General features: G+C 40.4%; 49 protein-coding genes, 15 tRNA genes and 1 pseudogene (1 of these 65 running past the window's edge). 33 read left to right on the top strand and 32 right to left on the bottom strand.

Annotation, left to right across the window (positions count from 1 at the left end):
• The 3 genes from P20311_RS17195 to gloA all read left to right on the top strand — a co-directional run.
• Window positions 1–792 carry the 3' end of an aminotransferase class V-fold PLP-dependent enzyme gene (locus P20311_RS17195; protein WP_008115231.1) on the top strand. The gene continues 1,119 nt to the left of window position 1, outside the view, so the window shows 792 of its 1,911 coding nt (coding positions 1,120–1,911); its start codon lies off the left edge, out of view; the stop codon is at window positions 790–792.
• A 120-nt stretch (window positions 793–912) separates the two neighbouring features.
• Window positions 913–1,944, top strand: a complete 1,032-nt coding sequence (locus tag P20311_RS17190; protein WP_008115228.1) for a serine hydrolase — start codon at window positions 913–915, stop codon at window positions 1,942–1,944.
• Between the two features lie 54 nt (window positions 1,945–1,998).
• Window positions 1,999–2,400, top strand: a complete 402-nt coding sequence (gene gloA / locus P20311_RS17185; protein WP_008115226.1) for a lactoylglutathione lyase — start codon at window positions 1,999–2,001, stop codon at window positions 2,398–2,400.
• Between the two features lie 89 nt (window positions 2,401–2,489).
• Here the strand turns inward: gloA and P20311_RS17180 are convergent, their stop codons facing one another.
• The 5 genes from P20311_RS17180 to P20311_RS17160 all read right to left on the bottom strand — a co-directional run bounded on the left by P20311_RS17180 (window position 2,490) and on the right by P20311_RS17160 (window position 3,732).
• On the bottom strand, window positions 2,490–2,756 hold the full coding sequence (locus tag P20311_RS17180) for a DksA/TraR family C4-type zinc finger protein (RefSeq protein WP_008115225.1): 267 nt from the start codon (window positions 2,754–2,756) through the stop codon (window positions 2,490–2,492).
• 320 nt (window positions 2,757–3,076) lie between these two features.
• Window positions 3,077–3,152: transfer RNA gene (locus P20311_RS17175), tRNA-Glu, on the bottom strand.
• 173 nt (window positions 3,153–3,325) lie between these two features.
• Window positions 3,326–3,401: transfer RNA gene (locus tag P20311_RS17170), tRNA-Glu, on the bottom strand.
• 143 nt (window positions 3,402–3,544) lie between these two features.
• A tRNA-Glu gene (locus P20311_RS17165) sits at window positions 3,545–3,620 on the bottom strand.
• Between the two features lie 36 nt (window positions 3,621–3,656).
• Window positions 3,657–3,732 (bottom strand) — tRNA-Ala (locus P20311_RS17160).
• 766 nt (window positions 3,733–4,498) lie between these two features.
• On the opposite strand from P20311_RS17160, the gene P20311_RS17155 reads away from it, so the two are divergent.
• The 4 genes from P20311_RS17155 to P20311_RS17140 all read left to right on the top strand — a co-directional run bounded on the left by P20311_RS17155 (window position 4,499) and on the right by P20311_RS17140 (window position 6,959).
• Window positions 4,499–4,574 (top strand) — tRNA-Val (locus P20311_RS17155).
• 148 nt (window positions 4,575–4,722) lie between these two features.
• Window positions 4,723–4,798, top strand: a tRNA-Val gene (locus P20311_RS17150).
• Between the two features lie 49 nt (window positions 4,799–4,847).
• Window positions 4,848–4,923, top strand: a tRNA-Val gene (locus P20311_RS17145).
• Window positions 4,924–5,327: 404 nt separating this feature from the next.
• On the top strand, window positions 5,328–6,959 hold the full coding sequence (locus P20311_RS17140) for a response regulator (RefSeq protein ID WP_008115221.1): 1,632 nt from the start codon (window positions 5,328–5,330) through the stop codon (window positions 6,957–6,959).
• Window positions 6,960–7,083: 124 nt separating this feature from the next.
• Here P20311_RS17140 and msrB read toward each other — a convergent pair whose 3' ends face one another.
• The 8 genes from msrB to P20311_RS17100 form a co-directional block, all read right to left on the bottom strand.
• Complete coding sequence (gene msrB / locus P20311_RS17135; protein WP_008115220.1) at window positions 7,084–7,524, bottom strand: peptide-methionine (R)-S-oxide reductase MsrB; 441 nt, start codon at window positions 7,522–7,524, stop codon at window positions 7,084–7,086.
• A gap of 82 nt (window positions 7,525–7,606) precedes the next feature.
• A complete protein-coding gene (locus P20311_RS17130) occupies window positions 7,607–8,047 on the bottom strand; it encodes a hypothetical protein (protein ID WP_008115218.1) in 441 nt (146 codons plus the stop codon).
• A gap of 8 nt (window positions 8,048–8,055) precedes the next feature.
• A complete protein-coding gene (locus P20311_RS17125; RefSeq protein WP_008115216.1) occupies window positions 8,056–8,556 on the bottom strand; it encodes a DUF2919 domain-containing protein in 501 nt (166 codons plus the stop codon).
• Window positions 8,553–8,897 carry a DUF3392 family protein gene (locus P20311_RS17120; RefSeq protein ID WP_008115215.1) on the bottom strand — a complete coding sequence of 115 codons (345 nt, stop codon included), beginning with the start codon at window positions 8,895–8,897 and terminating at the stop codon, window positions 8,553–8,555. The genes P20311_RS17125 and P20311_RS17120 overlap by 4 nt, the downstream gene beginning before the upstream one ends.
• Window positions 8,890–10,911 carry an NAD-dependent DNA ligase LigA gene (ligA, locus tag P20311_RS17115; protein ID WP_036934284.1) on the bottom strand — a complete coding sequence of 674 codons (2,022 nt, stop codon included), beginning with the start codon at window positions 10,909–10,911 and terminating at the stop codon, window positions 8,890–8,892. The genes P20311_RS17120 and ligA overlap by 8 nt, the downstream gene beginning before the upstream one ends.
• A 77-nt stretch (window positions 10,912–10,988) precedes the next feature.
• The gene (gene zipA / locus P20311_RS17110) at window positions 10,989–11,744 is read right to left on the bottom strand and encodes a cell division protein ZipA (RefSeq protein ID WP_008115211.1); all 756 of its coding nucleotides are present in this window, start codon (window positions 11,742–11,744) and stop codon (window positions 10,989–10,991) included.
• Window positions 11,745–11,817: 73 nt separating this feature from the next.
• Complete coding sequence (locus tag P20311_RS17105) at window positions 11,818–15,219, bottom strand: chromosome segregation SMC family protein (RefSeq protein WP_008115209.1); 3,402 nt, start codon at window positions 15,217–15,219, stop codon at window positions 11,818–11,820.
• Window positions 15,220–15,287: 68 nt separating this feature from the next.
• On the bottom strand, window positions 15,288–16,019 hold the full coding sequence (locus P20311_RS17100; RefSeq protein WP_008115207.1) for an RNA methyltransferase: 732 nt from the start codon (window positions 16,017–16,019) through the stop codon (window positions 15,288–15,290).
• 174 nt (window positions 16,020–16,193) lie between these two features.
• Here P20311_RS17100 and P20311_RS17095 point away from each other — a divergent pair, with 174 nt between their 5' ends.
• From P20311_RS17095 to P20311_RS17085, 3 genes are read left to right on the top strand one after another with little or no spacing between them, the layout of a single operon-like run.
• Complete coding sequence (locus P20311_RS17095; RefSeq protein ID WP_008115205.1) at window positions 16,194–17,282, top strand: YjgN family protein; 1,089 nt, start codon at window positions 16,194–16,196, stop codon at window positions 17,280–17,282.
• Window positions 17,282–18,322, top strand: a complete 1,041-nt coding sequence (locus P20311_RS17090) for a M48 family metallopeptidase (protein ID WP_008115204.1) — start codon at window positions 17,282–17,284, stop codon at window positions 18,320–18,322. The genes P20311_RS17095 and P20311_RS17090 overlap by 1 nt, the downstream gene beginning before the upstream one ends.
• Entirely contained in the window at window positions 18,319–18,609 is a 291-nt protein-coding gene (locus tag P20311_RS17085) for a hypothetical protein (protein ID WP_008115202.1), read from the top strand. The genes P20311_RS17090 and P20311_RS17085 overlap by 4 nt, the downstream gene beginning before the upstream one ends.
• A 64-nt stretch (window positions 18,610–18,673) precedes the next feature.
• On the opposite strand, the gene speB is transcribed toward P20311_RS17085, so the two are convergent.
• The 3 genes from speB to P20311_RS17070 all read right to left on the bottom strand — a co-directional run bounded on the left by speB (window position 18,674) and on the right by P20311_RS17070 (window position 22,116).
• Window positions 18,674–19,597 carry an agmatinase gene (gene speB / locus P20311_RS17080; RefSeq protein ID WP_008115201.1) on the bottom strand — a complete coding sequence of 308 codons (924 nt, stop codon included), beginning with the start codon at window positions 19,595–19,597 and terminating at the stop codon, window positions 18,674–18,676.
• A gap of 3 nt (window positions 19,598–19,600) precedes the next feature.
• Window positions 19,601–21,514 (bottom strand): biosynthetic arginine decarboxylase, encoded by a 1,914-nt coding sequence (gene speA, locus P20311_RS17075; protein WP_008115199.1) that lies wholly within the window; start codon window positions 21,512–21,514, stop codon window positions 19,601–19,603.
• Between the two features lie 143 nt (window positions 21,515–21,657).
• Window positions 21,658–22,116 (bottom strand): GNAT family N-acetyltransferase, encoded by a 459-nt coding sequence (locus tag P20311_RS17070; protein ID WP_008115197.1) that lies wholly within the window; start codon window positions 22,114–22,116, stop codon window positions 21,658–21,660.
• Between the two features lie 202 nt (window positions 22,117–22,318).
• On the opposite strand from P20311_RS17070, the gene P20311_RS17065 reads away from it, so the two are divergent.
• Entirely contained in the window at window positions 22,319–23,923 is a 1,605-nt protein-coding gene (locus P20311_RS17065) for a methyl-accepting chemotaxis protein (protein WP_008115195.1), read from the top strand.
• A 135-nt stretch (window positions 23,924–24,058) separates the two neighbouring features.
• Here the strand turns inward: P20311_RS17065 and P20311_RS17060 are convergent, their stop codons facing one another.
• On the bottom strand, window positions 24,059–25,618 hold the full coding sequence (locus tag P20311_RS17060; protein ID WP_008115194.1) for a BCCT family transporter: 1,560 nt from the start codon (window positions 25,616–25,618) through the stop codon (window positions 24,059–24,061).
• 404 nt (window positions 25,619–26,022) lie between these two features.
• Complete coding sequence (locus P20311_RS17055) at window positions 26,023–28,269, bottom strand: bifunctional diguanylate cyclase/phosphodiesterase (RefSeq protein WP_008115192.1); 2,247 nt, start codon at window positions 28,267–28,269, stop codon at window positions 26,023–26,025.
• Window positions 28,270–28,586: 317 nt separating this feature from the next.
• Between P20311_RS17055 and cysZ the strand changes: the two genes are divergently transcribed.
• Window positions 28,587–29,297 carry a sulfate transporter CysZ gene (gene cysZ / locus P20311_RS17050; protein ID WP_370587363.1) on the top strand — a complete coding sequence of 237 codons (711 nt, stop codon included), beginning with the start codon at window positions 28,587–28,589 and terminating at the stop codon, window positions 29,295–29,297.
• A 42-nt stretch (window positions 29,298–29,339) separates the two neighbouring features.
• On the opposite strand, the gene rlmM is transcribed toward cysZ, so the two are convergent.
• From rlmM to hemA, 12 genes are all read right to left on the bottom strand, one after another.
• Complete coding sequence (gene rlmM, locus P20311_RS17045) at window positions 29,340–30,425, bottom strand: 23S rRNA (cytidine(2498)-2'-O)-methyltransferase RlmM (protein WP_008115188.1); 1,086 nt, start codon at window positions 30,423–30,425, stop codon at window positions 29,340–29,342.
• A gap of 17 nt (window positions 30,426–30,442) precedes the next feature.
• Window positions 30,443–30,811 (bottom strand): DUF423 domain-containing protein, encoded by a 369-nt coding sequence (locus P20311_RS17040; RefSeq protein WP_008115187.1) that lies wholly within the window; start codon window positions 30,809–30,811, stop codon window positions 30,443–30,445.
• Window positions 30,804–31,460 carry an alpha/beta family hydrolase gene (locus P20311_RS17035; protein WP_008115186.1) on the bottom strand — a complete coding sequence of 219 codons (657 nt, stop codon included), beginning with the start codon at window positions 31,458–31,460 and terminating at the stop codon, window positions 30,804–30,806. Before P20311_RS17035 ends, P20311_RS17040 begins: the two co-directional genes overlap by 8 nt.
• On the bottom strand, window positions 31,460–32,356 hold the full coding sequence (locus tag P20311_RS17030) for a transcriptional regulator GcvA (RefSeq protein ID WP_008115185.1): 897 nt from the start codon (window positions 32,354–32,356) through the stop codon (window positions 31,460–31,462). Before P20311_RS17030 ends, P20311_RS17035 begins: the two co-directional genes overlap by 1 nt.
• Window positions 32,357–32,475: 119 nt before the next feature.
• Window positions 32,476–33,330: a 3-deoxy-8-phosphooctulonate synthase gene (gene kdsA, locus P20311_RS17025; protein ID WP_008115184.1), complete on the bottom strand. Its 855-nt coding sequence runs from the start codon at window positions 33,328–33,330 to the stop codon at window positions 32,476–32,478.
• A 9-nt stretch (window positions 33,331–33,339) separates the two neighbouring features.
• On the bottom strand, window positions 33,340–34,593 hold the full coding sequence (locus P20311_RS17020) for a DUF819 domain-containing protein (RefSeq protein WP_008115183.1): 1,254 nt from the start codon (window positions 34,591–34,593) through the stop codon (window positions 33,340–33,342).
• Window positions 34,594–34,613: 20 nt separating this feature from the next.
• The gene (locus P20311_RS17015; RefSeq protein ID WP_008115182.1) at window positions 34,614–35,441 is read right to left on the bottom strand and encodes a tetratricopeptide repeat protein; all 828 of its coding nucleotides are present in this window, start codon (window positions 35,439–35,441) and stop codon (window positions 34,614–34,616) included.
• A 129-nt stretch (window positions 35,442–35,570) separates the two neighbouring features.
• A complete protein-coding gene (locus P20311_RS17010; RefSeq protein WP_008115181.1) occupies window positions 35,571–35,945 on the bottom strand; it encodes a SirB2 family protein in 375 nt (124 codons plus the stop codon).
• A gap of 18 nt (window positions 35,946–35,963) precedes the next feature.
• Window positions 35,964–37,517, bottom strand: coding sequence for a DUF3369 domain-containing protein (locus P20311_RS17005; protein WP_008115179.1), 1,554 nt, complete (start codon window positions 37,515–37,517; stop codon window positions 35,964–35,966).
• Between the two features lie 55 nt (window positions 37,518–37,572).
• The gene (gene prmC / locus P20311_RS17000) at window positions 37,573–38,412 is read right to left on the bottom strand and encodes a peptide chain release factor N(5)-glutamine methyltransferase (RefSeq protein ID WP_008115178.1); all 840 of its coding nucleotides are present in this window, start codon (window positions 38,410–38,412) and stop codon (window positions 37,573–37,575) included.
• A 2-nt stretch (window positions 38,413–38,414) separates the two neighbouring features.
• Window positions 38,415–39,500, bottom strand: coding sequence for a peptide chain release factor 1 (prfA, locus tag P20311_RS16995; RefSeq protein ID WP_008115176.1), 1,086 nt, complete (start codon window positions 39,498–39,500; stop codon window positions 38,415–38,417).
• A gap of 7 nt (window positions 39,501–39,507) precedes the next feature.
• A complete protein-coding gene (gene hemA / locus P20311_RS16990) occupies window positions 39,508–40,764 on the bottom strand; it encodes a glutamyl-tRNA reductase (protein ID WP_175611419.1) in 1,257 nt (418 codons plus the stop codon).
• 83 nt (window positions 40,765–40,847) lie between these two features.
• Between hemA and lolB the strand changes: the two genes are divergently transcribed.
• The 14 genes from lolB (at window position 40,848) to P20311_RS16920 (ending at window position 47,221) form a co-directional block, all read left to right on the top strand.
• Window positions 40,848–41,435: a lipoprotein insertase outer membrane protein LolB gene (gene lolB, locus P20311_RS16985; RefSeq protein WP_008115171.1), complete on the top strand. Its 588-nt coding sequence runs from the start codon at window positions 40,848–40,850 to the stop codon at window positions 41,433–41,435.
• Between the two features lie 2 nt (window positions 41,436–41,437).
• A complete protein-coding gene (gene ispE / locus P20311_RS16980) occupies window positions 41,438–42,295 on the top strand; it encodes a 4-(cytidine 5'-diphospho)-2-C-methyl-D-erythritol kinase (RefSeq protein ID WP_008115170.1) in 858 nt (285 codons plus the stop codon).
• Window positions 42,296–42,381: 86 nt separating this feature from the next.
• Window positions 42,382–43,329 carry a ribose-phosphate pyrophosphokinase gene (locus P20311_RS16975; protein WP_008115168.1) on the top strand — a complete coding sequence of 316 codons (948 nt, stop codon included), beginning with the start codon at window positions 42,382–42,384 and terminating at the stop codon, window positions 43,327–43,329.
• Window positions 43,330–43,478: 149 nt separating this feature from the next.
• Window positions 43,479–44,093: a 50S ribosomal protein L25/general stress protein Ctc gene (locus tag P20311_RS16970; RefSeq protein ID WP_008115167.1), complete on the top strand. Its 615-nt coding sequence runs from the start codon at window positions 43,479–43,481 to the stop codon at window positions 44,091–44,093.
• 18 nt (window positions 44,094–44,111) lie between these two features.
• The gene (pth, locus tag P20311_RS16965; RefSeq protein ID WP_008115166.1) at window positions 44,112–44,696 is read left to right on the top strand and encodes an aminoacyl-tRNA hydrolase; all 585 of its coding nucleotides are present in this window, start codon (window positions 44,112–44,114) and stop codon (window positions 44,694–44,696) included.
• A gap of 55 nt (window positions 44,697–44,751) precedes the next feature.
• Window positions 44,752–45,843, top strand: a complete 1,092-nt coding sequence (gene ychF, locus P20311_RS16960; protein WP_008115165.1) for a redox-regulated ATPase YchF — start codon at window positions 44,752–44,754, stop codon at window positions 45,841–45,843.
• 311 nt (window positions 45,844–46,154) lie between these two features.
• Window positions 46,155–46,231: transfer RNA gene (locus P20311_RS16955), tRNA-Met, on the top strand.
• A 69-nt stretch (window positions 46,232–46,300) separates the two neighbouring features.
• Window positions 46,301–46,385, top strand: a tRNA-Leu gene (locus P20311_RS16950).
• 39 nt (window positions 46,386–46,424) lie between these two features.
• Window positions 46,425–46,499 (top strand) — tRNA-Gln (locus P20311_RS16945).
• Between the two features lie 5 nt (window positions 46,500–46,504).
• Window positions 46,505–46,581, top strand: a tRNA-Met gene (locus P20311_RS16940).
• A gap of 173 nt (window positions 46,582–46,754) precedes the next feature.
• A tRNA-Leu gene (locus P20311_RS16935) sits at window positions 46,755–46,839 on the top strand.
• Between the two features lie 41 nt (window positions 46,840–46,880).
• Window positions 46,881–46,955 (top strand) — tRNA-Gln (locus P20311_RS16930).
• Between the two features lie 67 nt (window positions 46,956–47,022).
• Window positions 47,023–47,107: transfer RNA gene (locus P20311_RS16925), tRNA-Leu, on the top strand.
• A gap of 39 nt (window positions 47,108–47,146) precedes the next feature.
• A tRNA-Gln gene (locus tag P20311_RS16920) sits at window positions 47,147–47,221 on the top strand.
• A gap of 314 nt (window positions 47,222–47,535) precedes the next feature.
• Here P20311_RS16920 and P20311_RS16915 read toward each other — a convergent pair.
• Window positions 47,536–48,717, bottom strand: a complete 1,182-nt coding sequence (locus P20311_RS16915) for an FAD-dependent monooxygenase (RefSeq protein ID WP_008115162.1) — start codon at window positions 48,715–48,717, stop codon at window positions 47,536–47,538.
• 256 nt (window positions 48,718–48,973) lie between these two features.
• Between P20311_RS16915 and miaB the strand changes: the two genes are divergently transcribed.
• From miaB to P20311_RS19380, 7 genes and pseudogenes are all read left to right on the top strand, one after another.
• The gene (miaB, locus tag P20311_RS16910; RefSeq protein WP_008115161.1) at window positions 48,974–50,419 is read left to right on the top strand and encodes a tRNA (N6-isopentenyl adenosine(37)-C2)-methylthiotransferase MiaB; all 1,446 of its coding nucleotides are present in this window, start codon (window positions 48,974–48,976) and stop codon (window positions 50,417–50,419) included.
• A 54-nt stretch (window positions 50,420–50,473) separates the two neighbouring features.
• Complete coding sequence (locus tag P20311_RS16905) at window positions 50,474–51,532, top strand: PhoH family protein (RefSeq protein ID WP_008115160.1); 1,059 nt, start codon at window positions 50,474–50,476, stop codon at window positions 51,530–51,532.
• 4 nt (window positions 51,533–51,536) lie between these two features.
• A complete protein-coding gene (gene ybeY / locus P20311_RS16900; RefSeq protein WP_008115159.1) occupies window positions 51,537–51,995 on the top strand; it encodes an rRNA maturation RNase YbeY in 459 nt (152 codons plus the stop codon).
• A 22-nt stretch (window positions 51,996–52,017) separates the two neighbouring features.
• A complete protein-coding gene (corC, locus tag P20311_RS16895; protein ID WP_036934272.1) occupies window positions 52,018–52,902 on the top strand; it encodes a CNNM family magnesium/cobalt transport protein CorC in 885 nt (294 codons plus the stop codon).
• Window positions 52,883–54,436: an apolipoprotein N-acyltransferase gene (gene lnt / locus P20311_RS16890; protein ID WP_008115157.1), complete on the top strand. Its 1,554-nt coding sequence runs from the start codon at window positions 52,883–52,885 to the stop codon at window positions 54,434–54,436. Before corC ends, lnt begins: the two co-directional genes overlap by 20 nt.
• A gap of 423 nt (window positions 54,437–54,859) precedes the next feature.
• Entirely contained in the window at window positions 54,860–56,053 is a 1,194-nt protein-coding gene (locus P20311_RS18560; RefSeq protein ID WP_158307809.1) for a methyl-accepting chemotaxis protein, read from the top strand.
• Between the two features lie 70 nt (window positions 56,054–56,123).
• A pseudogene (locus tag P20311_RS19380) lies at window positions 56,124–56,365 on the top strand (apolipoprotein N-acyltransferase); the annotation flags it as partial.
• Between the two features lie 68 nt (window positions 56,366–56,433).
• On the opposite strand, the gene P20311_RS16880 reads toward P20311_RS19380, so the two are convergent.
• The gene (locus P20311_RS16880; RefSeq protein WP_008115154.1) at window positions 56,434–57,444 is read right to left on the bottom strand and encodes an RDD family protein; all 1,011 of its coding nucleotides are present in this window, start codon (window positions 57,442–57,444) and stop codon (window positions 56,434–56,436) included.
• Window positions 57,445–57,671: the final 227 nt, after the last annotated feature.

The following is a 57,671-nucleotide window of genomic DNA, read 5'->3' as shown; positions in this document are numbered from 1 at the left end:
TTTTCTCAGGCGTCTTATATTCATGTTAACGATCCTGATTTCGATGCTGATTTCTTTCGCGAGATTTACAGTATTTATGCCAGTACATCGCCGAAATATCAGCTTATCGCGTCGCTTGATGTGTGCCAAAAGCAATTGGAGATGGAAGGCTATAAGTTACTCAATGCTTTGTTGAACCATGTGGAAGAATTTAAACAACAGATGGCTTCACTCAAACAAATTAAAGTGCTTGGTAAACAAGATTTTATGGAAATATTTCCACACTTTAGTGGTGATAACATGGGTCACGATCCGCTAAAGATTCTCATCGACATTAGCGAATTACCCTATTCATTAAAAGATATTCATAAATACCTTCTCGATGAAATTGGCCTAGAAATAGAAAAATACACCCACAGTACCATTTTGGTGTTACTGACTCTTGGCGGCACGCGTTCGAAGATCATTCGTTTATACAATGCGTTGAAAAAACTCGATAGTGGCAAGGTAAAACTAGCCACATCGACGCGACGTTCTCGCTTACCGGAAAACCTACCAGCTATAGACTTAGCCTGTATTCCAAGCGAAGCTTTTTATGGCGAGCGCGAATCGGTACCTATTAGCAAAAGTAACAACCGCATTTGCGCCGGTTTAGTTACGCCCTATCCGCCAGGCATCCCGCTTTTGGTTCCGGGGCAACATATTACACAAGAGCATGTAGACTATCTTAAGGAGCTTGCAGGACAAGGATTAACAATTCAAGGCAGTTTTGATGGCGAAATCTATGTTCTTAAGGGCAAAGCTAATAAGTAAAAAGTATATTTTAATAGAGTTGAACTCCTTATAACTAAACAGCAATATCACATGATATTGCTGTTTAGTAGAATAAAGAGCTGATCCTCACACTCCAAAAATAAATGAGACCAGAATGCAATGATACAGTTGAAGAACAAAAAGGCGCTCACGCTTCTGCGCGTTGCAGCTCTCATTGTTACTCTTACTAGCATATACATTCTTGCCCCTTGGCAGTTTGCTTTATATTACTTTCACCCACTGCCCGCTAACGTTCAAGCACAAACACAAGAGGCTATTGAACAAGGAATTGATGGCATTATTGTTTACATTCATAAACAAGGACAGCAACCTGAATATTTTGCAAATGGTTGGCATGATCGAGAGCAAAAAATCCCCGCATACCCTAATGCACTTTTTAAAATTGGCAGCATTCGAAAGTTATATGATGCAGCAGCTTTAACCAAACTTTCAGCCGCTGGACGTATTGATATAGATAAAACACTGGCTGATTATCTTCCATCATTAATTGGGCGCATTGAAAACGCAGATAAAATTACATTGCGAATGATGGTAAAACACAAAAGTGGCATACCCAATTACACAGACACCGATAATTTTGATTGGTCAATCACCTACCCTGATCCACTTGCATTAGTGCTCGATAAACCCGCTGACTTTAGCCCTGATGCTGATTATGGCTATTCTAATACCAATTATTTGTTGCTGCGAAAAATTATGTCTAACGTACTGGGTTATGATCATAACCAATATATTAAAGATGAAATTTTAACGCCACTGGGCCTAACGAACACGTTTTCATCAGTGCATGAAATAAATTTAGTAGATTTGATGAGTGGTTACTACGTAGGTTATGAGAATGACTTTAAAGCACTCGATCAAGGCTATGTGGCTACCGCACAAGATATAGGCGACTTTATTTTTGCTTTAAACAAAGGCACTTTTTTCGACGAACAAGAGCAAGCTTTGTATGCATCACTTTATAAGTATGAACACACGGGTTGGGTATTAGGGTATTCAAGCATTGCTCGTTATTATAAGGATATCGATACAGTCGTTGTACAATTTATAAATACTAATGGCGATGATACTGTGATGCTCACAGAAATAATTTATAATCGGATTATTGATATTTTAACAGCGCAGCGGTAGTCGTTATAAAATGGCTGCGTTATCAAAATTTATGTGAATTTTAAGAGGGTTTAAATGCGTTTACTACACACCATGTTACGAGTTGCTGATCTAGATAAATCAATTGCGTTTTATACTCAAGTGCTCGGTATGAAAGAGTTACGCCGTGCTGATAACGAAGAGTACCGCTACACCCTCGCCTTTATAGGCTACGGTGATGAAACTGACACGACAGTGCTTGAACTAACCTATAACTGGGATACCGACAGCTACGATTTAGGTAATGCCTATGGTCATATCGCCATTGAGTTTGATGATATTTATAAAGCCTGTGAAGATATTAAGGGCGCTGGTGGTAACGTTAGCCGTGAACCAGGACCAGTAAAGGGTGGTACAACAGAAATTGCGTTTGTAAAAGATCCAGATGGCTACTCAATTGAACTTATTCAGAAAAAAGAGAACATGAATAAATTTTAGTAAATTTATTTAATAGGTTTACTAACCCCTTTTTAATTATCTAAGCTCAACTCTGATACGATATTAAAAAAGGTGCTGTATGCACCTTTTTATCGTAATTGACTGTCTTTACTGCCACGCCGATTAAGCCCTTTTGAAAGCCCGCCTTTACCTTCTAGGTCAGCTTGGCAGCTTACACAATACTTAACCCCAGGTACCGCAAGTCTTCGTGCCTGTGGTATTGGTTCATCACATTCTTCACATAGCTCGGCACTGGCTCCAGAAACTAAATTACTTCTAGCATACTGCACAGCGTCATTAACGCTTGCGTCAATTTGTTCTTGAATTGCACCATCGCGTGCCCATCCACTTGCCATATAACCTCCTATTTATTTGGACGTTTATATGTACCCTAACATAGGCGAAGTATATTTAAGCTGAATATAAAGAAAGGAAAGAAACTAATAATATATAGGAGTTATTATATTAAATTATTTAATTTTGAGATTTTAACTTCACTGGATAGTTTTGAAGTAGTGATGGAAATGCAGGTAAACTGATTTTAGATACTTTTTATTAAAAGCTATATTACTAATTAATAGTAGGTGGCATACCAAGAGATTTTTCACTCTTTATTATTTCGCGGATAGAGAGTGCTGCAGTCATGCTGCTTTGTAGATTACTTAAAATAAGTAAGTGGCGTCCCCAAGGGGATTCGAACCCCTGTTACCGCCGTGAAAGGGCGGTGTCCTAGGCCTCTAGACGATGGGGACGCAGAAATTGGTTTGCAAATCACTGATTTGCTATTTCTGCGTAAGATTAGCCGAGCCTGCGAGGCGAATGGCATTATCTTCTCAGAAACATTTTCTGTGTCACTAGGACAACTGAAAGTTTAGACTCGATTCAGACGAGCTTTAATAACACTACCCTACTGTATAATAGTAAGTGGCGTCCCCAAGGGGATTCGAACCCCTGTTACCGCCGTGAAAGGGCGGTGTCCTAGGCCTCTAGACGATGGGGACACTAAAAAGTGTCACTAGGACGATTGATTAGTTTAACTCACATCCTGAGCTCTTAAGGTAATGGCGTATAGTACAAATAAAGACTCGAGCTTTATGTGTTACGCTATTTTCTCGGTAAAACCGCCTTTAACTAAAAAGTTAAGTGGCGTCCCCAAGGGGATTCGAACCCCTGTTACCGCCGTGAAAGGGCGGTGTCCTAGGCCTCTAGACGATGGGGACACAGAAAACTGCTACCCTAGGACAAACACTAAAAATTGGTGGAGCTATGCGGGATCGAACCGCAGACCTCTTCGCTGCCAGCGAAGCGCTCTCCCAGCTGAGCTATAGCCCCAACTTATTCAATACGCTCGGTGATAACCACGTCGTGTATCGCTTAGTGCGGGGCGCATTCTATGCACCCCCCAAAATAAAGTCAACAGTTTTTTGTGCGACATTATTTAAATGGTTTAATTTTCAACAAACTGGCTATCATACATGCTAAAAAGTAGATTTTCATACTACTTAGTAACAATGAGCTTCGTTAAGTGTGCCACATTTAAGTTTGAGTTGAGCATAACGACCCTATAATACTAAAAGCACCTATTCACATCGGACTCAAAAGGTATACATTTATATGCAAATTGAGTTATCACTGCTTTTCTCCTAAAACGGGCCTACTTCCATCATAGCCTAGCTGGATTTTATTAAATGCTAATTGTAAAGCTTAACTATGCTAAGCGATAAACAACTTGCTAATTTGAGTGGTTTAAACAATTGAATAACATAGGCAGGATGATCTGAACTAGAAAGCTTTACTTTGATTTCTTGGTTGCAACCCTGACTCGGCAAATCAATTACCACTAAATTGAATTAATTTTCATCCTTAAAAAGCAACAGAACTCGCTCTAGTGAATATAAATATAGTTATTTTAACCCCTAGCCAAAGCTGCTTATTGTTCGTTTTATGTTACCTTGTTGATAAAGTGAACACTATTTGCATTGCATTGATTATAAAAGCTTCATTCAGTACATTTTTATCATTCAAGTGTTGACACATTTACAAGTCTATCTATAATAGCGCCCCACAACAACGCAGCAATGTGGTGTTGTTTAGATGCGGGTGATTAGCTCAGTTGGGAGAGCATCGCCCTTACAAGGCGAGGGTCACTGGTTCAAGTCCAGTATCACCCACCACATTCTAATGTGTCGTATCTAAGTTCTATATGGGTAATTAGCTCAGTTAGAAATAAGAGAGTGTCATCGTTATTTACAAATAACGGCGAGGTTCACTGGTTAAAGTCCAGTACTATTTTTTTTAATAGTAGCGTTTTAATTTATATGTGGGTGATTAGCTCAGTTGGGAGAGCATCGCCCTTACAAGGCGAGGGTCACTGGTTCAAGTCCAGTATCACCCACCACATATAAAGTCTATTATTATGTTAATAGTCATGTGTAAATTTGTAATATGGGTCGTTAGCTCAGTTGGGAGAGCATCGCCCTTACAAGGCGAGGGTCACTGGTTCAAGTCCAGTACGACCCACCATTCTTTGAATGGTGCATATTACAAAAATCTAAATCCTCCAGTACCACCTTACATTTTAATATTCATTATCCTCCACTTTTTTAGTTCAAGTTCAGTATTAATTACCATTTAGAAATTCGTTACCAAGTAATTATTCGGTTTCAAAAAATCAGTATTCCAATCACATACCAAAAATTTATCTTTCGAGTTTTATTATCTCCAAAATCATTTTGTTTAAACTTACTTTATTACGCGTGCTATTCATTTACTTTAAATGGGTTTTTAGCTCTTTTAAGGTAAAAATATAAACCTTTAGAATTAATTTGCTTAATAAGCTCTCATCTTCGAGGCGAATCTTTAAATTACCTTGTAAGCGTCTAAACTGTTGATTATAGTCTGTGTTAAATTCAATTACGCTTAAGCCAATGTCTAAAAATATTTTCAATGAAGCAAAAATACTGATTGTAGAAGAGCAGCCACTTGCTCAAAGCTACATGAAACAGTCGCTCGAAAAAATTGGCTTTGGACATATGCGTTTTGCAGATCATGCTCTAGCGGCAAAAGAACAATGCTTACATGAAGAATTTGACTTGGTAATTTGCTCTTTTAATCTAAGCAAACGCCAAGATGGCTACCAGCTTTATGAAGAATTACGCGCTAAAGCATTAATAAAACACTCTACTGGGTTTATTTTTACATCTGCGGAAACTAGCGGAGAGTTAGTTCACAGTGTATTAGAACTTCAACCCGATGACTTTTTAGTAAAACCCTTCTCTGTACAAGAGTTAAGAGTGCGCATAGAGCGTATTCTCAAACGTAAAAGCGACTTAAAAGCTATATACACTTTAATTGATGACGACAACCAATCTAAAGCACTAAAACAAATTAATGCCCAACTTGAAAAAAGTAATAAATACAGCCCTATTCTACTTAGATTAAAAGGTAATATTTTACTGGCGTTAAAGCAAAACCAAGAAGCGAAAGACTTTTTTAAATCAGTTTTGAATATTCAAAAGTTTGCGTGGGCAAAAGTAGGATTAGTAGAAGCTTTAATCGCTAACAATGAGCATATTTTAGCTCAGCGTATGCTTAAAACAATGCTTGAACGTAATGAAACTCGACTTATAGCCTTAGACTTATTAGGCCGTTTAGAGATAAAACTAAACCAATTTGATTTAGCACAAGACTTTTTAAGTCAAGCGGCACATATTGCCCCGCGTAACATAGATCGTCAAAAATCATTGAACAGCGTATCGCTCATTAATAGAGATTATGAAACCAGCTACTTAACTCAAAAAGATATTGCCACTTACGCTAAGTACTCTATGCATGATAGCCCAGATATTTATTTAAATGCCGCTCGTGCTGGGATTGATTTTGCATTGACCACAGATCAAACTGACCAAATAAACAGGATATCTCGTCAAACAAATAAATATATCAATGAACTAAAAACACAGTTTCCAACCAGCAACGCACAAACCCAAATTGATGTACTTAATGCGCGCCTTTATTATTTAAAAGATGAACATAAAAAAGCGAAACAGCTCATTGAGCAGCTTGATGACAACGATACTCAGATACGTTCAGTAGATGGTGCCCTTGATAAAGCAAAAGCACTACATGAACTAGGATTTCACCAAAAGGCGCAAGCCCTGTTTAGCCATATTATTGATCATTGCGAGCGCCACCCAAGTAGAAGCGACGCTACCTACTTGCGTTATATACAACAACAGCAAAGTGAAAGACGTGATATTAAAATGGGGCCGAAAGAACTTAATAATCATGCTGTTAAACAGTTTGAGCGTGGCCAATTGAATGTTGCCTTAGAAGCATTTAGCCAAGCCTTTAGAGTCATGCCACACAATCCAAGTATTGCGCTTAACTTGTTACAATGTTTGGTCGATAAATCAAAAAAACATGGTGATTCTTTCAATAGTGTATTAGCTCAAAAGTGCTTTAAACTATTAAAAAAATCACCCTTAGCAGAAGAGCAATCAGAGCGGTTCGATAAACTACTTCAGATTGCTAAAGAAATGAAACTAGAGATTAGTTAGAGCCTGTTTGGCATTAATGCTACGTTATCGCCTATTTATGGGGAGTAACCACACCACATAGGCGCTGCCTTGCCTAAATCCCAAACAAACCGCTGCAAATTTAACCTTGAAAGGTCAACAGACCCTAGAGCTTTTTCATTGCCAGTGCGTTTACACAGTAGCGTAAACCAGTAGGAAGTGGCCCATCAGGGAAAATATGCCCTAAATGCGCATCACACACATTACAAACAACTTCAACTCGCTCCATGCCATGACTATTATCCATGACATAACCAATCGCTTCCTCAGTTGCCGGTTGGGTAAATGAAGGCCAGCCGGTGCCACTATCAAACTTTTCATCTGCATCAAATAGTAAGTTGTCACAACAAACACACACATACTTACCTGGCTCTAACAAGGTACAACTACTCGAACTATTTGGTCGTTCAGTTCCCTTTTTACGGGTCACATAATATTGCTCTTCGTTTAACAGTTCGCGCCATTGCTGATCTGTTTTAACCACTTTTCGAACCGGTGTTGGATTACCATGGTTGGCAAAATTAACAATATCGTTCCACTTCAACATAACAACCTCATTACGTTATTAATTTAACTAGCAATCATTTACTTGTAGTCTGGTACGCCTGTGGCTAATACCACGATCAACGCTATCTAAAGACTATAGTGTGCTTTTCTGTTGCTGTAAGTATACGGCTTACATAGGCATGCAATTGGGCTTGACTGCCAGGAATGCTCACGCTTAATTGTCTGTCATTATTACTGTGCACTATTAGTTCATCGTTTCTTATTTCTATCGACTCAATATTACTGATGACTAACCAATGCGGGCCATTTTTTTTATCAAACAGCCCTGTTAAACTAAAAACAAATAAGTGCTGCGCATCGCGTTGAATAAAATTACGCAGCGGATTGCGCATTTTAAACAACGGCGTTAATCGGTAACAACACGAACAAAACACCACAACCCACATTACTAACCCAGCTTTAAACCAAAGGAATTCGCCTAAAGAAAAAAAATAGCCACACGCTATAATTACGAGCCCTATTAAAGCGACTACTTGTGCTATTTTTTTATTAATACTGTGCATAATCTCGCTTACTTTTTATCGGTTGCTTTTTCTGTCGGCTCAGGCCAATCACTAAAAAAAACACTTAAATAACGACTTTTTGCCAAATACCACAACACCCATAATACAATCACCATTTGCACAGCTAAAAATAGTGAGAAGCGATAATGGCTGTGGGCAGCTTGAATACTCAACCACGACAAATCAATTAACGCACATACAATGAGTGGCCAACGCATATACCGCCAAATACACGCCAAGCGTTGTGTTGCTTGATGCGAGTCTCTTGGTCTGCGTAAACAAAATAAAATAGTAGGTACAATCGCTACTGCACCGATCGCTATAGCAATAAAAAAATCATTTTTTGATCTAAAAAACAATGACATTAAATCAAGCTCAGGTCGACGACTCAACGCGGCTATCACCCAAATAAAATAGGCACGCAATAGTACTAAAATACTCAAGTGGAATGCTAATGGCGTACGATAGCTACCATATTTATCCCAGTATTCAGGCCCATATCGACTCACAACTGATTTTTCCTATCGGCAATAGTGCCCAAAATAAAAAATGCCACTAATAAGGTAAGCGCTAACCACTTAGTGCCAAAAAACAATAAAGCTTTAGTTAGCAGTGGGCTTAACCACACCACTAACAAGCCAAAGCCAAACGCAGTTATCAACACAAAACACGCCACCCTAATAATAAAGTGGCGCCTAGCTACCACCCCTTTGGTTAACTTTAAAATGTCATCAGCATAAAGCGACACTAAGCACACCATTAAAAGCAGTGATAAATGCGGCAAATAGCCCTGTAACCATTGGCCTAGGTCAATTAACAAGGTATTAAGTATATTTGTAAAACTAGCCATTATGAGTCTCTAACAAAGTAATTAAATCATCCTCTGTCAGTATTTCTATACCAAGCTCTTGCGCTTTGGTGAGCTTAGAGCCGGCTTTTTCGCCCGCCACTAAGGCATCTGTTTTTGCTGAAACACTGCCAGAAACCTTGGCGCCTAATTTTTGTAGGCGCGCTTTTGCATCATTACGATTAAGCGTATTAAGCGTCCCAGTTAGCACATAAGTTAAACCCGCTAGCGGCTGTTCTTGCTCTGATGGCGCTGTTAACTGTGGCCAGTTTACTCCTTGCGCTATTAATTCGTTTACCACTGTCAGGTTATGCTCTTCAGTAAAAAAGCCGCGAACATGCTTCGCCACTATTTCACCTACATCGCTTACTTCTATTAGTTGTTCAATGCTGGCATCAATCACGTTTTCAAGCGTTAAAAAGTGATTAGCCAAATTCTGAGCTGTGGCCTCACCGACCTCACGAATACCCAGTGAATATAAAAACTTTGCTAAGGTAGTGGTTTTAGCATCATCAAGCGCCGCAACTAAGTTTTTTGCTGATTTTGGTCCCATTCGTTCAAGTGATTCAAAATGTCCCTGCTTTAAAATAAATAAATCAGCAGGGGTTTTGATCAGCTCTCGGTCAACTAATTGATCAACAATTTTGTCGCCTAAGCCGTCAATATCTAAAGCCTTACGTGAGGCAAAATGTTTAATCGCTTGTTTGCGCTGTGCTTGACATACCAAGCCGCCTGTACAACGTGCAACAGCTTCACCTTCAACCCGCTCAACGTGCGAGTCACAAATTGGGCACATAGTTGGAAACACAATCTCTTTTGCATCGCTTGGGCGTTGTTCAAGCACTACTTGGGTAATTTGTGGGATCACATCCCCAGCGCGACGAATAATCACAGTGTCGCCCACTTTTACGCCTAAACGGGCAATTTCATCAGCATTATGCAGCGTTGCATTCGATACCGTAACACCACCAACAAATACCGGCTCTAGTCGCGCAACAGGGGTAATAGCCCCAGTACGCCCTACTTGAAACTCTACATCTAGCAAGTGTGTTATTTCTTCTTGCGCCGGAAACTTATAAGCAATAGCCCAGCGCGGCGCACGTGCAACAAAGCCCAGGCGCTCCTGTAGGGCTTTTTTATTTACTTTTATTACCACGCCATCTATTTCATACTTTAGCTCGCTACGGCGCGTTAAAATGTCGTTATAATAGGCAAGCGCGGCCTTTGGGCCTTCAACTAATTTTGTTTCTGGGCACAGTGGTAATCCCCAGTCGGTAAGCTTGGCAAGTTGCTGGTAATGATCTTCAGGTAATGTGCCATCGGCGACCAATCCGGTGCTGTAGGCATAAAACATTAGTGGCCGTTTTGCGGTAATTTTTGAGTCGAGCTGACGTAAACTGCCCGCTGCCGCATTACGTGGATTTACAAAAACTTTGTCACCGCGCTTTTCTGCTTCGGCATTAAGCTTGTCAAACCCAGCGCTATCCATAAACACTTCGCCGCGCACTTCAAGCTCACGCGGGTAATCATCACCGCGTAGCTTTAATGGCACATTACGAATGGTTTTTACATTTTGGGTAATATTTTCGCCAGTAAAACCATCGCCACGGGTAGCTGCTTGCACTAATACCCCATCACGATAAATAATCGATACCGCTAAACCATCCAGTTTAGGCTCACAGCAAAATGTAAGCTCATCTGTGCTCATTAAACGCTCTTTAATACGACGATTAAAACCGCTAAATTCGTCTTCACCAAAGGCGTTATCTAGCGATAACATAGGCACTTGGTGTGCTACTTGCTCAAACTTGGCAAGCGCCGCCCCACCTACTTTTTGCGTAGGTGAATCGGCTGTTAAAAACTCAGGGTGGTGGGTTTCTAATTCACTCAGTGTCCGTAACAAGCGATCATATTCGGCATCGGGTATGCTGGGCGTATCAAGCACATAGTAACTGTAATTGTGTTGCTCAAGCGTGGTACGAAGATGATTAATTTGTTCACTAATGCTGCTTGCCATGTAGACCTCAAAAAACATAAAAAAAGCCACTTTGACGTGAACGCCCAGTGGCTTACAAAATTTAACTTATGCGTATATTACGCAGAAAATGCGCGAACCTGCTCAACATATTGACGAATACGCTCTACCGTCATTTCGTTGCGCTCAGCATCCAAGATTTCAGCTCCAAATTCATCTGCTAGCTTCTTAGCGGCGCTGTGCAGCATATTAAACGCAGCAAGGCCATCGCCATCACATGGTAGAGTCATAAATAAACTAACGCCTGCGGTGCTGAACTGTTCCATATTATCAATATCGAACGTGCCAGGGTTATACATATTTACCAGTCTAAATAACACCGGCCCTTGGCCTGCAGGGTCTAGATGGCGATTAAAAAAGCCTTCTTCTGAATATTTAAAACCTAGCGTGTTAACTGCTGGCAGTAATTTACTGCCTTGCATGGTCAGTCCTTCTGGCATTTGAATATGTACAATTACAAAGTCAGCAATGTCTTTAGGGGCGTCTTGTTGTGTATCAACAGCCTCTTCGGTTACGACTTCAAGGTCATCTTCAATAGCTGTATCAGCTGGGCTAACATCTATTTGTGGCTCATCAGCGCTGAAGTTTAACTCACTCATTTGTGGCTCTTCGCGTTGCGCTAACGTTGGCTCTTGTGGCTCTTGTGGCTCAGTATGCACAGATGAAGGCTGCTGTTCTTGAACAGGTTCAACTCGCTCGCTTGCAGGGAGTTCAGCATTCTCTTTTTTTCTTACTGACCACAAACCGTGTATTAATAAGCCACCAATGACAAACACACTGATCACAATTAAAACCCATCTTAATTCTTCGGCCATCCCCTCACCTTTTATTATTAATATGCCTAACTGCCATCATTTTACCCAAAACAACTAGCAAATGACTATAAAATTATGCATGTGCAAGTTGCACCGCTTGTTCAATATCTACAGCAACCATGCGCGACACGCCGGGCTCTGCCATGGTTACACCCGTTAATCTACCTGCCATTTCCATTGCAATTTTATTATGGCTTATATAAATAAACTGCACAGATTGTGACATTTCTTCAACCAATCGGCAAAAACGAACCACATTAGCATCATCTAATGGGGCATCTACCTCGTCCAGCATACAGAATGGAGCTGGATTGAGCCTGAATATAGAAAACACCAATGATAATGCGCTCAGCGCTTTTTCTCCACCACTTAACAAATGAATTGTCGAATTTTTTTTACCTGGCGGCCTTGCCATTATACTAACACCACTTTCGAGTAAATCGTCACTGGTTAATTCTAAGTAAGCACTGCCGCCGCCAAATACTTTTGGAAAAAGCTGGCCAAAATCGTGGTTTACCTGATCAAACGTGGATTTAAAGCGCGTTTTTGTTTCACGATCTATTTTATGAATAGCGCCTTCTAAAGCTGTTAATGCTTGGGTTAAATCATCCAGCTGATTATTTAAATAATCACTTCTTTGCTTAGCTTGTTCAAATTCATCAATGGCTGCAAGGTTAACGGCTCCTAATTGCTCTAGCTGATTACTTACTCCAGCAAGTTGATTTTGCGCCGCATTTAATGACAACTCTGCAGGAAGCTCTGCTAATACCTGTTTTAAATTTTGATTAAGCTCACTAAGTGGCTCTAGTACCGCTTGCGCTTTTATTAGTAAGCTTTGCTCTTCAATGCTCAGTTTTTGGTGTTGCTCTTGTAGTGCCACCAGCTCAGCTTGTGACGTTTTTAAACTCGCTTGTTTGTTTTGTAATTCTTGTTTTGCTTGAGCTAACTGCTGTTGAATATCCACAAGGGTTTGTTCGCCTTGTTGGTGCTGTACTAATAATTGTTCAATACTTAGTGCAAGCTCTTGCTCAGGAATAAGTAACGCCTCAATTTGCTCTATTAGCTCTTGCGTTCCTTCTACAGCCATTGTTAATGCTTGTTCGGCATGGTTCAACTTGGTTTGACTGAGCTGCCACTCACTACGCACTTTTTGCTCATTAAGGTCTGCCTGATGTGCTTGCGTTTTATATTGTTCAGCATTATTCAAAACTTGTTTGTAACGCTCATCACTATTTATTCGTGTGCTATCGGCTTGGTTAAGCTCTTCAGCTAATACCTGTAATTGCTGTGCAAGCTGTTCATTTTTATCGAGCTCTTCGCTCAATAATTCGCTTAACTGCTGTTGTTGCTCTAGCAGAGGCAGACGCTGTTGTTGTAATTTTGTTAGCTGCTGCAGATGTTGATTAGCTTGCGCTTTAAGCATATCGCCACGCGTTGTTGCTACAGCAAGTTGTTGTGCTAATTGATGAATAGTGTCTTTGCGCTCATTTTGCTGAACAGTTAACAATGCAGCCTGCGTTTTATGTTCTTCAAGCGTGGAGTGTGCGTTCGTCAATGCCTGTTGTTGTTGCTCAAGTAAGGTACCTTGCTGCTTAAGCTTTTTGTGCATTAATAATAAAGAATTTTCTGCATTTTTATCGCCACTCACATGCCAATTTCGACCATGTAACGCACCTTGCTTGTCTATCACTGCAATAAAACTGGCATCGTTAAGATGATGTGTTTCACCCTCGGCATCATAGGCAATGTGGTTTAATAACTCGGGGTAGATACCGGCGCTAATAAACGCAGCAATACTATGCCTAGCTACAGACTGCGAAGGCATTTGCCACGTGCTATTTTCTGCTTTACCCGGTGAAATATGAATGTGCTCAAGTGATGACAACGCCTGCTCGACTAAAAACTCATAACCAGGCTGAACAGTTAACTGCTTGAATAAAGTTAAATTTTTATCGCTGTTTTTTTCAAGTCTAAGGGTGGTTTTTAGCCCTGCTATACCGGCTTTTAGTTCATTAACTTGCTGAGATAAATGCTGCCATTGCTGCTGAGCCTCATTGAGGTGTTGCTGCTGTATTGACTGAGTACTTTGACCTTTACTATGAGCAGTTTGCGCGCTCGCTAATTGCTCTGTCAGCGTTTGCCTATGCTGCTGTTGCTCAGTTAATTGCTGCTCTATCTCACTGCGTTTTAACTCATCTATTTGCTCATCAAGCTGCGTTAGCTGTTGCTTAACATAACTGATTTTCTGTTCTGTATGTTTTACTGCATTTGCATGCGCTAGCTGCTGATTATTTAATTGTTGATAGTCTTCTGTTAACGATTGCCACTGTGATGTGTCGGCATTTTTAATCTCCAGCAGCTGATTAACCTCATCGGTAAGCTCTATAACTTGCTCGCTACACATTAAGTGATGCTCAATAGCCTGTTGCAAGCTGTCATCTAACTCTTGGCAGAGACTTTGTTGCTGTGTTTTGACTTCTTCACTTTGATTTTTTTGCTGCTCTAACTTGGCTAAGTTTTGTTTCAGTGACAGCGTTTGTTGCTTAATACTAATTGCCTGCTGTTCACTGCGAGTCAATTCGGTATGCGTATGGTGCTGCTGTTGCTGTGCATCATCGAGTTTATCTTGCTGAGCTTGTACTTGAGCATCAAGGCTTGCCAGAACATCATCATGGCCTGAATGCGCCGTTTTAAAGAAGCTGATTTGTTCATCCAGCTTTTTGATTTGCGCACTTTTATCAAGCTGTTGCTGATGCAGCTTTTGCCATTTTAATACCGCTATTTGCCCCTTTAAGGTGCGTTCTTGGGTTTTAAATTCACGGTATTTTTTAGCATCAACCGACTGAACTGCCAGTTTATCGAGTTGATTTTGTAACTCTTGGCGAACATCTAGCAGCCGTTCGAGGTTTTCTCGGGTGCTTTTTATGCGTGTTTGTGTTTCACGGCGGCGCTCTTTGTATTTAGAGACCCCAGCGGCTTCTTCTAAGAAAACACGCAGCTCTTGCGGTTTGCTCTCTATTAAACGTGAGATCATCCCTTGTTCAATAATAGCGTAGCTTCGCGGCCCAAGACCCGTGCCTAAAAATATGTCGGTAATATCACGTTTTCGGCATTTACTGCCATTTAAAAAGTACAATGACTGACCATCGCGAGTCACCAAACGCTTAATAGCCACTTGGTTACGATCAGCAAAAGTATTAGGTAACTTACCTTGGGTATTATCAAATATTAGTTCAACGGAGGCTTGCGAAATGGGCTTGCGGTTAGTAGAGCCATTAAAAATGACATCAGTCATGGCATCGCCACGTAAATTTTTAGCTGAACTTTCACCAAGCACCCATCGCACCGCATCAATGACATTTGATTTGCCACAGCCATTAGGGCCGACAACACACGTCATTTGATCTGGAAATGGAATTTTAGTGGGCTCTACAAAAGATTTAAAGCCCGCTAATTTTATAGTGCTTAAGCGCATTTTATTGTTATTACCGATTTATTATTGTTTTTTACTATAAGTAACTTAACGCATAAATAGCTAAAAAGTTAAGCTTGGCGTTTAAAATTATCTAAAATAATACCCGTGGCCATTGCTACATTAAGCGACTCTGCACCGCCAAAAGCCGGAATGGTTATTTTGTTGCTCACTAATTTTGCACACTGCTGGCGTATGCCATGTGACTCGCTGCCCATTAATAACACACCTTTCCCAGCAAACTGACAGTGATGAACATTCTCGCCCTCTAAAAATGCACCATAAATTGGTACATTTAAAGATGTTAAATAACTGGATAAATCAACTTGGCTTACCGATACACGTACGAACGAGCCCATTGTGGCGCTAATTGTTTTTGGGTTATACGGATCGGCACTGTCAGTGCTGGCAACAATGTGTTTTATACCGTACCAATCAGCCACGCGAATGATGGTACCTAAATTACCCGGATCAGACACACCATCTAAGGCTAATATTAAGCTGTTTTCATCCGGTAATGTGGTAGTTGGCATATCAACAATTGCAATAGCCGCATTATTACTTACCAAAGTACTTACCTTTGTTAACTGCTCTTCATCTGCTGTAATAAAATGCGTTTGAGGGTATGCGCTTTGGTTATCATCAATAAAACTTTGCGTTGCAAATACATCGGTTACTTTTAATGGGCTATTTAATAACTCCAGTACGTTTTTTTCGCCTTGTACTAAGTATTGATTAAATTGCTTGCGATACTTTTTTTGGCCAAGCTGGCGAATAAGTTTAAGTTGGTTTTTTGAAATCATGACAGCCCCATTAAATTATTTGCACAGTATACCAGAGGTGACTTAAAGTGCAGCCCTATAAACAGTAAAAGCAATAAAAGTAGCCTACTTACAATCAGCTAGCTAATTATAAAGATTGTTTTTATTTTCTAAAAAAGGTAAATTCACAAAAAAACAACATGGATATCTTTTTAAATGGAATCAGTAAACCCAACTTCACCTGAGTCAAATCAAACACCCTCCGCTATTTTTAGTGGTAAAGTACAATTTAGCGGCAAAGGCGGCGAATTTTTTGGTATATGGATTGTTAATATACTACTAAGTATTATTACTCTCGGAATTTATTCTGCCTGGGCAAAAGTACGCACCTACCGTTATTTTTACGGTCATACGCGTATCGACGGCCATAGCTTTGACTATCTAGCGACCCCAATACAAATTTTAAAAGGACGCATTTTAGCGGTCATTGTATTTTTAATTTACACCCTACTTAGCAGCCTAGCACCGACGATAGGTCTTTTGTTTGCTATTGGCTTTTTATTTTTATTGCCATGGATCATTAACCAAGGCATGCGTTTTAATATGCGTATGACCCGCCATCGTAATGTACGCTTTGCTTTTTCAGGTAATTACGGCGATGCATTTATTAACTTTGTTTTATTGCCTATAGCAAGTGTTTTCACATTATACCTATTACTACCGTATGCATTAAAACGAATTGATCAATATATGCATGAAAACATCAGCTATGGAAATAAACCACTTACGGTAAATCTTCAGGGCGAACGCTATTATATTGCTGCACTTATTACCCTAGGAGTCGCAATTGGTGGCTTAGTTATTTTTGGCATCTTTGCTGGCGCAAGTGCCTTAACTATCGATAACTTAAACACACAAAACGTTAGCCTTTCAACAATTGTAGTGCCGCTATTAATTGCTGCGTTATATATTGCATTTTTAACACTGGTAGGCGCTGTTTATCATTCGATTATTCGAAATCATATTTTTAATAACAGCGAATTTACAGAGGTTGCTACCTTTGAGTCGAATTTAAAAGCCATTGACTACGCTATTTTACTATTTACCAATGTACTGGCAATTATGTTTACCTTAGGGCTTGCCTACCCTTGGGCTAAAGTACGTAGAGCAAAGCTGTTAGCATCGGTTACAGAAGTCTCTATTTATAGCGGCGCACTTTCGTTAATTGATGTTGCACAAAATGAGCAATCATCATTTGCTGAAGAAGCTGCCAATGTATTTGATATTGATATTTCACTTACCTAATGAGTAATTATCCTATTTTTGGCTGTTATTATTACCCTAATAGCAGCCAACATATCAAAAGCTATGCACACCTTTCCCATGAGCAAATAACACTTGTTGACTCTGAGAATACGACGTTACTTTCATCAACAATAGACGATTGCCAGCTTGATAGTCCGTTATCTGGCATGGCGTCTGAGTTGAATTTTGCTAACGGTGGGCGATTTATTCCTCAAGATGTAGAATTTAGGTGGCCATTCGCGCTTAAAAAGCATGGACTGAGTGAACGACTCGAAAAAAATAAAATGCTTATTGTTGCATCTGTGCTGCTAATTCCCCTATTGCTTTGGTTAATTTTATCCCGCTTAATACCATCAGTAGCCGTTTATAGCGTTAACTTAGCACCTAGCTCGACAATTGAAACGATGGGGGAGCACACGCTCAGTGTGATAGAAAAAGTCGCATTAGAGCCATCTCAACTTGCTGCTAAAAAGCAAACAGAAATACAGCAGCAATGGCGTTTAATGCTTAACTCGCTCAATTTAGACAGTGCAAAATTTAGACTCTCTTTTTATCAGTCAGATTATTTTTCAGCTAATGCGTTTGCTCTTCCAAATGGTCGGGTTGTTGTAACTGACGAACTTGTTGCACTATTAAAAAATGATCCTGATGCCCTGCGTGCTGTTTTACTTCATGAAATTGGTCATGTTCAGCACCATCACAGCATTCGCCTTGCAGCACAAGCTGCAGCTAGCACCGTTGTATTTGCAGTTATCTTTGGTGACTTAGAAGGTATATTAGAAGTCGTGCTTGGCTCTGGTTCATCTTTTTTACAACAAGCGTTTTCGCGAGATATGGAACAAGAAGCCGATATATATGCGATTAAAAACCTTTTAAAATTAGGCTATTCTAACCACGACTTTGCTGATGCAATTGAAGCACTGGAAAAGAATTTAAAAGCGCGAGAAGGGACCTATGATGAAACTTGGTTAAAGTATTTATCAACGCACCCAAGTTCCCAAGAGCGAATAGAATATGCGAGGCAATATAAACCACAATGACCCCTGAACTGAATTTATTGTTATTAGTTATCATTATGATAACGCTTGGCTACGGATTTATTTATCCGCGCTTTGCAGGCAGCAGCTTTAAAAAAGTATCGGTGCAAGATTTATTTGCAACAGGCATTACGCTATTAATTGCATCTACCCTTTATTACAACTCAGGCGTGCAATTTAGCTGGTTAATATTTGAAGTTAATTGGTTTTGGTTTACTTTTTTAACTTACGTCATAATCGAAATTCCGGTGTTTTTTATTTATGCTAAAAAGCACAATATGCAGTTTTAATCGTCTTTTATTTGCATACAAAAAAAGCGCCAAATCGGCGCTTTTTAATCTACATTAACACATATTAATATTTATGCTTAAGTGCCCACAAATGCAGTAATTCACTGGCAATCGTTGCAGCGGCAATGGCGGTAAGCTCACTTTGGTCGTACGACGGGGATACTTCAACCACATCCATTCCCACCATATTAATGCCTTTAAGTGCGCGTAAGATTTTAAGCACTTTATCAGAGGTTAAACCACCACACACTGGTGTGCCCGTACCTGGTGCAAAGGCGGGGTCTAAACAATCTATATCAAAGGTTAAGTAAACCGGTAAGTCACCCACTCGCTCAATAATCTGAGCTGCAATATCATTCGCATGCAGATCATTGGCTTGCATGGCATCAATCACTGCAAACTCATGCTTGCTTTGATCAAAGTCGGTACGAATGCCTAGCTGAATACTGTGATTAACATCAATTAACCCTTCCATTGGCGCATGATAAAACATGGTGCCGTGATCAAAACGCGAACCGTTACTGTAAGTATCAGTATGCGCATCGAAATGCACTAAAGCCATTTTGCCATGAATTTTTGCATGTGCGCGCAATAGCGGTAAGGTTACGAAATGATCGCCGCCCAAGCCTAATAATGTTTTACCTTGGCGAAGTATTTGCTCTGCCGCCATTTCTAGTTGCGCGGTAAAATATTCAGGGTCGCCTACCGGATAGGTAAAATCGCCAGCATCCGCCACGGTTAAGCGCTCAAACAACGGAAATGTCCACGGGTATTTGGTATCTTCCCACGCTAAATGCACTGACGCTCTGCGAATAGCATCAGGCCCTAAGCGGGCACCAGGGCGCCCTGAAGTAGCCAAATCAAACGGTAAACCCAGTACCACTACATCGGCTTCAATCGAGTTAATGTTTTGTACCATAGGACGACGTAAAAACGTCATCCCATTTGAGTACAATGAGTGGTCAACACAACCAAACAAGCTAGACATTTCTTATAACTCTTCTAAATAAGTGTAGCCATCAAGGCCGCTTTGCAACTCGTCTAAAACGCTTTGCTGTTCATCAGGTGCAATTTTTGCGCTCACTAACTGCGCATATGACTGCTGAAAACCTTCAACATCTAAATGTACATAACGCATCATGTCAGCCACAGTATCACCATGATTAATTTCTGTAATACTAGCAACACCTTGTTCATCCATATTGATAATAGCACTGTGCGTATCACCAAATAAGTTATGCATATCACCTAAAATCTCTTGATAGGCACCTACTAAGAAAAACCCCATCAAATATGGTTTATCTGCTGTGAACTCAGGTACTGGCAATGTACTTTCAATACCTTGACCATCAACATAGTGCTCTAAAGCGCCATCAGAATCACAAGTAATATCCAATAACACAGCCCGTTTTTGTGGAGCTTGCGTTAAACCACTTAATGGCAATACCGGAAACACTTGGTCAATACCCCACGCGTCAGGCAATGACTGAAACAATGAGAAATTGACAAAAAACTTGTCCGCTAAACGCGCATTCAGATCATCTATAATCGGTCGATGAAAACGGTTTTTGTTATCCATTAATTTATTAAGTTCATAACACACGCGTAAGTTTATTTGCTCTGCCCATGCACGCTGAGTTAAATCTAATAATCCCATTGCAAACTGGCTATGCGCTTCAGCTAAATCACCTTGGCTGTCGTGAAAAATCTCAATTAATGCACGGTCATCAGTAAGCACATGCAATTGTTGCCATGAAATCCACATATTTTTAAGTAACTGCGGCGCATCATCAGCTGGCGCTTCTATTTCTTCCGGTGTATACGTTTCGGTGCCAATTACATTGGAAATTAGTACCGCGTGATGCGCTGTTAATGCTCTTCCCGACTCTGAAATAATGGTAGGAAAAGGCTGTTTATACTGCTTACAAATATCACCTATGGTGTACACAATATTATTTGCGTATTCGGCTAAACTATAGTTCATTGAGTTGTGTGATTGACTGCGTGTACCGTCGTAATCAACCGCTAAACCGCCCCCTACATCAAGGCACTCTATGTGTGCACCCAACTTACGTAATTCACAATAAAAACGCGCAGCTTCACTTACACCTAAGCGTACATCACGAATGTTGGCCATTTGCGACCCTAAGTGAAAATGCACAAGCTGTACTAAATCAAGCTGGTCTGTTTCTTTTAAGCGGTTTACTACATACAGCACTTGTGAAGCAGATAACCCAAACTTAGATTTTTCACCGCCACTGGCCTGCCATTTACCTTTGCCTTGCGAGGCTAAACGCACACGAATACCAATACGCGGTTTTACATTAAGTTCTTTGGCTTGGCTAAGCACCATGTCCAGCTCAGACAGTTTCTCAAGTACGATATACACTTTATGGCCCAGCTTTTCGCCAATCAGCGCTAAGCGCACATATTCTTTATCTTTGTAGCCATTACACACAATCACCGCACTGGTTTTTTCAGCCAGTGCTAATACGGTTAATAACTCTGGCTTGCTACCTGCCTCTAAACCTAGCTGTTTTTTTTCTACTTGTGCTTGGCTGGCAACAATTTCTTCAACAACTTCACGCTGTTGATTTACTTTAATCGGATAAACTAATAAATAGTCTTTTGGATAGCCATAGCTTTCTATTGCGGTATTAAATGCACCACATAGGCTATGCACACGATGGTGTAATATTTGTGGAAAACGAACGAGTGCTGGCAAGCTTAAACCTTTGTCTTCAAGTTGCTTAGCAATGTCTGTTAGTGCAATGGTTTGCTGTGGGGCATCAGCCTTGGGCGCAACATACACATCACCTTGATCATTAATACCAAAAAAACCTTGGCTCCAATGACGAACGTTGTAGCTCGTACGAGCTTGTTCAAGTGATGTTGTCTCTTTCATTTATCTTTCTCTTTTATTTATGAATGCCAAACCGGCTAGTTGCGCGCATTAAAAGAAAAATAGCGATTCATGTCCAACAAGTATTTCTACTCGTAACGAGTGAGGATTAAAATTGATACAGAAAAACAGTAAATAGCGTATTACTAGCTGAGCGCAAGCTCCATAAATAAGCTGTTTGGGTTTGCTTTGTATTCACCAAAAGGTTCACATTGTACAAACCCTAAATTCTCATAAAGATGGATTGATTGTATTTGCTTTGGCCCTGTTTCTAGCTTTATGATTGGGATTTCTTCTTCGCCAGCATGGTGTAATAATATTTGCATAATACGGCGCGATAAGCCTTTTCCGCGATAACTAGGTTTGACATATAAACGGCGTATCTCGCCATAGGGCTTTGTATCAAACTGCATAACAATCGCCCCGCAAGCAATAATCCCCTCTTCATTTTTCAAGCCTATTGCATACACATTGGGTTGGCCCAATTGATTAACAGATAATGACTGCGCTGTAGCTACTGGGTATAAAGAATTAATAAGTCTGTCGATATCAGAAAAAACATTAATCACATCAGGATCATCAGGGGTTAAATCTATTAACTGCATAGGTTATCTCTAATTTATTTTCATATTTGTTAGCAAACTATAACGCATTGTAACAAATGAACAATAACTATGTTTTATGTCATTGCTTTTAAAAATACCGACACAAAATCATTATTGCAAAATAAAAAACAATAGTTTTGACCTATACGTACTATGATGGGCGTATAATGCAGTCAACTAGAGTGTAAATTAGGAAGAAATAATGTGGTTTAGCCCAAAAAAAAGAAAACAGGCGTTTGCAAAACAGCTAGTTAGTACACACGAAGCAGCTACGATTATCGTTAACAACGACAACACTGTTATTGCAGTGAACGACGAGTTTACATCGCTAAGTAAGACACTTAACCAAACTAATAACACCAATACATTAACTTATTTAAATAAACGTTATAATCCAACAAGCAAAACCATTGCTTGTGGAAATAACTTGTTTTTAACCCAACATATTAGCCCACTTACATTAAAAGAGCTTGATACATGCTCGCTTCATGTATTTAAGCCTGAGCCGATAAGAGTGTTAGATGAGCAAGCTTGGCAAACACTGCTGAGCTTAGGTGAAGATATCTACGCAGTCTTCGATGATAATTCAAAGCTTGTTGCGAATAATTTAGATACGTCGAACAGTGCCGACGCTGCATTATTGCCCAAAGAAAACGCTAAATTGCTAAACATTTTACAAGATGCTTTAAATAGCGAACACGGTTCACTGTGTTTATCTGTAAAAGACAATATTTATTATAATGTTGCCCACACTACTTTTAACTTCAATAATACCTTGTTGTCTGCATTTGTATTATCAAAACAATCACAAGTTGAAGACTATAAGCAATTTGAACTGTTATCTAAAGTGGTCAGCAATACCAGCACTAGTGTACTTATTACCAATAAAGATGGCTTAGTAGAATATGTTAACCCTGGCTTTGAAGTACTTTCAGGTTATACACTTGCGGAAGTAAAAGGCAAAAAACCAGGCAATTTCTTGCAGGGTGAACAAACAGACAAAGAAACAGTTAAGCGGATTTCAAAAAATCTTAAAAACAAACAACCATTTTATGAAGAAATATTAAATTTTGATAAAAATGGCGTGCCATATTGGATTGTTCTGTCGGTAAACCCAACATTTGATGATAATGGCCAGCACACAGGGTTTGTGGGCGTCAGTTCAGATATTCGCGAAATTAAGCGCCAAGTACTTGAACAAATAAACCAAAAAGATGCAATAAGTAGTCACTCGGCCGTGATTGAGTTTAATGACGATGGCCAGTTCCTATCCGCCAATGAGTATACTAAAAAGCAATTAAACATATCTGAGGGCTCAAACATAGCGAGTGTGTTTGGTAATTTAAGGGATCATTTAGACGCTTCACGTATTCAAATGCTCAACCAAGGTAAGCCGACTGAAGTAATGATGTCATTAACGCATCAAAATGAAGACGTAACGCTAGATTGCATCATTTCTTCTATTACCGATTTAAACGGTAAGGTTTCTAAATACGTTGTATTTGGTAGTAATGTATCTTCTAGAAACAAATTAGTTACTGGAACGCATCAATCAATGTCAACCGTATTAGGGAAAATTCAAACTACGGTCACCACCATTAATGCCGTGGCAGATCAAACTAATTTACTTGCTCTTAATGCGGCCATTGAAGCTGCGAGAGCTGGTGAAGCTGGACGAGGTTTTGCCGTGGTTGCTGACGAAGTACGAAACCTTGCCAAAACGTCAAACGAAGCAGCGGCACAAATTGGACTTTTAATAAATGAAACTCAAACGCACGTTGACGAGCTTGCTTCATTTTTAAAATAATCGAATTGTTTGAGTACGCTTAACGTCTTTAGTTTTAGTGGTTTTCATAAAATAAGTCCTAAATGTGTAAACACATTTCAGGACAATACAATGCATAAAATAAAAAAGGCGCTGACGAGCGCCTTTTTTATGCAATTAAAGCCCTTGCTCATCTGCCATTTTTTTTACTATTTGTGGTGCTGTCCAAAGTGACGGTAGCAACACAAATGACACAGGCACAGCAGTGACCACAATAAACGACTGCAACGCTGAAATTCCGCCCTCGCCTATAGAAATAAGCAACGCCGCCATCACCCCCATCATGATCCCCCAAAACACTCGAATAGACGTTTGTGGGTGATCGGTACCCGTCATTACCATAGATACCGAATAAGTCATTGAATCACCGGTTGTTGCCACAAAAATAGTAGTCAGTACTAAAAATAACACCGACACAACAAACCCCATGGGTAACTGCTCAGTAATGGCTAACAATGCCGCTGGTAAATTAAGCCCTGCGAAAGGTTCTGATATAACACCGGGGTTATTTAACTCAAAAAAGATGCCTGAGCCACCCACAATAGTAAACCAAAAGCAGGTGATCACTGGCGCAACCACAGAAATAAGTAAAATCATTTCACGGATAGTTCGGCCTCGGGATATACGTGCAACGAACATAGCCATTAATGGGCCATAACCTAAAAACCAGCCCCAAAAGAATACGGTCCACCAGTCTAACCATGGTTTATCAGCACGAAATGTAGCCATAGGAATAAAGTTATCTAAGTACAAACCGAAGGAGTGAATGTAACTGTCGATAATAAACGCAGTTGGCCCCATCAGTAAAATAAACAACATCAGTACTACAGCTAATACAACATTAAAACGGCTTAGTAGCTGAATACCTTTGGTAACCCCACTTACCGCTGAAAGTGTATAAATGCCAATTAAACTAAATAAAATAACCACTTGTGTGGTGTAGGTGTCAGGAATACCAAACAATTTATCTAGGCCAAAACTCACCTGTAAGCCTAAAAAACCAATTGGGCCCACAGTGCCAGCAACCACAGCGAGTACACAACATGCATCAACAATTGTACCAAGCGCCCCTTTCATAGCACGATCGCCAAATACGGGATAAAGCAAAGTACGTGGTTTAAGTGGTAAGCCTTTTTCGTAATGAAGATGCATATAAACAATGCCGGTCAAACTGCCTAAAATAGCCCAGGCTAAAAACCCCCAGTGCATAAAGCTTTGTGCAAGGGCGTTGTAGGCGGCATCATTAGTGCCAGTTTCACCGCCAAATAATGGGGGCGGAGAAATAAAGTGTGCCATTGGCTCTGCTGCGGCCCAGAATACACCGCCACCAGCAAGCAAAGTACACATAATAATACTTATCCATTTGAAGGTAGATATTTCAGGGGTTTTTAAACCACCCAGCACCACTGAACCGGTGCGACCTACGGCCAAAAATATACCAATTACAAAGGTTAATAACAGCAGGACTTGCCAAAAGGCGCCAAATATTTTGGTGGAGAAGGCAAAGGCAGAGTTTATCCAATCCGACATCAGTTTTATGTCGTACAGTGCCAGCGCGGCAAATAAAACTAATATACCGCCACTGATTAAAAAAACGGGTATATCAACCCCTTCCAGAAACTTTACCCGGGAAGAATGTGTTTCACCCGACTTTAAAGCTGCTTTCGTGGTATTCATTTATCGCTCCTAATGGTTCTTTAAAGTTACCGACATAGCGACATACCATGACACCACTCTAAACCCTAGTTTCAACAAACGACAAAGCAACTCAAAAGCGAGTTTCAAGTACTTGTCGTGTTCACGTTTAGATAATGTCACAACAAGTAGACTTATTGCCAATTGCTAACTAGTTTAACGCGTTAAAAACGCTAAACCAATGCCGCAGCAATGATTTGTGCAATAGTTACACAATAATAAACAATAAATTACATCTAAGTAGCAAATAAACAAAAAATATACATTTCTGCTTTAGCTAAAGCGCAGTAAGTGACTAAACGTTACTGCCTAATGAGAGCGTAAACAAAGCGACTTATCGATTAGGATAACTAAATTTGCCGCCTCAGTAAGTGAGTAACACGAGATTATTGATGCTGTTTATGCCATGTTAAATAGTTACTGTGTGTTAATGGTTTTGCAAATAAGAACCCTTGCACTGCGTTTACACCCATAGACTTTAATACATGTAGTTGCTCAGCACTCTCGACCCCTTCGGCTACAATATTAATATCTAAACTATGACCTAAACCAATAATAGACTGAACAATGCTTTGCCCCGATGCGTTATCCAACACTTTATCAATAAAGCTTTTATCTATTTTTAGTTCGTCTATCGGTAAAACACTCAAGTGCTTTAAACACGAGTAGCCGGTACCAAAGTCATCAATTGAAAATACAAATCCCTGCGATTTTAGCTCTTTCATTTGCTTTACCGTACTCATTAAATCACCCGCTAACATAGACTCAGTGATCTCTAATTTAATTTGTGAGGGTGATACATCATATGTCTCAATCGCTTTAAACAATTCTCCTTTCAAAGTAGAAGAATTAAACTGACACTGGCTAATGTTAATAGACACATTAAACTGGTTTTTCAGTACTTTATGAGCTCGAAGTGTTTCCAGTAAAATACAAATATCGCGCAATACAATGTTTTGTAACTTTTGAATTAAGCCAAATTGCTCGGCAATCGGAATAAACGAATTAGGAGAGATTAGTCCTTTGGTTGGGTGATTCCATCGTATGAGTGCTTCTGCACCAATAATACTGCCATCAATTGATAATTGAGGCTGAAAGTAAGCACAAAATTCATCACATGCAATCGCTCTGACTATATCTGTTTCAAGCTCAGTTTGATTTTCCAGTAAGGTTTGCAATGCAGGATCGTAAAAGCTACTGCTATTTCCACCCTTCATTTTAGAACGGTACATAGCGGTGTCTGCAAATTTTAAAATATTTTCGCTAATGGCATTGGCGTTATTAATTAAACATATACCAATACTGCAGCTTACTTGAAACGCTAAATCTCCTACCTCAAACTTGTCATAAAAAACACTTTGTACCACTTTAGCCATTAATTCTGATTCAAGACTCGCTTGCTTATGGCTATCTCCTACATTCTCAATGAGTATAATAAATTCATCACCGCCAACACGGGCAAGGGTATCTGTTGGGTTTAAAACACGCGTTAGTCGCTGTGATAGCTCAACCAGTATTTCATCACCGGCATTGTGCCCTAATGAGTCGTTTATACGTTTAAAATTATCTAAATCTAAAAATAAGAGTGCGCCCGTGTGATCAGACTGCTTAATCTGTTCAACATACATACTGAGTTTATCATTGAGCATTCTGCGGTTCGGGAGGTTTGTAAGCGGGTCAAAAAATGCTAACCGTTGCACCTCTTCTTCTGCCGCTTTACGAGTAGAGATATCTCTGGCCATCCATACTACATGTCGCTGAGAGGGGTTATTAGGTTGGTAACTTTCAAGCGGGGCTGTTCGTCCTTCAAATGTAAGTTGCTTACCTTTTATATTTAGCTGATACTCAAACACTTGGACTTCATTGGTCTGTAGAGTCTTGGCAATTACCTCCATAATAGGATTAGCATCCTCGGGAGGCATAATATCTCTGACATTTCGATTAATCACATGCTCTTGGCTTAAATATAAACTTTCATTAGTAGTGCCGTAAACGTTGGTATACTCCCCTTCTTCACTCAAAATAAGAGTTAGATCGGGAAGTACTTTTGCGAAGGCTTTAAACTTTTCATTACTTTGCTGTAATTCTGCAAGTAACACTTTTGATTTTAGTGACTCTGTGTGCTTTTCTAAAGCTATACTGGTGAAATCAACAAAAAAGTCTATTAACTCTAAATCTTGTGGTGTCGGTGACTTGGCACTGTCATGATAAATTGCAAAAGTGCCTAATATGTCTGATTGTGTTGAAATAATAGGGGTTGACCAGCACGACCTTAAATCAAAACTCAATGCCAACGCTTTATAGTTTTCCCATAAGGGTGATGTTGCAATATCTGAGGCTATTACTCGCTTTTTTTCATACACTGCAGTACCGCATGAGCCAACGCTCGGGCCTATATGTACGCCATTAATGGCCTCACAGTAACCCTTTGCAATATTAGGGGCTGCACTATGAAATAGCTGCTCACCTTTGAGCGTTAATATAGAGCACTTTGCAGAAGCGTCTTCAATTAGCTCCTCAATAGATAAGCAAATATTTTCAAGCACCTCATCAAGTGGTGCACCCAAGGCTATTTTAGATAATATACTTTGTTGCTGAGAAAGCAGCTTTCTGACTCTCATTATTTCAATCAAATTATATTCCTCAACAATCACTTACGCTAAATGCGCCGCTATATTCTTATAAAGTGCTGTTTATAATAAATTATTATAGTAGCTCGACTATACATAATATTGAAATTAGCATCCATTGTAATTTAGTCTGTTGCGCGAGCCTAGGCACTTATGAAGGATTTAAATACCTCCTAAATGAATAATTTATTATTGCGACGTATGCAAGTGCCCTTTATTAAATACTTTGTTACTTAAAAGTACTGTTTAAAATCATCAGGCTATTTATAATAGCTAAAATATAAATAATTGGTGAGGTTAGTGTGCAAATAACACAAGGTATGGAATATTTTTTTTCCGGGTTTAAGTTAATTAGTCAAAAAGGGCTAAAACGCTTTGTGCTTATACCCTTACTTATTAATATTTTATTATTTGGTAGCTCCTTATTCTTTTTATTTGGCTGGCTTAGTGATGGCTTTAACGCTGTAAATTCAATGCTTCCAGAATGGCTTAGTTGGCTCGAATGGCTAATGTGGCCGATTGCTGTGCTGGTGGTGCTGTTTAGTTACAGTATGTTATTTACCGTTATTACTAACTTTATTGCTGCCCCTTTCAATGGCTTACTTAGTGAAAAAGTAGAGCTATACTTAACTGGTCAAAAAATTAACGATGACGGATTAGCTGATTTAGTAAAAGATGTGCCACGAATGCTGGGCCGAGAATGGACTAAGCTTTGCTACTACCTCCCACGCGCTATTGGCTTTTTTATTTTATTATGGGTGTTACCGGTAATAGGCCAAGTACTCTGGGTACTCTTTACCTGCTGGATGTATGCGGTGCAATATAAAGATTATGCTTTTGATAACCATAAAGTCAGCTTCACTCAAATGAAAAGTGACTTAAAAGGCAAACAAGGGTTATCTTATGGGTTTGGCTTTGCAGTAATGCTGTTAACCGCTATCCCTTTCATAAATTTAATTGTGATGCCTGTGGCAGTATGTGGCGCTACGCGGTTATGGGTTGAGCATTACCGACCACAATATCGTAGTTAAAAAAATGGGCCAGTTGGCCCATTTTTTATACTCGCTAATCGATTAACTATATAAGCTTTGTGGTACTTTAATTACATTTAAGTGTACCGTTATTTCTTCACGATCATGGTACAAATGCTTAGCTTGTAATTCGTAGCTGATACCGAACTTCGCCATTTCTTCTCTAATCATTTTTAGACATTCATACACACTGTCAAAGCGTTTTTTCATCGGTAATTTTAGATTGAAAATAAGCTCTTTTGCATAGGCATTTACTGCCCAGTCAATCATCAAGTTAGTTACTTTCGTTGGTTTTTCTACCATATCGCAAACTAACCAGGTTATGTTTCTTTTTTCTGGGCGGTATTTAAAACCATCTTCTCTAAAATGTTTTACTTGCCCTGTTTCCATTAAACTTTCATTCATTGGGCCATTATCTATCGCGCTAACAAACATACCACGGCGAACCAACTGATAAGTCCAACCACCTGGGCAAGCACCTAAATCAACGCTGCGCATGCCAGCTTGCACTCTTGACTCACGCTGCTGCTCAGAAATAAACACATTAAATGCCTCATCTAACTTAAGGGTTGAACGGCTTGGGCCATCGCTTGGCATACGTAAACGTAAAATACCCATAAAGAAAGGTGAGTTGTTATAACTGTAAGAGTAACCCACATACGCAGTATTATTAGCTAAAAACAGCACATGCATCACTGGACGATTTGCTTTTGGTTCACGTAATACGGTGTTTTGTTTCTCGAGTGCTTTTTTAAGTGGAGTTGATATTTTTTTACAAAAAGTCAGTAACTCTTTACCCTCGTTGGTATCGGGTGTTTCTACTCGCAGCTCAGAGCATAAAGTAAAGTCTTTTGCGGCATCAACAATAGCGCCCACTCTATCCTCTACAGGCATATTTTCTATCAAGTTACCGGCAAACCATTGGCGTGCGAACACCATATTCTTAAAATCAACTTTTTTGATTATTTCGTCGCTGTGCTGCGCTTCAAAACATTCATAAATAACATAACCGGTATTTGGTTTAGCTTTTACATACCCAGCAAACCCTTGCTCGGCGGCATGAAACGTTATTTCAGCAGCGGCATCGTTCTCAAAACCACTACGACAGTAAATCACAACACTAGACATATTAACCCTTAAACTCTTTAAAACTTAAATCGTGCAACTTGCACTAAAATAACTATCCAACCAATAATAAAGCACAGCCCACCCAAGGGGGTAATTGGGCCCAGCCACTTCAACCCTGTTAAGGCCAGTAAGTATAAGCTGCCACTAAATAACAGTGTACCTGCTATAAAAAAACCACCCGCTAGGCTTAAATTAATACCCCACTTTATTAAGATTGCCACTGCAATCAGTGCCAGCCCATGTACCATTTGATACTCAGCGGCGGTTTTAAAAATACCAATAGCATAATCTGATAAGCGGCTTTTTAAACCATGGGCAGCAAATGCGCCCAATATCACTGAAAATAGACAAAAGAAGCTGCCTGCGAGTAAAAATAGTTTAATCATGTTTTTTCTCTTTTATATTCTCAACAGTGTTTTTTATAAATTTAGCGGCCTGCATTGCTGCAACATTCAGGTTTTGCTGCTCTGTGATACCACTTTTTTTACGTGGTTTTAGTGAGTGGTCACCATCAGTTAACCATACATACTGCGGCTGTTTTGGCATCGCCATTGTGGCAAGCTCTTCGCGAGTACCAAAGGTGTCTCGTTCACCTTGCAGTACTAAAAAAGGACACGGTATATCTGCAAAGTGCTCTGTGCGAAGCTTTTCTGGCTTTCCCGGTGGATGAAACGGGTAACCAAACGCAAGTACGCCTAAAACAGCATGCGAGGTCGAACAAGCAAGCATAGACGCCATACGCCCGCCCATTGATTTACCCCCTATAAATAGCGGTAAATTTGCATCAGCTTGGCTAAGTATATGCTCAAAATAACTGAGTAGTTTGGGTGCTCGCTCTGGTGGGCGACGTTTATTGGTTTGTTTAGCAATGTGCATGTATTCAAAATCAAACAGCCCAACGTCAATACCACACTCACTTAGCTGTTTTGCCATGATTTGCATAAAGTCAGAGTCACTGCCAGCCCCTGCACCATGCGCAAATATAAACTGTGCGATTGCAGGTTGCTGACTGCTTTTAACCCATTCAATGCTCATTAATATTCTTGCTCCTGCTCAACGAGGCTTAACATCCAATCTTTAAATGACACAATTTTACCTAATTCATTTTGCGACTCACGGATCACTAAATAATAGGCGTTTTTACTTTCTAAACTGTGGTTAAACGGGATCACTAATCGCCCTGCATCAATATCTGGTTTTGCTAAAACACTATTACCAATTGCAACCCCTTGACCATGAACCGCAGCTTGCAGCACCATTGAGGAGTGACTAAAAATAGGCCCTTGGTTAACTTGTACATTGCGTACACCCGCGGTTTTCATCCAGGTTTTCCAGTTTTTACGCGTGGTGTCATGCAACAAGGTATGGTTTGCTAAATCACTTGGTTGATTAAGCGCTCTGGGTCCACTTAACAGTAATGGGCTACACAGCGGCACTAAGTATTCAGTGTGCAATTTATAAGCTTGTACGCCACTCCAATGACCACGACCATAGTAAATTGAAATATCAACATCGTCAGTTAACGAGTTTTCGTCTTGATCTTGGGCTTTAATTCGCACATCAATTTCTGGGTGTAATTCATTAAATAAGCTCAATCGAGGAATAAGCCATTGAATAGCAAAACTCGGAGTTAAACTCACTGTTAGCGAGCCTTTAGCACCTCGGGCTAATAGCTTTTCGGTTGCGTCAATTAACTGCGTAAAAATCTCTTTAATATCTAAAAAGTAGCCTTGACCTTCTTCGGTCAAAAGTAACGAGCGATTTTTACGTAAAAACAATTTTAACCCTAAGTGCTCTTCGAGGGTTTTAATTTGATGACTTACCGCAGCCTGCGTCACATACAACTCTTCTGCGGCTTTAGTAAAGCTTAAATGACGGGCTGCAGCTTCAAAAGCTTTTAGCGCGTTTAATGGAGGAACTCGTCTTGACATGGCAACCAAGCTTAGAATTAGTTTTTCTTATGCGGTGAATTATATACCTATGCTGGGAAAGAGTATATTCAAGCCACAAAAAAAGCGACCTAAGTCGCTTTTTAATGAGTTAATAAGCCTTATAAATCGCTAGCACTGGTATCAAGCGGAGCAAAGCTTTTGATTAAATCATCAACCGCTTTCATTTGCGATAAGTACCCTTCTAATTTACTCAGTGCTAATGCACAAGGCCCATCACATTTTGCTTCATTTGGATTTGGGTGTGCCTCAATAAATAAGCCTGCAATACCCAGTGCCATGCCACTACGAGCCAGTTCTGCTGCTTGAGCACGACGACCATCGGCTGAATCAGCTCGACCGCCAGGACGTTGTAGCGCATGAGTGGCGTCAAATATAACGGGCGCCATGGTTTTCATGTCATCCATGCCCAGCATATCAACCACTAAGTTGTTATAACCAAAGCTCGAGCCACGTTCACACAAGGCCACATTATTGTTGCCGGCTTCATTAAATTTAGTAATGATATGACGCATTTCATGCGGGGCTAAAAACTGAGGCTTTTTAACATTAATAATGGCGCCGGTTTTAGCCATTGCGACAACTAAGTCTGTTTGACGTGCCAAAAACGCAGGTAACTGAATAACATCAACAACTTCTGCAACTGGTGCTGCTTGGTGAGGTTCATGCACGTCAGTGATCAAAGGAATATTAAAGGTGTTTTTAATCTCTTCAAATATTTTTAAACCTTCTTCCATGCCCGGACCGCGGTAAGAATTAATGGACGAGCGATTTGCTTTATCAAATGACGCCTTAAATACATAAGGAATATTGAGCTTAGTGGTTACTTCAACATAATGCTCAGCTATGCGCATCGCTAAATCACGAGATTCCAGCACGTTCATGCCACCAAATAAAACAAAGGGTTTATTATTTGCCAGTTCTATTTGATTAATATTTATAACTTGGTTGTTCATTTTAATTCCTTATGGTGCAACTGCTTGCATCATTAATCCACAAATATACGCCATATATGTACCTACACCATAGCCAAGTACTGCTAATAATACACCTACCGGTGCCAGTGATGGGTGAAACGCAGCGGCAACAACAGGTGCTGAAGCAGCGCCCCCTACATTGGCCTGAGAGCCAACAGCCATATAAAATAACGGCGCTTTAATTAGTTTAGCAACAATCAGCATTAAGCCAGCGTGAGTTAGCATCCAAATCGCACCAATCACAAAATACATTGGTGAATCAAAAATCGCCATCACATTCATATGCAGGCCAATCGATGCCACTAAAATATATAAAAAGGCAGATGCCACTTTAGACGAGCCAAAGGCTTCGATATGACGCACTTTAGTGAACGATAGACTAATACCGATAGTGGTAGATATAACAATAAGCCAGAAGAACTTACTATTTAGGCTGTATTCTTTTGCCCATGCATAATTGTTGGCAAAGAAGGGCCCTAAAATATCAGCACAAAAATGTGCTAGACCTGTAATACCAAAGGCAATAGCAATAATCATCATGTAATCATTCAGCGTTGGCATACGGGCATGCTCTGCATGGTACTTTTCAACACGTTGCTTCAAATCTTCAATCGCAGTGGTATCGGCTCCCGCTTTGGCATCAATCGCTTTATGGTTAGCCGCCATTAATAATAATACTGCCATCCATAAATTAGCCACAATCACATCAACAGTGACCATCGCAGAAAAAATATCACCGCCAACTTCGAACATCTCTTTCATAGATGCTTGGTTTGCGCCACCGCCAATCCAGCTGCCCGCAATAGTTGTCATCCCGCGCCAAACAGCATCAGGGCCATGACCCCCCACTGCTTCAGGGTATACGGCACTCATGATTAAAATAGCTAATGGGCCACCAATCACAATGCCTGCGGTTCCTGTTAAGAACATGATTAATGCTTTAGGGCCCAGATTAATAATCGCTCTTAAATCAATGCTAATGGTTAATAAGATTAAACACGCAGGTAATAAATACCGCGAAGCAACGTAATAAACACTCGACTGCGAGCCATCAACAATACCAAAGGTATTTAATAACGATGGTAAAAAATAGCATAGCAATAGTGCAGGCACATATTTGTAAAATGCTACAAGCCCTGGACGCTGACTAGACGAGGTTTTAAAAATAAAGCCTAAAATAATCGCCAGTAAACCAAGCACTACAGCATCATTGGTAATCAACGCAGTTTGGGGATCAGCCATAACGTTTCCTATTTTTATTTTTAATGGTGGGTTTTATGATTATCTTCAAGTTCTTCGATTTGGTGTTGGATGACTTCTATCGCAGGGTCGTCGGGACACTCATCAACAAAAAATTGTAAATCATCTCGTGCCATTTTAGGGCAGCCAAGCTGATTTAGTAAATAGCCTCTGTCGCGTCGCTCATAGGGATCATCCCCTAGCATTTCCATTAACAAATCAACGCAAGTTAACGCATGACCAAATTTGTTCTCACTGATGAAAGACCATTTTTGTTGCGCTAAAAATAATTTATATACTTCGTCTTCAAAAATAAGTTCGAGAGGCTCTTGCTCTTGTGCATTATCTTCGTTGCTGTTTTCAGGAATGATGTACCAGCTTTGTTGACCACTGCTAGGCTCAACAATATACCCTTCATCATCGCTCATTGCGACGTGAATGCCCACTTCGCCTTGAGTTATACTTACACTGGCATCAAGTTTTGCGTGCTGTAAAAAATGGCATAACAAAATAGCTAAGGTGGTGGGGGTACCACTGCGCATAGACAAGGTGTAACTAATGCTATTTAGCTTGTACTCAGGTACTTTCAAGCTTGACGCACTAAATAACCACTGACTGTAAAAACAATCAAGTAATTGTTCTAAACGATCATGCGGATCGCGTGTTTGCGAACAAATAGCCTCTATTTGTTGCTCAAACGCAGTCAGTATTTTAAGACTTGGTGTTAAGTCTATTTGAGGGTCCCATTTAGCTTCTGCTTTAATACAACGATATATAGCCGGTGGCAAAAAATCATCGTAGGCATCTTCTATATAAGATTCATCGTGTTCATCAAACCCGAGGGTGGTCATTCATACTACAACATTCTAGAAAACGAACACGTAGTTTACCTAATTTTAAGGCTAGATACCAATAATCAGAAATGAATTAAAGAGGTAAGCTTTGCACCTTGGGTGCAAAGCTTAAACAAATATTGTTAATTATAACAATAGCGGGGCTTTAGCAGTTGCTAAAAAGCCGATAGCTAAGATAACCGCAGTGTTAAACACTAAAAAGATGACCTTAGGTAATGTCGTGGTTTGCTTAGCACTAATAATCCCAACAGCGATATAAACAACCACCAGCACAATTTTTTCTAATAACCAAAGTTGCTCTAATGGATTTATTTTAGCCATGGCCATTAAAGTAATAGCCGAGATGATTAGTAAAGTGTCTATACTGTGGCTACCAATAAAAACCACTTTATTTTTAGCAAGGCTACCACTGCCCATGCGAGAAAAAGAACGTACGTAAAATAAAATAATACTCACTAGCGCAATTACCATGTGCGTATGTTTTAATGCTAAATAATCCATGTGTATTGTTACTTCTGTTTAGTTATGTGTTTTATCAGGAAAGCGTAAAAGTACCGCCTCAAGTTCTTCAAGTTTATCATTGAATACATCAACAAGTTTAGGATCAAAATGCGTGCCTTTATTTGCATTGATCTCCGCAACCGCTTCTTCAAGCGTCCACGCACCTTTATAACAACGTTTATGGCGCAGTGCATCATAAACATCTGCCAATGCCACTATGCGAGCAAAAATATCGATACGCTCGCCTTTTAAGCCGCAAGGGTAACCAGAACCATCCCACTTTTCGTGATGTTGCTGTGCAATTAACGCCCCTGCACTGACTATTTTACGCGGTGAATCTTTTAAAATGGCGTAGCCTTTGCCTGCGTGGGTTTTCATAATTTCCCATTCATCGCTATTTAACTTACCAGGCTTATTTAAAATAGCATCTGGAATACCTATTTTTCCCACATCATGTAAAGGCGATGCAAAACGAATTAAATTCGCTTGCTCTTCAGATAATCCATACCCTAATGCCAACTCATAACAAATATAAGCAACCCGCTTTACGTGATTACCCGTTTCACATGAGCGCTGTTCAACCGCTTCACTTAAACGATAAACAAGTTCTTGTTGGGTGGCTTCAACTTCAGTATGTAATTGTACATTTTCAAATGCCAACTGCACATTTTGAGAAAAAATTTCAATTAAATTTCGTTGCGTATCCGTCAGTTTAGATGGCACACCGGATACAAATAACATCGAATTATGATTAAACTTACTACTGCAGTAGGCAAACAAATAGTCATCTCTGTAAACAATTGCTTTGTTGGCTAGGGCTTCTTGGCACGCTTGCAATTGATCTTCTGCCAGTACTGTTTCGAGCTCTTCCCCTTCGCGCTTCGCAAAATCACCAGTGCCAGAGCAAACAATCAGTTTTTTATTTAATTCCTCTGACGGATTTTGCGCAACTAAGGTGGTGGCGTACATAGCTTCGTCGGCCACGTTAAGTAAGGACGTTAGCTGCTGCATCACCCCCTCAATAAAGTTATCCATTGAATGAGTGGCAAAAATATTGCGAGAGGCGGTAATTATTTTTTCTAGCCCCTCACGTGACTGCTCAATAGAAATAATATCTCGATACGAGCGAAGACTAGCCATCATCACGGTGAATAGTTTTTGTGCGGTGAGTTCTGTTTTTGATTTGTAGTCATTTATGTCGTAATTCACAATAACTTGGCGTTCAGGCGCTTGCCCCGGTTGCCCAGTACGTAAAATGATACGAATGTAATTATTTTTAACGGTATCGCGTATGTACTTCGCGACTTGCAAACCGGCGTCATCTGTTTCCATTACAACATCAAGTAGGATGATGGCTGCATCAGGATGATCATCAATTAACTTTTTTGCCTCTGCACCTGAGTAAGCGCTAATAAATTCCAAACGTTTATCTTGGAATTTAAAGTCACTTAACGCTAAGCGGGTTACAGCATGAACCTCTGGCTCATCATCAACTATTAAAACTTTCCATGTCCCTTGCTCTTCACTTGCTACTTCAGGTGGTTGTTCATTTGAAAATAAAAAATCTTCCATCACATAGAATTCCTTAAACCATATGCAAACAAACAACGGAGCTATTTTAAATTATTTAGGGCCATTGTCCGAACGTTACGCGGTCGTTATTACCAAGATCTTTCACTGTGCTTACATTTATAAACGCCATTTGATTGAAAATATGACGAACAGCTGCACTTTGCTCAAATCCGTGTTCAATTAAAAGATAGCCACTTGCGTGTAAATAGTCACGTGATTGTGTAATTATTTGTTTAATATCAGCCATTCCTGCATCATCTGCAACTAATGCAGACAAAGGTTCAAAGCGTACGTCGCCTTGATATAAGTGTACATCGTCATGTTCTATATAGGGTGGATTGGTTACAATTAGATCAAATTTTTTGTTTTTTAACGCACTGAACCAGTTACTTTGCTCAACAGTGACATTATTTATCGCTAAACGTTGTTGGTTGCGCTTGGCCAACGCCACCGCGTCATCAATACGATCAACAGCCGTAATATCCCAAGTAGGCATTTCACTCCCTAGCGCCAGTGCTATTGCCCCGGTACCCGTACCTAAATCAAGTACTTTCGCGTTTTTAGGCACTTCGCATTCAAGCGCAAGCTCAACTAAGGTTTCTGTATCAGGTCGAGGGATGAGTGTTGTTGGGTTCACTTCAAGTTGCAAACTCCAAAATTCACGGCACCCGGTAATGTGCGAAACGGGTTCGCCTTGTAAGCGACGTTCACAAGCATGTTGAAATGCCTGATACTGCTCATCTGTGAGCTGTTTTTCAGGCCAAGTAAATAAATAACTTCGTGGTTTTTGTAAAATATTGAGCAGTAATACTTGTGCATCTAACTTTGCGCTATCACTACTTGATGCTAATAAATTAGCACCTGTAGCAATAGCGTTTTCAACAGTGGGGTTCACGATTAATCGTCGCCCATTGCTGCAAGTAAGTCGGCTTGATGCTCTTGCATTAGTGGCTCAACAACGGCACCTAAGTCACCCGCTACCACTTCATTAAGACGATATAGTGTTAGGTTAATACGGTGATCGGTAATACGACCTTGTGGATAATTGTAGGTACGAATACGCTCAGAACGATCACCGCTGCCCACTAAGTTACGACGCTCTGATGCTTCAGCAGCATGACGCTTTTCATCTTCAGCTTGCTGAAGGCGTGCAGCCAATACCGACATCGCTTTAGCACGGTTTTTATGCTGAGAGCGCTCATCTTGACACTCAACCACTACACCCGTAGGTAAATGGGTAATGCGAATGGCAGAGTCGGTTTTATTAACGTGCTGACCACCCGCGCCCGATGCTCTAAAGGTATCAACTTTAATATCAGCAGTATTGATTTCGATGGCTTCTGCTTCTGGTACTTCAGCCATAACAGCTACAGTACATGCTGAGGTATGTACACGGCCCTGAGACTCAGTTTCAGGGACACGTTGTACACGATGCACGCCTGATTCAAACTTTAATTGCCCGTAAACACCTTCACCGCTGATGTTAGCAATTACTTCTTTATAACCACCGTGTTCACCTTCGTTGGTGGTGACAACTTCTACTTTCCATTTTTTTGTTTCTGCGTAACGGCTGTACATTCTGAATAAGTCACCAGCAAAAATAGCCGCTTCATCGCCACCCGTTCCAGCGCGAACCTCTAAAAACACGTTGTTATTGTCTTTCGGATCTTTAGGCAGCATCAGAACTTGAATATCGTCTTCTAAAGTCGAAATCTGTGCTTTTGCTTCTTTATATTCTTCTTGTGCCATTTCACGCATTTCAGGGTCTGAATCTTTAAGCATTTCTTCAGCACTGCTCAAATCTTCTTGCGCTTGCTGGTACGCTAAAAATGTTTTTACCACTTCTTCAAGCTCAGAGTATTCTTTTGAAAGAGTACGAAAGCGGTTTTGATCACTAATGACCGATGGGTCACTTAGCAGCGCTTGTACTTCTTCATAGCGCTCAACTAAGGTTTCTAATTTACGATAAACGGACTCTTTCATTTAACTGTTATTCCTGATCTATACCTAACATTTTTTTCAATTGATTTAACTGAGCCACTTCACCTTTTTTCGCTGCATCTTGGATGGCACGGGTAGGCGCGTGCATTAAGCGATTGGTTAATTTATTGGCTAGCTCTAATATTACTTTTTCTGCATTTTTACCTGTATTTAGCTGGCTAATCGCCCTATCTACAAGCTCTGCTTTTGTTGTTTGTACATCATTACGGTAGTGGCGAATTAAATCCACTGAATCTAGTGAACGCAGCCACATAAAAAACTCTTTGGTGCGCTCACTAATAATAATTTGTGCTTGCTCTGCCGCTTGCTCACGCGCTGCCATGTTTTCGCTAACAATCGTTTGTAAGTCATCAACCGAATATAAGTAAGCGTCGTCAAGCTCACCTACTTGACTCTCAATGTCGCGCGGCACAGCAATATCTATAAATAACATTGGCTTATAACGGCGTTGTTTTAGTGCTTGTTCTACTACCCCTTTACCAATAATAGGCAAAGTACTGGCAGTGGAGCTAATAACAATATCGGCTTGGTGTAATCGTTCAGGTAATTGTGCCAAAGCAATAACATCTGCTGATACTTCATCAGCTAAGCCGCGAGCGCGTTCAATTGTTCTATTAGCTACGGTTATTTTTTGCGGTTCATTTTGGTATAGATGTTTTGCTACCAGCTCAATGGTTTCACCGGCACCAATTAATAGCACCTTGGTTTTGTCTAACTTGCCGTAAATGTGCTTTGCAAGATTAACCGCAGCAAATGCGACCGATACCGCACTCGCGCCAATATTGGTTTCGGTGCGTACTTCTTTTGCCACTGAAAAGGTTTTTTGAAACAAACGATCAAAAGTAACGCCCACCGCATCGTGGGTTTTTGCACTATTATACGCTTGCTTTATTTGCCCTAAAATCTGTGGCTCGCCTAATACTAATGAGTCAAGCCCACAAGCTACACGCATTAAATGATTTATTGCTGCGCCGTCTTCATAACAATAAATGTTTTTACTCAGTTCATGTTCATCTAAACCATGGAAACTGGCTAACCATTGCAACAATGTTTGGGAATTTTGCTGCGCAAGGCTACAATACACCTCAGTGCGATTACAGGTAGAGACAATAACCGCCTCATTAAAGTCGGCATGGCCACTTAATTGTTGTAGCGCCTCTGAAATTTGCTCAGGCGAAAAGGCCACTTTTTCTCGTAAATCTACGGATGCGGTTTTGTGATTAATACCAAGTGCTATTATGGTCATATCTGCCAAATATTGCTGAGCCCTACTACATAGGCGGCAATTTTATCAAAAATCTCAGGAATATGGAAAGTAAGGAACAACATTTGACTCGACAATATTTTATTTTAACCCTGTTATTTATTTTTTTAACGGGCTGCGCTAATAAAAACAACTACAATACAAAAGCTTACGAAGACTGGAAGTTACGCCTTAGCGAACAAAAAACTTGGCAGGTGGAAGGTAAATTAGCGTTTATTAGCCCTGATGAGCGCCAATCTGCTAACTTAAATTGGCAACAAACACAAAATAGTAATCATTTAGTGTTAACCACATTTATTGGCACCCGAATTTTATCGCTCAAACAAACCGCAGTGGGGGCTGAATTAATATTTGATGATCAACAGTTTTTTGATACTAATGCGAGTAAACTTTTACAACGCTTAACGGGGTTTACTTTACCGGTAAATAACGCCGGTCAGTGGTTAAAAGCCACTATTGACGATCAAACCTTAGACGTTGACCAGTTAGGCCGTGCTAGAAGCGTGTTATGGTTTGATGGCGATGGCAAAAAATGGCAAATAAACTACACCAGTTATGTGCAAAAACACGGTTTTTGGTTGCCAAACGCCTTAACCTTAACCCATCAAAAGATTAAAATTAAAATCAAACTCTACGATTGGCAGTTTAACTAATTATGAATACTCTCTGTGAATTTTCGCTGATTGCCCCAGCTAAGCTAAATTTATTTTTACATATTAATGGTCGCCGCGATGATGGCTATCATGAATTAGAAACCCTGTTTACATTTTTGAACTATGGCGATGAGCTCCATTTTACGCTTAGTAATGATAAAAATATTAGTATTAGCGGCGACACTCATGACATTGCGTTAACGGACAACTTGATTTATAAAGCAGCGTTGTTACTACAAACTCAGTGTAAAGTGAATGTAGGTGCAAAAATAAATTTAACCAAACGTTTGCCTATGGGCGGAGGCGTTGGTGGCGGTTCATCCGATGCAGCAACAACACTTTTAGCCCTTAATACGCTGTGGAATACTGCCCTTACATTAGATGAACTTGCAGATTTAGGGTTAAAACTCGGTGCAGACGTACCTGTGTTCATTAAAGGTAAAAGTGCCATAGCGCATGGCATTGGCGAGCAATTAGAGTATGTTAAACTGCCACAAAAATGGTACTGCGTTGTTTTTCCAAACCAGCATGTCAGCACTGCAAAAATATTTACTCACCCGGATTTAAAACGCGACACACCTAAGCTTTCAGGTGACTGGCAACAGCAGATTTTAACTAACGATTGTGAGCCTTTAGTGAAAAAGCTGTGTCCCGAGGTTGAAAAAACCCTGCAGTGGTTGCTAAAATACGCCCCATCAAAGATGACCGGAACAGGTTCATGTTGTTTTGTTGAATTTGCTAGCCAAGTTCAAGCACAAGATGTACTTGCTAACCTCCCCCATACTTGGCAGGGGTTTATCGCTTCAAGCGTTAATACTTCTCCTGCTCACACGGAGTTAGCCGCCATCATTGATAAATGAAGTAACGTACAAGTAATCACAAGTTAACCTACTTTGTTCATTCAATGTAAGTTAGTCCAAAAATTCAGTGCCTGAGGAACCCTACCGTGCCTGACATGAAGCTCTTCGCTGGTAACGCAACACCTGACCTAGCTCAAAAAGTTGCAAAACGTTTATATATTGAATTAGGCGATGCTGTTGTTGGCCGTTTTAGTGACGGTGAGATCAGTGTTCAAATTAATGAAAATGTTCGTGGCTCGGATGTTTTTATCTTACAATCAACCTGTGCTCCTACTAACGATAACCTGATGGAACTTATCGTTATGGTTGATGCGCTACGCCGTGCATCTGCCGGTCGTATCACTGCTGTTATTCCTTACTTTGGTTATGCTCGTCAAGATCGTCGTGTTCGTTCTGCGCGTGTTCCAATTACAGCTAAAGTGGTTGCGGATTTCTTATCAAGTGTAGGTGTTGACCGCGTTCTTACGGTTGATTTACACGCTGAGCAAATCCAAGGCTTCTTCGATGTACCAGTGGATAACGTATTTGGTAGCCCAGTATTATTAGAAGATATGAAAAACCGCGACTTTGATGACGTGGTAGTTGTATCACCTGATATTGGTGGTGTTGTACGTGCCCGTGCAATTGCAAAACTATTAAACGATACCGACTTAGCTATTATTGATAAACGTCGCCCTCAAGCTAACGTTTCTCAAGTAATGCATATTATTGGTGACGTTGAAGGCCGCGATTGTATTATTGTTGATGACATGATTGATACCGGTGGTACATTGTGTAAAGCGGCTGAAGCCCTTAAAGAACATGGCGCTAAACGTGTATTTGCTTACGCTACTCACCCAATTCTTTCTGGTACAGCTGCAGAAAACTTACGTAACTCTGTGATTGATGAGGTAATTGTAACTGACTCAATTCCACTGTCTGACGAACTAAAAGCACTTGATATTGTTAAAGTATTAACGCTTGCAGATATGTTAGCAGAGACTATTCGTCGCATTAGCAACGAAGAATCTATCTCGGCAATGTTTGAACACTAAAGTTAAACATTAATGAGTATAAAAGCGCCTTTTGGCGCTTTTTTTGTAAGCGATGTTTATTTTATAAACCCGCGGTGGTATGATAGCGCGCCTTTTGGCTAGGGACCTTGGTCGCAAAGGCCCTAACACTTTTAATTATTGGAGACATTATGTCTAACACAACTTATACTTATGACGCTGAACTTCGCGTAGAAACTGGTACTGGTGCGAGCCGCCGCCTACGTCGCGAAGACAAAGTGCCGGCAATCCTTTATGGAGCTGATAAAGAAGCTTTATCGCTTACTTTTGAACATAAAGATATGATCAAAGCACAAGAAGACGAAGGCTTTTACACTCACATTCTTACATTGAATGTAGGTGGCGAGAAAGTTGAAGCTATCTTAAAAGATATCCAACGTCACCCTTTCAAGCCTAAGCTTACTCACCTTGATTTCCAACGTGTAGACGCAACTCACAAACTAGTAACTAAGGTTCCTTTACACTTCATCGGTGAAGATAAAGTAACTAAGTTAGGTGCAACTGTTGTTCACCAGTTAACTGAAGTTGAAATTTCTTGTCTTCCTAAGTCACTTCCAGAATTCATCGAAGTTAACGTTTCTGATCTTGTTGCTGGTGATTCAATCCACCTTACAGATCTTGCGTTCCCTAAAGGTGTTCAATCTGTTGAGCTTGGTAAAGGCGAAGGCCACGATCAGTCTATCGTTACTATCAAAGCTAACAAAGCAGCTCCAACTGAAGACGACGCTTCAGACGCTGCAGAATAATATTTAAGGTCTCGCACCTTGAATTCTATTCAAATGCTTGTGGGCCTGGCTAATCCAGGCCCCGAATACGCAAATACACGCCACAACGCAGGTGCTTGGTTCATTCAAGAACTCGCTGCACGCTACAACTGCACGCTAAAACACGACCCTAAATATCACGGCCTTACTGGCAAAGTGATTATTCAAGGCAAAGAATTCAAATTACTGATCCCCACCACTTACATGAACTTAAGTGGCAAAGCGGTGAGTAGTTTAGCCAATTTTTTTAAAATCCCAGTGGAAGACATACTTGTTGCCCATGATGAATTGGATTTAGACCCGGGCGTTGCTAAATTAAAAAAAGGCGGCGGACATGGCGGTCATAATGGCTTAAAAGACATTATTGCAAAAATGGCAAATCAAAAAGACTTTATGCGCTTACGCATAGGTGTTGGTCATCCTGGACATCGTGAAATGGTCACCGGTTGGGTGCTTGGAAAAGCAGCCAAGGAAGATCAAGAAAAAATGGATGCCGCAGTTGATGAAGCAGTTCGTTGTATGGAAATACTTGCTAAAGACGGTGTGTTAAAAGCACAAAACAGACTACATTCGTTTAAGCCCTAACTTTTTAGGGTATACGTACACACGTTTTAAACGAATCTAAACAAGGTATCTTACTATGGGTTTTAAATGTGGCATCGTTGGCTTGCCTAATGTTGGTAAATCAACACTTTTCAATGCATTGACTAAAGCGGGTATTGAAGCCGCTAACTTTCCTTTTTGTACCATTGAACCTAATACAGGTGTGGTACCGGTGCCAGATCCTCGCCTAGACGAACTTGCTAAAATTGTTAACCCACAACGTATTCTTACGACAAGTATGGAGTTTGTGGATATTGCGGGTTTAGTTAAAGGTGCATCGAAAGGTGAAGGCCTAGGCAATCAGTTTTTAGCAAATATTCGTGAAACAGATGCGATTGGCCATGTAGTTCGCTGTTTTGAAGATGAAAATGTTATTCACGTAGCGGGTACTATTGACCCTGCGGATGACATTGACGTGATCAACACTGAGCTTGTGCTTGCTGATATGGACAGTGCTGATAAAGCAATTTTCCGTAATGCAAAAAAAGCAAAAGGCGGTGATAAAGACGCAAAAGAGCAAAATGCAGTACTTGAAAAAGTAAAAGTGCATCTTGATGAAGGCTTAACTTTACGTTCTTTAGCACTAACAAAAGAAGAAAAAGCAGCAATTGCGCCTATTAACTTCTTAACCATCAAACCAACTATGTATATTGCTAACGTTGCTGAAGATGGATTTGAAAATAACCCACTACTTGATCGTGTGCGTGAAATAGCTGCCGCTGAAGATGCGGTTGTAGTACCTGTGTGTGCCGCTATCGAGTCTGAGCTTTCTGAGCTTGAAGATGAAGACAAGTTAGAGTTTATGGCTGACCTTGGTCTTGAAGAGCCTGGGCTTAACCTTGTTATTCGTGGCGGTTATGAATTACTGCACTTACAAACCTACTTTACTGCGGGTGTAAAAGAAGTTCGTGCATGGACTATCCCTGTGGGTGCAACAGCGCCACAAGCTGCAGGTAAAATCCATACCGACTTTGAACGTGGCTTTATCCGTGCACAAACAATTGCTTTTGATGACTTTATTGCATGTAAAGGCGAAAGCGGTGCAAAAGAAGCAGGTAAAATGCGTCAAGAAGGTAAAGAATACATTGTTAAAGATGGCGATGTAATGAACTTCTTGTTCAACGTATAATTAATCACTGCGCCACCTTGAGTGGCTAATTGTTTTAAAAGGCTCGTTTTTACGGGCCTTTTTTATTTTCAGCCGAATATTAGTCTACCCTAGTAATAAGCTTCAAAACGTAAAGCAAAGCTAAAATTATAATACTCAGCTCATAAAGAGTGTTAAAAAAGCAACGTTTTAATTAAAAAGTAGCCGGTTAGCCTATTTTTCCTGCAAACAAACCAACTTAAGTGTTTTTTTGCAAAAAAGGTGTTGACGAATTTGGGGCATATCAGCATAATACGCCCCGCACTCAGCGATGAAGTGCTAACAAAAAAGATGGCTAAGTAGCTCAGCTGGTTAGAGCACATCACTCATAATGATGGGGTCACAGGTTCAAATCCCGTCTTAGCCACCATTTATTTTTTGTTGCTCAATGAAGAGTTTAAAATAACTACCATTTCTTTGATTAATTCAAAGCAATAATGCGGGAGTGGCGGAATTGGTAGACGCGCTGGATTTAGGTTCCAGTATCTTAGGATGTGAGAGTTCAAGTCTCTCCTTCCGCACCATGTTCTTGATAAGAATTAAAACTATCAATTGTTTATTGTTGGGATATCGCCAAGCGGTAAGGCACCAGGTTTTGATCCTGGCATTCCCAGGTTCAAATCCTGGTATCCCAGCCAACAATGGCTAAGTAGCTCAGCTGGTTAGAGCACATCACTCATAATGATGGGGTCACAGGTTCAAATCCCGTCTTAGCCACCATTTCTTTTAGAAGTGGCTCTGCAAGAGTTAAATTGCAACTCAATGAAGAGTTTAAAATAACTACCATTTCTTTGATTAATTCAAAGTGATAATGCGGGAGTGGAGGAATTGGCAGTTGTCTTGAATTAGACGCTGGATTTAGGTTCCAAAACATGAATACCTGTATACTCGATGCGGGAGTGGCGGAATTGGTAGACGCGCTGGATTTAGGTTCCAGTATCTTAGGATGTGAGAGTTCAAGTCTCTCCTTCCGCACCATATTCTTTGATAAGAATTAAAATTATCAGCAATTTCTTAGTTGGGATATCGCCAAGCGGTAAGGCACCAGGTTTTGATCCTGGCATTCCCAGGTTCAAATCCTGGTATCCCAGCCAACTTCTTCTACCAAAGAACGTTGAATTAAGAAAGAACTCTGTTAAGAGTATAAATATAAGCCTGTATGCGGGAGTGGCGGAATTGGTAGACGCGCTGGATTTAGGTTCCAGTATCTTAGGATGTGAGAGTTCAAGTCTCTCCTTCCGCACCATGTTCTTAACTAGAACTAAAACTCATCCAAATTTAGAGTTGGGATATCGCCAAGCGGTAAGGCACCAGGTTTTGATCCTGGCATTCCCAGGTTCAAATCCTGGTATCCCAGCCAATTTGCACACTTCCTTGATTACTCTGTTCTACGACTTGCTAAATCCATTAATTTATATCTTTTCCTCTAGCTTTATAAATCAACATAATTTTTTTACCGGCATAAAAAAAGACCCAAATTTGAGCCTTTTATACCAATTCGCTTAATTAAGTGAGCTATTTTGAGGGTGGAAAAACGTGTTGATAGCTAGGCAAAAAATTCGCTATTTAGTTGTTCTAAATGAGTATTTTTTAACACAGGTAGCGACACGTTTAGCCCCTCAAAATGATTAAGTATTATTGCGGATTGGTATTATTAACTATTATTAACTATTATTAACTAAGCTCACCGCTTATTGCGTATTTTAATACCCAATTTTTTACCGGCCCTGCATTATTGGCTAACTTTAAAAACGTGCTACGCGCCCATTTTAACGGGGCTATTTGGTTTGAGAAACCAAAGTAGCAAGCATCCATCATACTCATCATTAATAAATTGGCGTTACGACGACTACGCTCGTACTCTTGAAGCATTAGCGGGCAACCTACATCATCTGCTGTACGCAACACTTCAGCTAATGCAGCCACATCTTGAAAACCTAAATTAACGCCCTGTCCTGCCAAGGGGTTAATGGTGTGCGCCGCATCGCCTACTAAAACAAGTCTGCCTTGTGAATAATTATTGGCATGCTGCCTTGCTAAAGGAAATATAGCATGGCTTTGTACTTCAAAATCACCAGCAAGCTTTGGAAACTTTTCAACAATCCGGGCCTTTAACGCACTAGGCGATAGATCTTTAAATGCTTTGAGGGTATTTGCATCGTCATACCAAATTAAATTTGCGTAAGGTGCTTGCATAGGTAAAAACGCAACAGGCCCCGAAGGTGTAAACTGCTGCCATGTTTTTACTTGTTGTGGTGCATCGAGCTTTATTAGCACGCCCATACAATGCTGCTGATATTGCCAGCCTGTTATGCCAATATTGGCTTTACTGCGTAATTGTGATTGTCCACCATCTGCTGCAATGACTAAATCGGCCGTATAGTTTTGCTCGTTATAGTGCAAGGTAATGCTATCAGGGTTCTGCTCTATTGCTGTTAAAGCCGATGAAGGATTAATCATTTCAATATTATGTTGCTCAAATTGCTGCCATAAACTGGCTTGAATTAGCTTATTTTCAATTAAATGACCTAAATGGGTGGTATTGATGGCATGGCAATCAAATAATAAATGATCGTTACCACGCTCAAAGGCTTCTAATTGCTCATAGGGAGCGAGTCTATTTTCGCGCAGCAATGGCATAGCACCAAGCTGATCAAGCAGTTTTTCCGAAAAGCGGTTAATAGCTGATACTCGTATATCAACTGCATCACTGCTAAGCACTAGTGATGCATCTATTGGGTATTTTTCAATAACACGTACGGCTTTACCTTGTTGCGCTAATTTAATAGCCATAGCGGCGCCAACCATGCCGCCGCCTACTACAATTACATTATTTTTAGCCATGTTTTTCATCATTTTACTTCTGACTTAACTCTGCTTTGATTGTATCGTAATTAGTTTGCTCTGTGTGAGCGCTTCGCTTAATTCTCTTATTAAACCCATACTATATTGATTTCAGATCACAAACATGAAATCTATACTTGGTTTTGAGCGTGTATCCAGCTAAAATACGCGTCCTTTAAGTCGAGCAAAATTTAATAATTGCGCCACTTATACCTGTTTCTAGCACATGTTTGTGCCACTATCGAATTGAACACGAGGCTATATTTCAATGAGCAAAAAGCTGCATATTAAAACCTGGGGTTGTCAGATGAACGAATACGACTCTCAGAAAATGGCTGATCTTCTAGATGCGACCAACGGCTATCAGCTAACTGAAGAAGCTGCTGATGCTGATGTTATATTACTTAACACCTGTTCAATTCGTGAAAAAGCGCAAGAAAAAGTATTCCACCAATTAGGTCGTTGGAAGTTATTAAAAGATGACAAACCAGACCTGATTATTGGTGTTGGCGGCTGTGTAGCATCGCAAGAAGGCGATTCAATTCGTCAACGCGCGCCGTTTGTCGATGTTATTTTTGGCCCACAAACTTTGCACCGTTTACCTGAGATGATTAAACAAGTACAAGGCGATAAAGGTTCATCTGTAGTTGATATTTCATTCCCTGAGATTGAAAAATTTGACCGCTTACCTGAGCCTAAAGCGGAAGGCCCTTCTGCGTTTGTATCAATTATGGAAGGTTGTTCTAAATATTGTACTTTCTGTGTTGTGCCTTACACCCGTGGTGAAGAAGTAAGCCGCCCTGTTGATGATGTATTATTAGAAGTTGCACAGTTAGCCGAGCAAGGGGTACGTGAAGTTAACTTACTAGGTCAAAACGTAAATGCGTACCGTGGTGATACACACGATGGTGAAATTTGCTATTTCTCAGATCTAATTCGTTTAGTGGCTGCAATTGACGGGATTGACCGTATTCGTTACACCACCTCACACCCCGTTGAGTTTACGCCTGACATAATTGATGCGTACGCTGATGTGCCTGAGCTGGTTGATCACTTACACCTTCCAGTCCAAAGTGGTTCAGACCGTGTTTTAAACTTAATGAAACGCGGCCATACTGCTCTTGAGTACAAATCAACAATTCGTAAGCTACGTAAAATTCGCCCTAACTTAAGTATGTCGTCAGATTTCATTATAGGTTTCCCAGGTGAAAGCAAGGCCGATTTTGAAGCGACCATGAACCTTATCAACGATATTGGTTTTGATATGAGCTTTAGCTTTATTTACAGTGCGCGCCCTGGTACGCCAGCGGCAGATTTACCAGATGACGTAACCGAGCAAGAGAAAAAAGAGCGCCTGTACTTATTACAAAACCGTATTACACAAATGGCACAGCAAATTAGCCGCCAAATGTTTGATACCGAACAACGTATTTTAGTTGAAGGTCCTTCTAAGAAGAACCCAATGGAATTACGTGGCCGAACTGAAAACAACCGTGTAGTTAACTTTGTTGGCCCACACACAGTGATCGGTCAGTTTGTTGATGTACGTATTACCGAGGCACTACCAAACTCTTTACGTGGCGATTTAATTCGTACAGAATCAGAAATGAACTTACGCCGCGAAATTGCCCCTTCTGCTATTTTAACCAAAGCAGCGAGTGAGCAAAAAGCCGAGACAGCTAACGAAATTGGCGTTGCTACTTTCGTACCTTAGTTGCAAAAATTCATTGTGCCAGTTAACGCTGGCGCACTGTAATAGGAAGTAATTTTGAGTAATCAGTTAAAAACATTAGAGATTTATTTAGAACCTGCCGACAACAAACGCCTTTCTTCATTATGTGGCCCGTTTGACGAAAACATCAAACAAATTGAACGCCGTCTAGGTGTTGAAATTATTCATCGTGATAACTTTTTTAAAGTAACCGGTAAACTACACAGTAGCGCCGGCGCGGTAGAGATCTTAAAAAACCTTTATATTGATACTCAGCCTGTCCGTGGGGAAATTGGCGAAATTGAGCCTGACAACGTCCATTTAGCCATCACTGAGTCTAAAGCGCTTGAGCAAGACACCTCAAGTAGCGCCTACGGCAAAGAAATGATGATTAAAACCCGTCGTGGCGTTATTAAACCGCGTAACGATAACCAAGGCTTGTATGTTGCTAATATTTTGCACCACGACATTACCTTTGGTATTGGCCCTGCGGGTACAGGTAAAACCTATCTTGCCGTTGCGGCGGCAGTTGATGCACTAGAGCGCCAAGAAATACGTCGTATATTGCTCACTCGCCCTGCGGTTGAAGCGGGTGAAAAACTCGGCTTTTTACCTGGTGATTTAAGCCAAAAAATAGACCCTTACTTACGCCCACTTTACGATGCCTTATTTGAAATGCTTGGCTTTGAGCGTGTTGAAAAGCTGATTGAAAAAAATATCATCGAAATTGCTCCACTGGCTTATATGCGCGGACGCACACTTAATGATGCGTTTATTATTTTAGATGAAAGCCAAAATACCACCACAGAGCAAATGAAAATGTTCTTAACCCGTATTGGCTTTAATTCTAAAGCGGTGATCACCGGCGACATAACCCAAGTTGATTTACCTCGGGGAGCGCGCTCTGGCCTTCGTCATGCTATTGAGGTGTTAGATGGCGTTGATGAAATTAGCTTTAACTTTTTCAAATCGCATGATGTAGTACGCCATCCTGTGGTAGCGCGTATTGTTGAAGCCTATGAGCGCAACGACGAACGTGAGCGCCTTAAGCGATTAGAAAAACAACAAGCTAAAGAAGCGCTTGCCGCTCATGAGCAACCTGCGACTAAAGAGTAATACCGTGAAAACAGAACTTGATTTACAAATAGCGTGTGAGTTTGACAACTTACCCAGCCTTGAGCAGTTTGCAATGTGGGCCGATAAAGTACTAAGCCAATATCGTGATGAGTCTGAGCTGACCATTGTTATTAGCGATGAAGCACAGTCGCAACAGCTCAATAATGACTACCGCGGTAAAAATAAGCCTACCAACGTATTATCGTTTGAATTTGAAGCGCCACCGGGTATTGATATCCCACTTGTGGGTGACTTAATTATTTGCCCTGCCATTGTTTTGGCTGAGGCGCAAGAGCAAGAAAAGTCATTTCATGACCACTTTGCTCATATGGTTATTCATGGATGCTTGCATTTACTTGGATTTGACCATATAAAGAGTGAAGATGCGTTAGAGATGGAAAGTATAGAAAAGCAATTACTTGCTGAACTAAACATAGCAGACCCATACCGGGACGATATTTAAATAAACGGAGCAATTAGACGTAATGAGCGACGATAACTCGCAATCTAGCCAGGGTTCTTCTGGCAGGACTTGGCTGGGCCGTATAACCCACATGTTGCAAGGGGAACCCCAGAATAGAGAAGAGCTGGTTGAGGTAATTGCCGATGCCCAAGAGCGGGATGTAATCGATCCTGAAACCAAAGAAATGATTGAAGGTGTGCTTGGTGTGTCTGAGCTTAAAGTGCGAGATATTATGATCCCGCGCTCACAAATGGTCACTTTGGAAATTGATAGCCCGCTTGAAGAGCATATACCTATGATGGTTGACTCTACCCACTCTCGCTTTCCGGTGGTGTGTGAAGATAAAGACCATGTAGAAGGGATTTTACTCGCAAAAGACTTATTACCCCTCATTTTAAATAAAGATGAGCATTTACCATCGCTACGTGATTATTTACGCCCTGCTATGGTAGTGCCTGAAAGTAAACGGGTTGATACCCTGCTTAATGAATTTCGTCAGCAACGCTACCATATGGCGATTGTAATTGATGAGTACGGCGGTGTATCGGGTTTAGTAACCATTGAAGATATTCTTGAGATCATTGTTGGCGAAATCGAAGATGAGCACGATGAAGAAGAAGAACAACAAGATATTCGTCAACTGGCTAAGCATGTTTACGTTGTGCAGGCATTAACCCCTGTAGATGACTTTAACGAGCATTTTAAATCAGGTTACAGCTCACAAGACGCCGACACTATTGGTGGTACTGTATTGCATGCCTTTGGCCATATGCCGAGTCGTGGCGAAACCATCGATATAGAAGGATTTCAGTTTAAAGTAACTAACTCTGATAATCGTCGTATATTGCAACTGCAAGTCACCATTCCTAAGGCTGATGATAACGACAGTGAAGAAACTGCTAACTAGCCCCACCCTACTAGCAAAAGATAAAAAAGCATGGCTCGCACTAGTTGCGGGCCTTGTTTTAACTTTTAGCTACGAGCCTTTTGGTATTTGGCCGATTGTATTTTTTAGTTTGGCCGCATTATTTTTTTGTATCCCTGCAAACCTCACAGGAAAAAAACACGCTAAAACCGCCGCTAAATATGGCTTTATATTTGGCCTAGGTTGGTTTGGTGCCGGTATAAGTTGGGTGCATGTTTCTATCGCCACCTTTGGCGGTATGCCACTGTTCGCTTCCATTTCGTTAATGGTATTACTGTGCAGCTACCTTGCGTTATTTCCTGCGTTGGCGCTGTGGGCAACCACTCGCTTTTCGAGCGGCTCTATAAGCTTTGCCGCCCTACTACTCCCTTGTTTTGCTATTAGTGAATATTTGCGTGCCAAGCTGTTAACTGGTTTTCCTTGGTTAAGCTTTGGTTATACACAAACTGATAGCCCACTTAATGCCCTCGCTCCTTTTATTGGTGAATTTGGGCTCACGCTATTATGTATTGCCATTGGGTTTGCATTGTACAGCTTAACCCAAAAACAATTTAAAATGCCTGTTGTTACCGCTACTGTGGTTTTGCTTGCCTTCGCAGGCGCACACTTAACAAAGACAACCAATTACTCCGATAGAAACCTGTCTGTGCTGCTTGTACAAGGTAATATAAAACAACACTTGCGCTTTGATCCTAGTGAGTTTTGGACCACCATGAGTAAGTATCAGGATATGACGCGCAGTCACTGGGATGCCGATTTAATTGTGTGGCCTGAAGCCGCAGTGCCTGAGATAGAAGCGCTTGCTGATTCATACTTAGCAGGCTTAGACAGTGCCGCCTCATTTAATAAAACCGCGCTAGTAACGGGTATTGTTGATTACCAACGCGACACTAAAACCATTTTTAATACCCTGATTGTGGTCGGTAACAAAGAGCAAAATGATGAACACGGCCACTATCGTTACTTAGATAGTAACCGCTATCAAAAGCACCAATTACTGCCGATTGGAGAGTTTGTTCCCTTTGAAGACATACTCCGCCCCATAGCGCCGTTATTTGATTTACCTATGTCATCGTTCTCGCGCGGTGATAAAGTGCAAGATAACTTACGTGCGAATGGCTTTAGCCTGCTGCCCGCCATTTGCTACGAAATAGTGTTTGCCGATTTAGTGCGGGGTAATTATAAAAGCGACTCTGATTTACTATTTACTGTGAGTAACGATGCCTGGTTTGGTGATTCTATTGGCCCCCACCAGCATATGCAAATTGCCCGGATGCGCGCCCTAGAACTACAGCGTCCACTAGTACGTGTTACCAACAATGGCATAAGTGGTGTATACGACCCGATAAGCCAAACACGCCAAACTATGCCACAGTTTGAAGCTACCACACTTAAAGCCAATATAAAGCTAATACAAGGGGATAGCCTGTATAGCCAACACGGCAATATGTTTGTATGGTTCATATTAGTCTTATTAACTTTAGTGTCCGGTATTTTTAAACAAAGGCATCAATAGTAAAGGCCTGTCTTAGGCAGGCACAAACCACACTTTTTTCCTTTATTCAACATCACAAAAAAGCATTGCTATGCTATGAATTAGTACGTAAACTCGCCATCTTTTTTATTGTCTGAATCTTCAGCATTCAGGTAATTTTCTATGAGTAAAATTAAATTTAGGCTTCAAATAGATACAAAACTAAATTTAACGGTCACTTAAAATATTTATGAAATTGTCACTCATTACTATTTATTAGCTACACTATTAATTGAGCATGCGGTGATTTTATTTTGTTTGGAGTTAGCTTAAATGGTAAATCGCAGTATTTTAATTGGTATAATATTAACAGCTATACAGTTGATTTTATTATCTTTTCAAATTTTCATAAGTAATCACCCTAATATACTTTTAATTATTCCCTCTATGGCATTGGGGGTAGCTATGTTATTGCTATTGGTTTTTCAAAAGCAGCAAATGCAAGAGAGAAATCATTGGTATGAACAAATATTGGATGCTGTACCTTTACCTTTATCTGTTACCGATATTGATATGAACTGGACATTTGTTAATAAAGCAGCCACATCCCCTCTTGGAGTAAACCGTGAGGATGTATTGGGCATGTCGTGTCACAACTGGGGGGCAAATATTTGTCAAACGCCTAATTGTGGAGTGAGATGTTTACGTAACAACCAGCCTAAGACTCATTTTCATCAATGGGATAAAGACTTTGATGTTAATACATCTTACCTGACAAACTCTAAAGGCCAACAAATTGGCCATGTTGAAGTTGTATCCGATGTGACCGAAAAAGTGGCACTTGCCAACGTTTATAAACACGTCATGAGTATGTCTAAGAGCTTAAACTCTGATGCAGGTACCGTTAGCGAAGTCGGTATTAACTTAGCATCAAGCACAACCGAATTACTTAGCACTGTTGAAGAAATGAGTCAGTCACTCTCGGAAGTACGAGCTCAATCTGAAGCAAATGCCACCAGCGTTGCCGAAGTTAGGTTATTCGCAAGCGAAATTGTTGAACGAGTTGAATTGGCTAACACTGCTATGAGCGAGATGGTTAACACTATAGAGCAACTCAGTACCTCCAGCAAAGAGATTGGTGAAGTTATTCAGGTAATTGACGGTATTGCAGCACAAACAAATTTATTAGCTCTTAATGCTGCAATTGAGGCTGCTAGAGCTGGCGAGCAAGGTCGTGGCTTTGCAGTTGTTGCTGATGAAGTAAGAACTCTGGCGCAACGATCATCTAATGCAGCACAAGAAACTGGCACTCTTATTTTAGCCTCTATTAGCAGTGTTGAATCTGGAAAATCCGCTGTTAATGATGTAGCGGGACGTTTAGATTTAATTGTTAAGGATATGTCGCAATTACTTAATTTAACACAAGATATTGATTCGGCTACCAAACGTCAAACGGACAGTATTTCTCATGCTGATGAAGGACTTTCACAGGTAGAACCGGTTTTACGTAACAACTCATCTATTGCAGAAAGTACCGCTGAAATATCAGACCGAATTATCGAGCAATTAACTCAAATTAACCAATTATTAAGTAACCTATCGGACGTTGAGGAATATAGTAAAGACGATAATGCAATTGCAATTAAAGTAATCCCTTAACCTCCATATAAACAGTTATAGTTAAGTGAACATACTTAGCTATAACTATTTCCTTAAGATATGTAGCCGCCTACTACACTCATTGGTACGTGTGACCAACAACGGCATAAGCGGTGTATATGACCTCATAAGCCAAACACACTAACCATACCACAGTTTGAAGCTACCACACTCAAAGCCAATATAAAGCTAATACAAGGGGATAGCGTGTATAGCGAATACGGTAATGTACTTGTATGGGGAATTGTGGTGTTGTTGGGGGTTGTCGGGTTTAGGCTAAAACTAAAAGATAAAAGAAATATTTACAATTAAAGCGCGGTAAGATAATTATCGCGCTTTAATTTTAAGTTTTTACTTCAGTCATATATTTTTTAATTGCTTTACTCTTTCACTTTATCTACAACTGTTTGCACATTTACAACTTGGTTCACACTCCCTTGAATAACCACAGTCGCTGATATTTTATCTTGAATGGCTTGTCTGTTTGGGTCCCAATACACTTGTAAAAAGCCTAACAAGCCGGTGGCAAAACCTGCGCCATAACCACCGTAGCGGCCAAAACAATCAAGTAAACCCAGCGGCTCACCATTTAATGCAACCACTCGAGTGTTACAGAGCTTTTTACCAGGGGTTTGACCGCGCCATAGTAATGAAAATAGTGTGAAGTACACAGCAGCCCAGCCAAAACCCAAACCTAAATCTTGAATAATACCTTTGCCCCACTGCAAAATACTGTGTGTGGTTGTTTGTTTTGGTTTATCTTCAATTAACTGAGTAGGCTTTATTTCGTTGTTCTCACTAAGCACTAATAATTGTAAAAGTACTTTTGCAAGTTGTGGGCTTTGTAAGTCGTCCATTTCGGCTAATTTGGGTACTTGCCCTATCAAATTATCAAGCGCATTTAGTTGGCAAGGTTGCTCACAGCTTTCGTCTGCTGTTTGCACTAAGTAGGCATTTACCTGCTTTTTTTCTGTGGAGGTAAGCTGAATGTCATCCTGTATTTTTACGCCTTGAACAGTTAAGCCTTGATCAGCGTTGTCGCTTTCTAGGTAATCTATGCCAGTTGAAAGCACAGCAAGGGCGCTTACAAATAATATACTCGCAGCCATTATTTTTAATACTCTTCGCCACACACTCGACATTTTAGGAAGGTATTGCTGCGCCGTTCCTTTATAAAAAGCCATCGCAGCAACGAATGCAATAATAGTTGCACTGAGCTTTGCAGCTAAGAATATTAATGCTACATCGATAATCATAGCTAATGCGCGCCGAGTAGGCGAAGCCAGTGGCAAGCCTAGTAAAGCATTATCAACCTTAAAGGCATACGGCGTGATCACTTCTCGAGTTTCGGCTTTAGATAACGCTAATTGTTCTAATTCTTGTACTTTCATTATTATACTTGTTATTAAAATAGGTAACGCGGTTAAATTACGCGCTTTTTAATTTTTGCTCAAGCGAATAAAATCGATAACGAGAGTTAACATTGAAAATAGCCGCTAGGTGTAGATTAATTCTTAAAAGAGTGAACAATTAATCTATCGTATCGTATTAAATATAAAAGCTACGAGGAAGAGCTCATGACCACCAAACAACTCTCATCACTTTTCGTTTTTAACTT

This window comes from Pseudoalteromonas sp. BSi20311 (assembly GCF_000239875.1).
Lineage (GTDB): Bacteria > Pseudomonadota > Gammaproteobacteria > Enterobacterales > Alteromonadaceae > Pseudoalteromonas.
The sequence above is the reverse complement of the archived record's forward strand: the minus strand, read 5'-3'. Positions and strand labels throughout refer to the sequence as shown.

Excerpts from the sequence above, each read along its gene's own strand:
- P20311_RS17190 (WP_008115228.1), top strand. The coding sequence starts at position 913 with ATGATACAGTTGAAGAACAAAAAGGCGCTCACGCTTCTGCGCGTTGCA.
- gloA (WP_008115226.1), top strand. The coding sequence starts at position 1,999 with ATGCGTTTACTACACACCATGTTACGAGTTGCTGATCTAGATAAATCA.
- P20311_RS17180 (WP_008115225.1), bottom strand. The coding sequence starts at position 2,756 with ATGGCAAGTGGATGGGCACGCGATGGTGCAATTCAAGAACAAATTGAC.
- P20311_RS17140 (WP_008115221.1), top strand. The coding sequence starts at position 5,328 with ATGTCTAAAAATATTTTCAATGAAGCAAAAATACTGATTGTAGAAGAG.
- msrB (WP_008115220.1), bottom strand. The coding sequence starts at position 7,524 with ATGTTGAAGTGGAACGATATTGTTAATTTTGCCAACCATGGTAATCCA.
- P20311_RS17130 (WP_008115218.1), bottom strand. The coding sequence starts at position 8,047 with ATGCACAGTATTAATAAAAAAATAGCACAAGTAGTCGCTTTAATAGGG.
- P20311_RS17120 (WP_008115215.1), bottom strand. The coding sequence starts at position 8,897 with ATGGCTAGTTTTACAAATATACTTAATACCTTGTTAATTGACCTAGGC.
- ligA (WP_036934284.1), bottom strand. The coding sequence starts at position 10,911 with ATGGCAAGCAGCATTAGTGAACAAATTAATCATCTTCGTACCACGCTT.
- zipA (WP_008115211.1), bottom strand. The coding sequence starts at position 11,744 with ATGGCCGAAGAATTAAGATGGGTTTTAATTGTGATCAGTGTGTTTGTC.
- P20311_RS17105 (WP_008115209.1), bottom strand. The coding sequence starts at position 15,219 with ATGCGCTTAAGCACTATAAAATTAGCGGGCTTTAAATCTTTTGTAGAG.
- P20311_RS17100 (WP_008115207.1), bottom strand. The coding sequence starts at position 16,019 with ATGATTTCAAAAAACCAACTTAAACTTATTCGCCAGCTTGGCCAAAAA.
- P20311_RS17095 (WP_008115205.1), top strand. The coding sequence starts at position 16,194 with ATGGAATCAGTAAACCCAACTTCACCTGAGTCAAATCAAACACCCTCC.
- P20311_RS17090 (WP_008115204.1), top strand. The coding sequence starts at position 17,282 with ATGAGTAATTATCCTATTTTTGGCTGTTATTATTACCCTAATAGCAGC.
- P20311_RS17085 (WP_008115202.1), top strand. The coding sequence starts at position 18,319 with ATGACCCCTGAACTGAATTTATTGTTATTAGTTATCATTATGATAACG.
- speB (WP_008115201.1), bottom strand. The coding sequence starts at position 19,597 with ATGTCTAGCTTGTTTGGTTGTGTTGACCACTCATTGTACTCAAATGGG.
- speA (WP_008115199.1), bottom strand. The coding sequence starts at position 21,514 with ATGAAAGAGACAACATCACTTGAACAAGCTCGTACGAGCTACAACGTT.
- P20311_RS17070 (WP_008115197.1), bottom strand. The coding sequence starts at position 22,116 with ATGCAGTTAATAGATTTAACCCCTGATGATCCTGATGTGATTAATGTT.
- P20311_RS17065 (WP_008115195.1), top strand. The coding sequence starts at position 22,319 with ATGTGGTTTAGCCCAAAAAAAAGAAAACAGGCGTTTGCAAAACAGCTA.
- P20311_RS17060 (WP_008115194.1), bottom strand. The coding sequence starts at position 25,618 with ATGAATACCACGAAAGCAGCTTTAAAGTCGGGTGAAACACATTCTTCC.
- cysZ (WP_370587363.1), top strand. The coding sequence starts at position 28,587 with ATGGAATATTTTTTTTCCGGGTTTAAGTTAATTAGTCAAAAAGGGCTA.
- rlmM (WP_008115188.1), bottom strand. The coding sequence starts at position 30,425 with ATGTCTAGTGTTGTGATTTACTGTCGTAGTGGTTTTGAGAACGATGCC.
- P20311_RS17040 (WP_008115187.1), bottom strand. The coding sequence starts at position 30,811 with ATGATTAAACTATTTTTACTCGCAGGCAGCTTCTTTTGTCTATTTTCA.
- P20311_RS17035 (WP_008115186.1), bottom strand. The coding sequence starts at position 31,460 with ATGAGCATTGAATGGGTTAAAAGCAGTCAGCAACCTGCAATCGCACAG.
- P20311_RS17030 (WP_008115185.1), bottom strand. The coding sequence starts at position 32,356 with ATGTCAAGACGAGTTCCTCCATTAAACGCGCTAAAAGCTTTTGAAGCT.
- kdsA (WP_008115184.1), bottom strand. The coding sequence starts at position 33,330 with ATGAACAACCAAGTTATAAATATTAATCAAATAGAACTGGCAAATAAT.
- P20311_RS17020 (WP_008115183.1), bottom strand. The coding sequence starts at position 34,593 with ATGGCTGATCCCCAAACTGCGTTGATTACCAATGATGCTGTAGTGCTT.
- P20311_RS17015 (WP_008115182.1), bottom strand. The coding sequence starts at position 35,441 with ATGACCACCCTCGGGTTTGATGAACACGATGAATCTTATATAGAAGAT.
- P20311_RS17010 (WP_008115181.1), bottom strand. The coding sequence starts at position 35,945 with ATGGATTATTTAGCATTAAAACATACGCACATGGTAATTGCGCTAGTG.
- P20311_RS17005 (WP_008115179.1), bottom strand. The coding sequence starts at position 37,517 with ATGGAAGATTTTTTATTTTCAAATGAACAACCACCTGAAGTAGCAAGT.
- prfA (WP_008115176.1), bottom strand. The coding sequence starts at position 39,500 with ATGAAAGAGTCCGTTTATCGTAAATTAGAAACCTTAGTTGAGCGCTAT.
- hemA (WP_175611419.1), bottom strand. The coding sequence starts at position 40,764 with ATGACCATAATAGCACTTGGTATTAATCACAAAACCGCATCCGTAGAT.
- ispE (WP_008115170.1), top strand. The coding sequence starts at position 41,438 with ATGAATACTCTCTGTGAATTTTCGCTGATTGCCCCAGCTAAGCTAAAT.
- P20311_RS16970 (WP_008115167.1), top strand. The coding sequence starts at position 43,479 with ATGTCTAACACAACTTATACTTATGACGCTGAACTTCGCGTAGAAACT.
- ychF (WP_008115165.1), top strand. The coding sequence starts at position 44,752 with ATGGGTTTTAAATGTGGCATCGTTGGCTTGCCTAATGTTGGTAAATCA.
- P20311_RS16915 (WP_008115162.1), bottom strand. The coding sequence starts at position 48,717 with ATGATGAAAAACATGGCTAAAAATAATGTAATTGTAGTAGGCGGCGGC.
- miaB (WP_008115161.1), top strand. The coding sequence starts at position 48,974 with ATGAGCAAAAAGCTGCATATTAAAACCTGGGGTTGTCAGATGAACGAA.
- corC (WP_036934272.1), top strand. The coding sequence starts at position 52,018 with ATGAGCGACGATAACTCGCAATCTAGCCAGGGTTCTTCTGGCAGGACT.
- P20311_RS18560 (WP_158307809.1), top strand. The coding sequence starts at position 54,860 with ATGTTATTGCTATTGGTTTTTCAAAAGCAGCAAATGCAAGAGAGAAAT.
- P20311_RS16880 (WP_008115154.1), bottom strand. The coding sequence starts at position 57,444 with ATGAAAGTACAAGAATTAGAACAATTAGCGTTATCTAAAGCCGAAACT.